Source organism: Azonexus sp., assembly GCF_047638095.1.
In the GTDB taxonomy this organism is placed as follows: domain Bacteria; phylum Pseudomonadota; class Gammaproteobacteria; order Burkholderiales; family Rhodocyclaceae; genus Azonexus.
Genome location: NZ_JBLJBW010000007.1, coordinates 30,904 through 79,538, shown reverse-complemented (window position 1 = coordinate 79,538; position 48,635 = coordinate 30,904). Strand labels below are relative to the sequence as shown.

45 protein-coding genes and 1 tRNA gene are annotated in these 48,635 nt (G+C 59.2%); 30 read left to right on the top strand and 16 right to left on the bottom strand.

Going from position 1 to position 48,635, the window contains the following annotated elements; all coding sequences use genetic code 11:
• Positions 1-307: 307 nt before the first annotated feature.
• From ACM62Q_RS03175 to bioD, 4 genes are all read left to right on the top strand, one after another.
• A complete protein-coding gene (locus ACM62Q_RS03175; protein ID WP_415033531.1) occupies positions 308-799 on the top strand; it encodes a DUF2726 domain-containing protein in 492 nt (163 codons plus the stop codon).
• Between the two features lie 371 nt (positions 800-1,170).
• Positions 1,171-1,881 (top strand): alpha/beta fold hydrolase, encoded by a 711-nt coding sequence (locus ACM62Q_RS03170; RefSeq protein WP_415033530.1) that lies wholly within the window; start codon positions 1,171-1,173, stop codon positions 1,879-1,881.
• Positions 1,878-2,645, top strand: coding sequence for a methyltransferase domain-containing protein (locus tag ACM62Q_RS03165; RefSeq protein WP_415033529.1), 768 nt, complete (start codon positions 1,878-1,880; stop codon positions 2,643-2,645). Before ACM62Q_RS03170 ends, ACM62Q_RS03165 begins: the two co-directional genes overlap by 4 nt.
• Positions 2,646-2,650: 5 nt before the next feature.
• Positions 2,651-3,310, top strand: coding sequence for a dethiobiotin synthase (gene bioD / locus ACM62Q_RS03160; protein WP_415033528.1), 660 nt, complete (start codon positions 2,651-2,653; stop codon positions 3,308-3,310).
• Positions 3,311-3,355: 45 nt separating this feature from the next.
• On the opposite strand, the gene ACM62Q_RS03155 is transcribed toward bioD, so the two are convergent.
• Positions 3,356-4,477: an HD domain-containing phosphohydrolase gene (locus ACM62Q_RS03155; protein WP_415033527.1), complete on the bottom strand. Its 1,122-nt coding sequence runs from the start codon at positions 4,475-4,477 to the stop codon at positions 3,356-3,358.
• Between the two features lie 44 nt (positions 4,478-4,521).
• Here ACM62Q_RS03155 and ACM62Q_RS03150 point away from each other — a divergent pair, with 44 nt between their 5' ends.
• From ACM62Q_RS03150 to nosD, 5 genes are all read left to right on the top strand, one after another.
• A complete protein-coding gene (locus tag ACM62Q_RS03150; protein ID WP_415033526.1) occupies positions 4,522-5,154 on the top strand; it encodes a septation protein A in 633 nt (210 codons plus the stop codon).
• On the top strand, positions 5,154-5,456 hold the full coding sequence (locus tag ACM62Q_RS03145; RefSeq protein WP_415033525.1) for a YciI family protein: 303 nt from the start codon (positions 5,154-5,156) through the stop codon (positions 5,454-5,456). The genes ACM62Q_RS03150 and ACM62Q_RS03145 overlap by 1 nt, the downstream gene beginning before the upstream one ends.
• A complete protein-coding gene (locus ACM62Q_RS03140) occupies positions 5,456-5,722 on the top strand; it encodes a BolA family protein (RefSeq protein WP_415033524.1) in 267 nt (88 codons plus the stop codon). The genes ACM62Q_RS03145 and ACM62Q_RS03140 overlap by 1 nt, the downstream gene beginning before the upstream one ends.
• A 39-nt stretch (positions 5,723-5,761) precedes the next feature.
• A complete protein-coding gene (locus tag ACM62Q_RS03135) occupies positions 5,762-6,550 on the top strand; it encodes a peptidyl-prolyl cis-trans isomerase (protein WP_415033523.1) in 789 nt (262 codons plus the stop codon).
• A gap of 212 nt (positions 6,551-6,762) precedes the next feature.
• Positions 6,763-8,046: a nitrous oxide reductase family maturation protein NosD gene (gene nosD, locus ACM62Q_RS03130; RefSeq protein WP_415033522.1), complete on the top strand. Its 1,284-nt coding sequence runs from the start codon at positions 6,763-6,765 to the stop codon at positions 8,044-8,046.
• A 25-nt stretch (positions 8,047-8,071) separates the two neighbouring features.
• Here the strand turns inward: nosD and ACM62Q_RS03125 are convergent, their stop codons facing one another.
• Positions 8,072-9,298 (bottom strand): LL-diaminopimelate aminotransferase, encoded by a 1,227-nt coding sequence (locus ACM62Q_RS03125; RefSeq protein WP_415033521.1) that lies wholly within the window; start codon positions 9,296-9,298, stop codon positions 8,072-8,074.
• A 36-nt stretch (positions 9,299-9,334) separates the two neighbouring features.
• Positions 9,335-10,195, bottom strand: a complete 861-nt coding sequence (dapF, locus tag ACM62Q_RS03120; RefSeq protein WP_415033520.1) for a diaminopimelate epimerase — start codon at positions 10,193-10,195, stop codon at positions 9,335-9,337.
• A gap of 508 nt (positions 10,196-10,703) precedes the next feature.
• Here dapF and ACM62Q_RS03115 point away from each other — a divergent pair.
• From ACM62Q_RS03115 to ACM62Q_RS03075, 9 genes are all read left to right on the top strand, one after another.
• The gene (locus ACM62Q_RS03115; protein ID WP_415033519.1) at positions 10,704-11,498 is read left to right on the top strand and encodes a TorF family putative porin; all 795 of its coding nucleotides are present in this window, start codon (positions 10,704-10,706) and stop codon (positions 11,496-11,498) included.
• A gap of 23 nt (positions 11,499-11,521) precedes the next feature.
• The gene (locus ACM62Q_RS03110) at positions 11,522-11,860 is read left to right on the top strand and encodes a P-II family nitrogen regulator (RefSeq protein ID WP_415033518.1); all 339 of its coding nucleotides are present in this window, start codon (positions 11,522-11,524) and stop codon (positions 11,858-11,860) included.
• Positions 11,861-11,870: 10 nt separating this feature from the next.
• Positions 11,871-13,250: an ammonium transporter gene (locus ACM62Q_RS03105; RefSeq protein ID WP_415033517.1), complete on the top strand. Its 1,380-nt coding sequence runs from the start codon at positions 11,871-11,873 to the stop codon at positions 13,248-13,250.
• Between the two features lie 300 nt (positions 13,251-13,550).
• Positions 13,551-14,960, top strand: coding sequence for a type I glutamate--ammonia ligase (gene glnA / locus ACM62Q_RS03100; protein WP_415033516.1), 1,410 nt, complete (start codon positions 13,551-13,553; stop codon positions 14,958-14,960).
• Between the two features lie 71 nt (positions 14,961-15,031).
• Positions 15,032-16,123 carry a nitrogen regulation protein NR(II) gene (glnL, locus tag ACM62Q_RS03095; RefSeq protein WP_415033515.1) on the top strand — a complete coding sequence of 364 codons (1,092 nt, stop codon included), beginning with the start codon at positions 15,032-15,034 and terminating at the stop codon, positions 16,121-16,123.
• Complete coding sequence (ntrC, locus tag ACM62Q_RS03090; protein ID WP_415033514.1) at positions 16,120-17,574, top strand: nitrogen regulation protein NR(I); 1,455 nt, start codon at positions 16,120-16,122, stop codon at positions 17,572-17,574. The genes glnL and ntrC overlap by 4 nt, the downstream gene beginning before the upstream one ends.
• 1 nt (position 17,575) lies before the next feature.
• Positions 17,576-22,198, top strand: a complete 4,623-nt coding sequence (gltB, locus tag ACM62Q_RS03085; protein ID WP_415033513.1) for a glutamate synthase large subunit — start codon at positions 17,576-17,578, stop codon at positions 22,196-22,198.
• Position 22,199: 1 nt separating this feature from the next.
• On the top strand, positions 22,200-23,660 hold the full coding sequence (locus ACM62Q_RS03080) for a glutamate synthase subunit beta (protein ID WP_415033512.1): 1,461 nt from the start codon (positions 22,200-22,202) through the stop codon (positions 23,658-23,660).
• Positions 23,661-23,813: 153 nt separating this feature from the next.
• The gene (locus ACM62Q_RS03075) at positions 23,814-24,443 is read left to right on the top strand and encodes a LysE family transporter (RefSeq protein WP_415033511.1); all 630 of its coding nucleotides are present in this window, start codon (positions 23,814-23,816) and stop codon (positions 24,441-24,443) included.
• Positions 24,444-24,467: 24 nt separating this feature from the next.
• On the opposite strand, the gene ACM62Q_RS03070 is transcribed toward ACM62Q_RS03075, so the two are convergent.
• Positions 24,468-25,409, bottom strand: coding sequence for a CysB family HTH-type transcriptional regulator (locus tag ACM62Q_RS03070; RefSeq protein ID WP_415033510.1), 942 nt, complete (start codon positions 25,407-25,409; stop codon positions 24,468-24,470).
• Positions 25,410-25,526: 117 nt separating this feature from the next.
• Between ACM62Q_RS03070 and ACM62Q_RS03065 the strand changes: the two genes are divergently transcribed.
• The 5 genes from ACM62Q_RS03065 to ACM62Q_RS03045 all read left to right on the top strand — a co-directional run bounded on the left by ACM62Q_RS03065 (position 25,527) and on the right by ACM62Q_RS03045 (position 29,703).
• The gene (locus tag ACM62Q_RS03065) at positions 25,527-26,306 is read left to right on the top strand and encodes a sulfite exporter TauE/SafE family protein (protein ID WP_415033509.1); all 780 of its coding nucleotides are present in this window, start codon (positions 25,527-25,529) and stop codon (positions 26,304-26,306) included.
• 47 nt (positions 26,307-26,353) lie between these two features.
• Positions 26,354-28,021 carry a nitrite/sulfite reductase gene (locus ACM62Q_RS03060; protein WP_415033508.1) on the top strand — a complete coding sequence of 556 codons (1,668 nt, stop codon included), beginning with the start codon at positions 26,354-26,356 and terminating at the stop codon, positions 28,019-28,021.
• Positions 28,022-28,582, top strand: a complete 561-nt coding sequence (locus ACM62Q_RS03055; RefSeq protein ID WP_415033507.1) for a DUF934 domain-containing protein — start codon at positions 28,022-28,024, stop codon at positions 28,580-28,582.
• Positions 28,579-29,307 carry a phosphoadenylyl-sulfate reductase gene (locus ACM62Q_RS03050; protein WP_415033506.1) on the top strand — a complete coding sequence of 243 codons (729 nt, stop codon included), beginning with the start codon at positions 28,579-28,581 and terminating at the stop codon, positions 29,305-29,307. Before ACM62Q_RS03055 ends, ACM62Q_RS03050 begins: the two co-directional genes overlap by 4 nt.
• A gap of 144 nt (positions 29,308-29,451) precedes the next feature.
• The gene (locus tag ACM62Q_RS03045) at positions 29,452-29,703 is read left to right on the top strand and encodes a GlsB/YeaQ/YmgE family stress response membrane protein (protein ID WP_415033505.1); all 252 of its coding nucleotides are present in this window, start codon (positions 29,452-29,454) and stop codon (positions 29,701-29,703) included.
• 101 nt (positions 29,704-29,804) lie between these two features.
• Here the strand turns inward: ACM62Q_RS03045 and nagZ are convergent, their stop codons facing one another.
• Genes nagZ through ispD form a run of 5 tightly spaced genes read right to left on the bottom strand, consistent with a single transcriptional unit; the run spans position 29,805 to position 33,200 of the window.
• A complete protein-coding gene (gene nagZ, locus ACM62Q_RS03040) occupies positions 29,805-30,848 on the bottom strand; it encodes a beta-N-acetylhexosaminidase (protein ID WP_415033504.1) in 1,044 nt (347 codons plus the stop codon).
• Positions 30,845-31,222, bottom strand: a complete 378-nt coding sequence (gene acpS, locus ACM62Q_RS03035; RefSeq protein WP_415033503.1) for a holo-ACP synthase — start codon at positions 31,220-31,222, stop codon at positions 30,845-30,847. The genes nagZ and acpS overlap by 4 nt, the downstream gene beginning before the upstream one ends.
• On the bottom strand, positions 31,219-31,998 hold the full coding sequence (locus ACM62Q_RS03030) for a pyridoxine 5'-phosphate synthase (RefSeq protein WP_415033502.1): 780 nt from the start codon (positions 31,996-31,998) through the stop codon (positions 31,219-31,221). The genes acpS and ACM62Q_RS03030 overlap by 4 nt, the downstream gene beginning before the upstream one ends.
• 30 nt (positions 31,999-32,028) lie before the next feature.
• Entirely contained in the window at positions 32,029-32,517 is a 489-nt protein-coding gene (ispF, locus tag ACM62Q_RS03025; RefSeq protein ID WP_415033501.1) for a 2-C-methyl-D-erythritol 2,4-cyclodiphosphate synthase, read from the bottom strand.
• Positions 32,502-33,200 (bottom strand): 2-C-methyl-D-erythritol 4-phosphate cytidylyltransferase, encoded by a 699-nt coding sequence (gene ispD, locus ACM62Q_RS03020; protein WP_415033500.1) that lies wholly within the window; start codon positions 33,198-33,200, stop codon positions 32,502-32,504. The genes ispF and ispD overlap by 16 nt, the downstream gene beginning before the upstream one ends.
• Positions 33,201-33,271: 71 nt before the next feature.
• Here ispD and ACM62Q_RS03015 point away from each other — a divergent pair, with 71 nt between their 5' ends.
• The 7 genes from ACM62Q_RS03015 (at position 33,272) to ACM62Q_RS02985 (ending at position 42,052) form a co-directional block, all read left to right on the top strand.
• Positions 33,272-34,528, top strand: coding sequence for an MgtC/SapB family protein (locus tag ACM62Q_RS03015; protein ID WP_415033499.1), 1,257 nt, complete (start codon positions 33,272-33,274; stop codon positions 34,526-34,528).
• 23 nt (positions 34,529-34,551) lie between these two features.
• Positions 34,552-35,184 carry a hypothetical protein gene (locus ACM62Q_RS03010; RefSeq protein ID WP_415033498.1) on the top strand — a complete coding sequence of 211 codons (633 nt, stop codon included), beginning with the start codon at positions 34,552-34,554 and terminating at the stop codon, positions 35,182-35,184.
• Positions 35,185-35,594: 410 nt separating this feature from the next.
• On the top strand, positions 35,595-36,110 hold the full coding sequence (locus ACM62Q_RS03005) for a phasin family protein (RefSeq protein ID WP_415033497.1): 516 nt from the start codon (positions 35,595-35,597) through the stop codon (positions 36,108-36,110).
• 140 nt (positions 36,111-36,250) lie between these two features.
• Entirely contained in the window at positions 36,251-37,624 is a 1,374-nt protein-coding gene (gene guaD, locus ACM62Q_RS03000; RefSeq protein WP_415033496.1) for a guanine deaminase, read from the top strand.
• Between the two features lie 36 nt (positions 37,625-37,660).
• Complete coding sequence (gene queF / locus ACM62Q_RS02995; RefSeq protein ID WP_415033495.1) at positions 37,661-38,512, top strand: NADPH-dependent 7-cyano-7-deazaguanine reductase QueF; 852 nt, start codon at positions 37,661-37,663, stop codon at positions 38,510-38,512.
• Positions 38,513-38,639: 127 nt separating this feature from the next.
• Positions 38,640-39,749 (top strand): ABC transporter substrate-binding protein, encoded by a 1,110-nt coding sequence (locus ACM62Q_RS02990; RefSeq protein ID WP_415033494.1) that lies wholly within the window; start codon positions 38,640-38,642, stop codon positions 39,747-39,749.
• Positions 39,746-42,052 carry a response regulator gene (locus tag ACM62Q_RS02985; RefSeq protein WP_415033493.1) on the top strand — a complete coding sequence of 769 codons (2,307 nt, stop codon included), beginning with the start codon at positions 39,746-39,748 and terminating at the stop codon, positions 42,050-42,052. The genes ACM62Q_RS02990 and ACM62Q_RS02985 overlap by 4 nt, the downstream gene beginning before the upstream one ends.
• Before the next feature lie 99 nt (positions 42,053-42,151).
• On the opposite strand, the gene ACM62Q_RS02980 is transcribed toward ACM62Q_RS02985, so the two are convergent.
• The 7 genes from ACM62Q_RS02980 to ACM62Q_RS02950 form a co-directional block, all read right to left on the bottom strand.
• Positions 42,152-42,227, bottom strand: a tRNA-Asn gene (locus ACM62Q_RS02980).
• Positions 42,228-42,305: 78 nt separating this feature from the next.
• Entirely contained in the window at positions 42,306-43,256 is a 951-nt protein-coding gene (ylqF, locus tag ACM62Q_RS02975; RefSeq protein WP_415033492.1) for a ribosome biogenesis GTPase YlqF, read from the bottom strand.
• Positions 43,257-43,261: 5 nt separating this feature from the next.
• A complete protein-coding gene (gene moaD / locus ACM62Q_RS02970) occupies positions 43,262-43,510 on the bottom strand; it encodes a molybdopterin converting factor subunit 1 (protein WP_415033491.1) in 249 nt (82 codons plus the stop codon).
• On the bottom strand, positions 43,501-44,709 hold the full coding sequence (gene glp / locus ACM62Q_RS02965) for a gephyrin-like molybdotransferase Glp (RefSeq protein WP_415033490.1): 1,209 nt from the start codon (positions 44,707-44,709) through the stop codon (positions 43,501-43,503). Before glp ends, moaD begins: the two co-directional genes overlap by 10 nt.
• Positions 44,703-45,209, bottom strand: coding sequence for a molybdopterin-guanine dinucleotide biosynthesis protein B (gene mobB, locus ACM62Q_RS02960; protein ID WP_415033489.1), 507 nt, complete (start codon positions 45,207-45,209; stop codon positions 44,703-44,705). The genes glp and mobB overlap by 7 nt, the downstream gene beginning before the upstream one ends.
• Positions 45,206-46,366 carry a hypothetical protein gene (locus ACM62Q_RS02955; protein WP_415033488.1) on the bottom strand — a complete coding sequence of 387 codons (1,161 nt, stop codon included), beginning with the start codon at positions 46,364-46,366 and terminating at the stop codon, positions 45,206-45,208. The genes mobB and ACM62Q_RS02955 overlap by 4 nt, the downstream gene beginning before the upstream one ends.
• Positions 46,363-48,291, bottom strand: coding sequence for an ATP-dependent DNA helicase (locus ACM62Q_RS02950; RefSeq protein ID WP_415033487.1), 1,929 nt, complete (start codon positions 48,289-48,291; stop codon positions 46,363-46,365). The genes ACM62Q_RS02955 and ACM62Q_RS02950 overlap by 4 nt, the downstream gene beginning before the upstream one ends.
• Between the last annotated feature and the right edge of the window lie 344 nt (positions 48,292-48,635).

The window sequence follows — 48,635 nt, the reverse complement described above, 5'->3', positions numbered from 1 at the left end:
ACCTTGCTCCGTCTGGATAAGCAATACCCAAAACGCAGCCTGCGATCCAGGCGCAAAACTGCTGAGCGCCTCCCTGATTACAGAGCTTCTTTGCTCGGCCTTTTTCCTCGGGGGTAAATGCGATTGCCCTGGCGAAATGAACAACATTCACCGCATACTGTAAAAATTATGCCCGCATAAATGACGTTTTTGTGACGCATTACATCAACGATGCGACCACAGATGGCTCAAAGTAAAAAGGCCACCAAGCCGAAAATGGTGGGCCGACCGTAAAATTCTCGGTCCAAGAACCGAACAGGAGAAATACATGGGAAAGCTGGTTTGGGTTGTGGTGCTTGTTGTCCTGGTAGTCGTTGTCCTGCAAATCCTGAAAGGCAAGCGCGGAGAGAACGACAATAGGAAAGGGCGCAGAAGTGGCCCGGCACCTTACTTCAAAAAAATGCCATTGAGCGAACCGGAGCAGGTTGTATTTCACCGGCTGCGCGAAGCGCTGCCTGACTTGATCGTGCTGGCACAAGTCGCCATGCCGGCAATGGTGGGAATACGGAAAAATGAAAACTGGCAAAGCCAGTTCAACGAGATCAGCAGGAAGCACGTTGATTTCGTTGTATGCATGCAGGATTTCAGTATTAAGGCCGTCATCGAACTTGACGATTCCACGCACCAGCGCGGAGAGCGGATCAAATCCGATGCTATCAAAGACGCCGCATTCCAAAATATTGGAGTGCCAGTAATTCGCTTTGACGTTCGGGAGATGCCGAGCGTTGATGCGATTAGAACCGCAATAAAGAAAATTTAACACGGACCAGAACGTCAGATGTTCGCGGATTTGCGATTGCAGAATTATTTGCATTTATGCGACTTATCCGCTGAGGAAACCGCCACGCTTGGTGGATTCGCGGCGGCTAGCGCCGTGCTTTTTTGGGTCTTGCTGAGTTCGTATAATCCACATTATGTTAAATATTGTTTGTACAATGGGGGCCGATGAATGGTTTGATTGATGACTGACGGGTCGCAAAAGGTTTGAAACATCGTCGGCTTATGTTTGAAAAACTCGGATTTGAAACATTCGGCAGCTCCTCAATACAACAAGTCTGTGTCTCCGACGGATTGCGAGATGTTGCACAGGTTAAAATTGCGGCCTTTCGGTAAGTGCGGGCAAGGGCTGACATGTCGCGTTCTCTCGTTTTTATTCCTGGCTGGTGTCTTGGGCGCGGGCCGCTGGAGTTTGTTGTGCAGAGTTTGGCGGGGGAATTCATCGATTTGCCCGGCTATCGCGATGCGCCGCGTTGTGTTGACTTTTCTGAGGCAGTGCAACGTATCGCTACGGCCTTGCCGGCATCGTGCGCGCTGGCGGGATGGTCGATTGGTGCGCAGTTGGCGCTGGCGGTGGCAGCGCGTTATCCGCAGAAAGTGTCACGCTTGTTGCTGGTGGCTGGCACCGCTTCTTTCGTGCAGCGCGAGGCTTGGCCACAGGCCATGGCCCCCGAGACTTTGGCAGAGTTCAGTGCCGCCTTTGCAGAGGATCCGGCAAGCATGCTGCCGCGTTTTGTCGGCGGCTTTAATCGCGGCGATGCTCAGGCAAAGGAAGTGACGCGGCGTATCCTCGCATCCGCCGATCCTCTGCCGTCCAAAACGATTCTTGCTGACGGTTTGGCTTGGCTGCGCGATCTCGATCTGCGCGCGGAGGCGGCAACCATCCGCGTGCCGACCCTGCTCATTCATGGCGCGGCTGACCCCTTGATGCCTTTACCCGCAGCCCAAGCCTTGACGGCGCTGATTCCCGGGGCGCAGCTACAGGTTTTATCAGACTGCGCGCATGCGCCGTTTTTGTCGCAGCCCGAAATTTTTCTCGAGCACGCACGCGCTTTTCTCGCATGACGACACCTGTACGGCATCGGATTCGTCAGTCTTTCGAGCGGGCGGCCGCGACTTATGATGCCGCTGCGTGGGTTCAGCGTCTGGCCTGCCACACCCTCGCCCGGGAACTTCCGAGCGCCCTGCCCGCCACGGCATGCCTGCTCGATGCCGGCTGCGGCACGGGCTACGCCCTCCCCTTGTTACGCTCCTGCGCGCCCCAAAGCCTGATTTTGAGCTGCGATCTGGCCCCTGCCATGCTGGCGCGTGTTGCAGAGCCTTCGGCCAGGTTATTGAGCGATCTGGAAAACCTGCCCTTGCCCGCACAAGGACTCGACTTGTATTGGTCCAGCCTTGCCTGGCAATGGTGTGATCCGCAGCGCGCCTTGGCAGAAGCGCGGCGGGTGTTGCGCCCAGGCGGGTATTTTTTGCTCTGCAGCCTGGGGCCGGAAACCTTTGTCGAGTTGCGCACGGCTTTTTCAGCTGTCGATGACTATCCGCACACGCTCGCTTTCCAAAGCCCAGAAATGATGCGCGAATTGGCGCACCAAGCGGGTTTTCCTGGCCTACGGCTGATTCGTCAGCGCGAAACCTTGCACTATCCGGATGTGCGCAGTTTATTGCGCGCCGTCAAGGCGGTCGGTGCCAATCAACTGGGGCACGGCCGGCGCACCGGTTTGCTGGGGCGCGACGCTTTTGCCCGATTGCGGGCGGCCTATGAAGTGCAGCGGGCTACGGCGGGCTTGCCCCTGTCTTACGACCTGTTTTTTCTTTTCGGTACAGGGTAAAAACCATGAACAGCGCCTATTTTCTGACCGGCACCGATACCGAAATCGGCAAAACCCACATCGCTTGCGCCCTGCTTGAATGTGCGCGCCAGCAAGGTCTGCGCACGGCCGGTCTGAAACCCATCGCCGCCGGAGTCGAGGCCGACGGCGAAAACGATGATGTGCGCCGCATTCGCGCCGCCAGCTCGGTGGCTTTGCCGGCAAGGGTGTGTAATCCCTATTGTTTTACGCCGCCCATCGCACCGCATATTGCCGCCGCGCAAAGCGGCATCGACATCGATTTCGCGAAAATTGCTGCCACCGTGCAGGCGGCGCGGCAGGTGGCAGACTGGGTGGTGGTGGAAGGTGCAGGCGGCTTCTGTATTCCGCTGGGGGTGGGCAAAACCAGCGCCGATCTCGCGCAAACGCTGAATTTACCGGTGATTCTGGTGATTGGTTTGCGCCTGGGCTGCCTGAATCACACCCTCCTCTGCGCTGAAGCCATCGCCCGCCGAGGTTTGCTGCTGGCGGGCTGGGTGGGCAATCATCTGGCCGCGCCTCTGCTGCACGCCGAAGAAAATATGGCCACGTTACGCGCCCATCTGCCCGCACCTTGCCTGGGCGAAGTGCCTTGGCAAGCCGATGGCGACAGCCGAAAAAGCGCTACCTGGCTGCGCCTCCCTTAATTTGTCGGCGTTGGATAAAACTTTTCGCCGCGCGTCAGCAACCCATCAGCGCGCCGCAGCACTCGGTGCGGTCTGCAGGTTGAGTTCGTGATCGATGAATTCCGGATTTGCGCCAGATTCCGCGCTCTTTGCATCATCCTGAAAACGCTGGCGAATATCCATGACATCTTCCCAGCCGGCGAGAAAAGCCTCCACGCAGAGCGGGTCGAAATGCTTGCCGCGGTTGCTCTCCAGATATTGCATGGCTTCTTCGAGCGGCCAAACTTTTTTGTACGGACGCTCGGAGGTCAGCGCATCGAAAACGTCCGCGACGGCGACGATGCGGCCAAAAAGCGGGATTTCCCGCGCCTTCAAACCGGCCGGGTAACCGCTGCCATCATATTTTTCGTGGTGCGTACGGGCAATTTCGGCCCCCGCCTGCAGCACTTCCGAGCCACTGTCTTTCAGCAGTTCATAACCAAACAGGGCGTGGCGTTTCATGTGCAGGAATTCGGCGTCGGTCAGTTTGCCTGGTTTAAGCAATATATCGTCGCGAATGGCGATTTTGCCCACGTCATGCATTGGAGCCGACTGCAGGATCAAGCGGCATTGCGCCGGGTCGAGATCGAGGCCTTGCGCAATGATCTGCGAATAATGTGCCATGCGCTGGATGTGCGCGCCGGTTTCTGGATCACGAAACTCGGCGGCGCGCGACAGGCGATAGGTGAGCTCACGCTCGCGTTTGCGGATTTCGCGCGTTTGCTCGTCCACCTGTTCGGCCAGTGTCTGCGCGCGCTCGGCAAGGAATTTCTGCCCCTCGCGCAAGGCCAGCATATTGCGCACCCGCGCCGAAAACTCGATGCGGTCGATCGGTTTGTTCAGGTAATCATTGGCCCCGCCCAAAAGCGCCTCGTAACGCACTTCTTTCTGATCGTTGGCGGTCACCATCAGAATGGGAATGGCGGTGCGGCCATGCAGGGCGCGAAACGCCTCGATGAAACGCATGCCATTCATTTCCGGCATCATGTAATCGACGATCACCAAGTCCGGCACATGGTCGCGGCACCAGGCCATGGCCTGTTTTGGCCGATCGAAAATGATCGGCTCGCAATCGCCCACCTTGAGCACCAGCGCCTTGATCAACTGCAGGTTGATATCGCTATCATCGATGATGAGGACTTTGTACATAGCGTTACCTAGCGAGAAAACGCCCGAGTATATAATGCGCCGCCATGAAACTACTTTTTGATCTTTTCCCGGTCATCCTCTTTTTTGCCAGCTTCAAATATGCCGGCACCCGCCCCGACGAAGCCGCCGCATGGGTGGGCGGATTGCTGGGGGGCAGCGCGGTGGAACCGGCACAAGCTCCGATTTTGCTGGCCACTATCGTGGTCATCGCCGCCACCTTGGGACAAATTGCCTGGGTGCACTTTCGTCATGGCAAGGTGGACAAAATGCTCTGGGTCAGCCTGGCCTTGGTGGTGGTATTTGGCGGCATGACGCTGATTTTTCAGAACGAAGCCTTCATTAAATGGAAACCCACCCTGCTCTACTGGGTGTTCGCCGGCAGTTTGGGTTTTGCTGCCGTGGTGCTGAAAAAAAACGTCATGCAAAATATGCTGGGCGAACAGCTCAAGCTGCCGGATGCTGTCTGGCAGCGCGTCAATTTCTCCTGGCTGCTCTTTTTTCTCGTCATGGGCGCACTGAATTTACTGGTGGCGTTTAATTTTTCCACAGATATCTGGGTTGATTTCAAACTCTTTGGCGGCATGGGGCTGATGCTGGTTTTTGTCATCGGACAAGGGCTTTTTCTCAGTAAATACATGGAAAACGCTGAGCAGAACCCACCCACGGAGAAGCCCTGATGCTCTATGTGATACGCGGCGAAGACCACCCCAATGCCTTGGCCGCCCGTTTGGCGGCGCGTCCGGCACATCTGGCTCGGCTGCAAACGCTGCAGGAGGAAGGCCGTTTGATTCTGGCCGGCCCCTGCCCGGCCATCGACAGCCCTGATCCCGGACCGGCTGGGTTTGTGGGCAGTCTGATCGTTGCCGAATTTGCCGATCTCGATGCCGCGAAAGCCTGGGCCGAGGCCGATCCCTATGTTGCGGCTGGCGTTTATGCGCAAATCAGCGTGCATCCCTTCAAAAAAGTTTTTCCCGCCTGATGCACGCCGCTACGCTCGCCCTTTTGCGCCAACGCCTGGCCGTACTCACGCCCAGCGTGCTGGAAATTGAAGACCAGTCCGAGCGCCACATCGGCCACGCCGGTGCCCGTGGCGGCGCACATTTACGTCTTTTCGTCGTCAGTACGGCATTTGCTGGAAAAAATACCCGCGACCGGCAACGGCTGGTGTACGATGCCGCCGGCGATTTGTTACCGGGTAGAATCCATGCGCTCATCATCGCAGCACGGACACCGGAAGAAACCTGATACCCCCTCTCTTTGCTCTAACCCATAGGACAACGACGCATGTTCAAACTCAACACCCTAGCCAGCGTACTCATCGCCGGCAGCCTCATTTCCACGCCGGTTCTGGCGCAAAAAGCCAAGCCTTTTGCCATGGTCAATGGTCAGCCGATTTCGCAAAACGTCTTCGATGCGTTCATTGCCGAACAAAAAGCCCAGGGCGCGCCAGACAATGCCGAACTCAAGGCGGCGGTGAAAGAAGAGCTGGTACGTCGCGAAATGCTGGCCCAGGAAGCCAGGAAAAAAGGTTTCGACAAGAAAAATGAAATCCAAGGCCAGATCGAACTCGCCCGCCAGAGCGTGCTGATTCGCGCTTTCCTCTCTGATTACGTGCGCAGCCACGCGCCGAGCGATGCCCAGCTGAAAGCCGAATACGACCTGCTCAAAGGCACCATGGGCGGCACGGAGTACAAATCGCGCCATATTCTGGTGGAAAAGGAAGAGGACGCCAAAGCCATCATCGCCAAACTCGACAAGGGCGAAAAATTTGCCACTCTGGCCAAGCAATCGCTCGATCCTGGCTCCAAAGAACGTGGCGGCGAGCTCGATTGGAGCAGCCCGAGCGCCTACGTTCCGCCCTTTGGCGAAGCGCTGACCAAGCTGAAAAAAGGCGAATACACCAAAACTCCGGTGAAGAGCGATTTCGGCTACCACGTCATCCAGCTGGACGACAGCCGCCCCCTCACCCCGCCCAGCTTCGAAGAGGTCAAACCGCAGCTGCAACAGCGCGCCAGCCAGATGCAGGTAGAAAAACTCGTACGCGAATTGCGCGAAAAAGCCAAGGTGGAATAAACCGCTGCCGGCGCATCAACGACACCCCGCCGCGCGTCTGCCCGGCGGGTTTTTTATGGGCGACGCAGTAAAACCTCAAGCGGCATTCGCGCAGCCCCAGCTGCACCTTCGACAAACGCCGAAGGCACGCCCAGGATGCGCTTGTGCCGCAGCAAAAACTTGATCCAGATTCTGGTTCCCGAATGGGCGTAATGCTCTAATGGCGGCCACACATGCGCCTTTTTACCCTTTTCCTTCTCGCCCCTCTCGCCCTTTTCACCGCCCTGCCCGCCTGGGCGCAGCAATCGCTGCAAGCCTGGATCGATCTGACACCTGCTGGCGGCATTTTGCGTCTACCCCCGGGAACTTACCGTGGCCCGGCCCTGATTCAGCGTCCACTGACGATCGAGGGAGACGGCAAGGTCACCATCGATGCGGGCGGGCAAGGTACGGTCATTACCATCAAGGCCGATCACGTCACCCTGCGTGGCCTGCATTTGCAAAACAGCGGCGATTCGCACGATGCAATCGATGGCGGCATCATGGGCGAAGGCAGTCATTTCATTATTGAAAACAACGATATAGACAATGTGTTGTTTGGCATCTCCTTGCATAAGGGGGGCAACAATATCGTTCGCCACAACCGCATCCGCTCCCGTCACGCCGATTCAGCCGACCGCGGCGATGGCCTGCGCCTTTGGTACAGCACCGGTAACCGGATCGAAAATAATGATTTCGCCCAGATCCGCGACCTCACCGTCACCAATGCCACCGACAACCAGTTTCGCTACAACCGCATCACCGACAGCCGCCGCGCCTTCAATTTTCTTTTTGCACATCGCAGCGTGGTGGAGCACAACCATCTGGAAAAAAACTCCACCGGCATCATTGCGCTCAATTCCGAACAGCTGCTCATTCGCAGCAACCGTATTTTGCACGCCATGGATGCCTCCGGCGCGGGCATTGCGCTGAAGGAAACTTCTGCCGCCATCGTCGTCGATAACGAAATCGTGCATTGCGCGCACGGCATCATGGCTGATTCGCCGATGGACCCGTACAACCGCATCGTGATGGTGAATAACCTCTTCGCCCACAACCTCACCGCGATTTATTTTTACGGTGCGTTCGGCGGCCATGTCGCCATTGCCAACACCTTTCGCAACAACCTGTGGCCGGTCAGCATCGTCGGCGACGGTGACCCCATGGACGACGTGTGGCGGGCGAATTACTGGGACGATTACCAGGGTTTTGACCGCAACCACGACGGTTACGGCGACTGGCCGCACGATCTTCTGGTGTTTGCCGACCGTATCTGGATGGAAATTCCGGCGACCAAGTTTTTCCGTAACGCCATTGTGCTCGAATTGCTCGATTTTCTCGAACGCCTGGCGCCTTTTTCCTCGCCCATGCTGATCCTGCGTGATGAAGCGCCGCGCATGCAGCCGTGGCGAGGCTGGGAAAAAGAAAAAGCCACCGAAAATACCCCGCTGCCGGGGAAAGCCGCCAAGAAAAATTAACCCAGGGCAGCGGGCAAACCCAGGCTCAGCACACGCGGCGCAGGCGTTCGATGGCTTCTGCTGTATCTTGCGGCGCACCAAAAGCCGTCAAACGTACATAGCCTTCGCCTGCCGCGCCAAAGCCTGCGCCTGGCGTGCAAATCAAGGCGGACTCTTGCAGCAGCGTGTCGAAAAAAACCCAGGAATCGCTGCCTTGCGGCACGCTCACCCACAAATACGGCGCATTGAGGCCGCCATAGACCGTCAGCCCCATGCCGCTGACGGCGCTGCGCAACTGCGCGGCGTTCTTTTGGTAAGCGGCGATGATCGTCTTGATTTCCACCTGCCCCTGCGGGCTATACACCGCTTCAGCCGCGCGCTGCACGATGTAGGGGCAGCCGTTGTATTTGGTGCATTGGCGGCGGTTCCACAAGGCATTCAAACTCACCTTGCCACCTTCCCCATCGCTGATTTGCAAAGCCTTCGGCACCACGGTGTAGGCGCAACGTAGGCCGGTGAAGCCTGCCGTTTTGGAGAAACTACGAAATTCCACGGCAACTTCCTGCGCCCCGTCGAGTTCGTAAATGCTGTGCGGCACATCGGGATCGGTGATAAAGGCTTCATAGGCGGAATCGTACAAAATGACACTGTTTTGGCGGCGCGCATAATCCACCCAGGCTTGCAGGGCCGCCCGCGAAAGCACCGCGCCGGTCGGGTTGTTCGGGTAGCACAGGTAAATGATGTCGGGCCGGACGGCCGGAAATTCCGGTACGAAATCATTGTCAGGCGTCGAAGGCAAATAAATGATGCCGTCCCACACTGTGCCGCGCAGGTTTCCGGCGCGCCCAGCCATGGCGTTGGAGTCGACATACACCGGATACACCGGGTCCGTCACCGCCACGCGGCTATTGGGCGCGAATAATTCCTGAAAATTACCGATGTCGGATTTTGCGCCGTCGCTGACGAAGACTTCATCGGCCCCCAGGCGGACGCCACGCGTCGCGTAATCACATTCGATGATGCGATGACGCAAAAAATCATAGCCCTGTTCCGGGCCATAACCGCGAAACAGCGCCGCCTCGCCCATATCCTCCACGGCACGGTGTAGCGCCGCGAGAATAGCCGGCGGCAAGGGCCGCGTGACATCGCCTATCCCCAGGCTGATGACACGTTGGGCTGGGTGCGCTGCCTTGTAAGCCGCCACCTTGCGGGCAATATCGGCAAACAGATAATTATTTTGTAATTTGAGAAAATCTGGATTGGCCGTCGTCATGGCAGCGCCTTTCTGTGCAATAAAAAATCATAAAAATTACAGCGGGTAGGTTCCGGCGAACACCGTTGTCGCACCGCCCGCCATGTAAACGTGCTGATTGCTTGCATCCCATTCGATATGCAGGCTGCCGCCGCGCAATTCGATCTCGACACTGCGCTCGGCGCGTCCTTCCAGCACCGCAGCCACCGCCACGGCGCACGCTCCCGTGCCGCAGGCCAGCGTTTCTCCCGCGCCACGCTCCCAAACACGCATCCGCAATTTGTGGCGCGAAAGAACTTCAACGAATTCGGTATTGGTCCGCCGTGGGAACAAGGGATGGTGTTCGAACAAAGGCCCCAAGCGCGGCAGATCGAGTTGGTCGATGCCGTCCATGAACACCACGGCGTGCGGGTTGCCCATAGACACGGCGGTCAGCGCATAGCTGTGACCATCGATGTGCACCGGATGCGCAACGAAAGGCTGGGTCGCGCCCTCTTTCGCCACGCACAGCGGAATGCGCGCCGCAATCAGCTCCGGTTCGCCCATGTCGACCACCGCCCCATCGACGACTCCACTTTCGGCAAAACGCAGTTGCAATTCCTTTACCCCGGCCAGCGTCTCGATGCGCACGCTGTCACGCGGACAAATACCGGCGTCGTACACATATTTGCCCACGCAGCGCACGGCGTTACCGCACATCTCGGATTCCGAACCGTCGGCATTGAACATACGCATCCGTGCATCCGCCACGTTCGACGGCAAAATCAGCACCAGACCGTCAGAGCCCACACCAAAATGCCGCTCGCTGATGCTGCGCGCCAAAGCGGCCGGGTCCTGCACCGTTTCGACAAAGCCATTCACATACACATAATCGTTGCCGATGCCGTGCATCTTGGTGAAACGCAAACCTGCCGCCATAAGGCTTCCTTTCCGGGCAAATGTCATTGCCTGGCGTCATTGCAGCAAGCGTGCCAATCCACAAAATCAATCCATCGTCTTGATTTACAAAGAGTTTTAAATCATTGGCGCAGGCAAAAAATGAATTTTGCGCACCGTTTCGGTGCGCCATACCCCGTGCTATGCGCCAATTTTGTGCAAAGCCCTTTGCCAGACCCAAAGCGAGCGTCGATAAAAAACAAGGCGTGTACTTTGTGCAGAAAAAAATCGAAAACTGTTTCGCCGCCTGACTTAGATACGCCTCAAGTGATTGTTTCCTCGTCGGCCCGGCACCATGAAAGCGCGCCCCAGCACGGTGCAATGGGGCAGCGCTGTCCACTCAAAATCGTGCATCTGAGGCTGTTTTTTATTAATGTTTAACATTAATAAACAATTATAACGATTTGTTTTTTAACAATTAAAGAACTGTGGCACAAAAGCTGCTTTTCCAGTGTGCATCTCGTTTTTTATCACCACTCTGGAGAGTTCCATGAACAAAAAAACCATTGCCCTGTTCGTGAGCGCCCTGTCTGCTTCCCTGGCCGCCACCGCCGACGAAGCGCCGCCCTCACCCCATGCCTTGACCGGCAATCTCGGACTGGTCAGCGATTTCATTTATCGCGGCATCAGCCAGACGCACACTCAAGCGGCAGTGCAAGGCGGGGTTGATTATGCGCACGCCAGCGGTCTTTACGCCGGCATCTGGGGATCGAGTATTTCCTGGGTGAGCGATGGCCTAGGGGGTAGTTACCCCCTCGAACTCGATATTTACGGTGGCTACAAGGGATCTTTGGGGGGAGATTTCGGCTACGACCTGGGCCTCTTGTCCTACAACTATCCCGGCCACGGTCGCGTATCCGGTTCGGTGCGGGCAGATACGCTGGAAGCCTATGGTGCCGTGTCGTGGAAATGGCTGAGCCTGAAGTATTCGCATACGGTTTCCAGCCATTTCGTCGGCTGGACCACGGATAACGGCGGCAAAACGCGCGGCTCGGGCTACCTGGAACTGAACGCCACCTACGATCTTGGCGACGGCTGGGGCCTGACCGGCCATGTCGGACACCAAAAGGTCAAGGGGAGGCGCGATGCCTCCTACAGCGACTGGCGGCTCGGCCTCACCAAGGATCTCGGTTTCGGCGTCATCGGCCTGGCCTATTCCGACACTAATGCCGAAGGCAGCTGTTCGGCGGGTGAAGCGTATTGCTGGGGCAGCAGCGAAGGTACACGCAATTTCAAGGATGTCGGGCGGGGCACGGCCATTCTGAGTTTCAGCAAATCCTTCTGATCGCCTTAACGAAAGGAATCAACATGAAAATGCTTACCGCCATCATCAAGCCCTTCAAGCTCGACGAAGTGCGCGAAGCGCTGGCTGCCGTCGGCGTTCAGGGCATCACCGTAACCGAAGTCAAGGGATTTGGCCGGCAAAAGGGCCACACCGAGTTGTATCGCGGTGCGGAATACGTGGTCGATTTTCTGCCCAAGATCAAGATCGAAGTCGCCGTGCGGGCGCAGCTTCTTGAAGCGGCGATCGACGCCGTCGAGAGCGCTGCCACGACCGGAAAAATCGGTGATGGAAAAATTTTCGTGCACAGCCTGGAACAGGTCGTGCGCATCCGCACCGGTGAAACCGGCGCAGACGCACTTTAGGAGGATTGTCATGCGCAAATTTTTCACCCGCCTGCTGTTCGCCGCCAGTCTGAGCCTGAGTTCGCTGGCTATGGCCCAGGAAACCGCTGAAGCCGGGGCGCTCCTTACCCATGAGACGGCCGTCGCAGTCAGTACAGCGGCCGCACCTGCTGCCGAAACCGGCGCGCTGCCAAGCCTTAACAGTGGCGACACCGCATGGATGCTGACCTCGACCATGCTCGTCATCCTGATGATCATTCCTGGTCTGGCCCTCTTTTATGGGGGCCTGGGGCGGGCCAAGAACATGCTGTCGGTCCTGATGCAGGTATTTGTAATTTTCTCGGTCATCACGATTTTGTGGGCGATTTACGGCTACAGCCTGACTTTTTACGGCACAGGAAATTTTTACGGCGGTTTGGACAGGTTGTTTCTGCGCGGCCTCACACCGAACACCCTGTCCAGCACCCTGAACACCATTCCCGAGTACGTTTTCATCGCCTTTCAATCGACCTTTGCCGCCATTACCTGTGCCCTGATCGTCGGCGCTTTCGCCGAGCGCATGAAGTTTTCGGCGGTCATGCTCTTTAGCGTGCTGTGGTTCTCCTTCAGCTACGTGCCCATGGCCCACATGGTCTGGGGGGGCGGCCTGCTGGCGCAAGATGGCGCGCTGGATTTCGCCGGCGGCACTGTGGTGCACATCAATGCCGCCATGGCAGGGCTGGTCGGGGCGTATTTGGTCGGCAAACGCATCGGTTTCGGTCGCGAATCGATGGCACCGCACAGCTTGACGCTGACCATGGTCGGTGCCTCCTTGCTGTGGGTCGGCTGGTTCGGTTTCAACGCCGGTTCCGCCGGGGCCGCCAATGCGACGGCTGGTCTGGCGTTCATCAACACCATCCTGGCCACGAGCGCCGCAACGCTGGCCTGGATCGCTGGAGAAGCGCTGCTCAAGGGCAAACCGTCGATGCTGGGAGCCGCTTCCGGTGCGGTTGCCGGTCTGGTTGCGGTGACTCCGGCAGCGGGTTTGATCGGCCCAATGGCCGCCCTCGTACTTGGCCTGATCGCCGGCCCAGCCTGTCTGTGGGGCGTCAGTGGCTTAAAACGCTGGCTGCGGGTAGATGATGCTTTCGACGTATTTGGCGTACATGGCATCGGCGGTATCGTCGGTGCCCTCCTCACCGGCGTGTTCGCGGCTCCCTCCCTGGGCGGCACCGGTGCGGCGGACTTTTCGATCGTGGCGCAAGTCTGGGTGCAGACCTACAGCGTGCTGATCACCATCGCCTGGAGCGGCATCGTTTCCCTGATTCTCTACAAACTCATCGATTTCACCATCGGTTTGCGGGTATCGGAAGAAGAAGAACGTGCTGGTTTGGACATCAGCGCCCACGGCGAATCGGCCTACCGCTACTGAAGCACTGGAATCCCTGTGCGGGTTTTTCCGTCCGGATGCCCTTTCGAGGTCCGGACGGTTTTTTTATATCCCAGCAAAACCGCGCACCAATACAGTGCAGCAATCAGAATGGTTTGCACCAACCGGGTGCAAAGCGCTCAAGTGCTGGCGGGCAATAAAAAACAAACCATTAAAAATCAGTGCGATAGATGCGCGCCACCAGCTGGCACGCTAAATGCTTTAACGCCCTTGTTCGCAATGCGGCCGCTTTTTTCTCTGGCTTTTCACCCTCGCTTTTACCCTTCTTCAGGAGTTTTTCTCATGACCCCCCAAGACCTCATCCGCATGCTTCAGGAAAAGGAAGTGCGTTTCGTCGATTTCCGTTTTACCGACATTCGCGGCAAGGAGCAGCACGTCGGTGTGCCGGCGCATACCGTCGATCTCGACAAACTGGCTGAAGGGCATGCCTTTGATGGCTCCTCCATCGAAGGCTGGAAGGGAATTCAGGCCTCCGACATGCAGTTGATGCCAGACCCGGCATCGGCCTATATCGACCCCTTCATGGAGGAAACCACTCTGGTGCTGACCTGTGATGTGATCGAGCCGGCCGATGGTAAGGGCTACGATCGCGACCCGCGCTCCATCGCACGTCGCGCTGAGGCCTATCTGCAAAGCACCGGCCTGGGGGACACCGCGTATTTTGGCCCGGAGCCGGAATTTTTCATTTTCGATTCGGTGGAATGGAAGATCGACATGTCCGGCGCCTATAGCAAAATTTTCTCGGAAGAAGCCGCTTGGTCGAGCGCCGACAAATTCCCCGCCGGCAATACCGGCCACCGCCCCGGCGTGAAAGGGGGATATTTCCCGGTACCGCCGGTCGATAGCCTGAACGACATCCGTGTCGCCATGTGCATCGCGCTCGAAGCCTGCGGCGTGCCGGTCGAAGTGCATCACCACGAGGTGGCCACCGCCGGCCAATGCGAAATCGGCACCGTATTCAATACCTTGGTGCGGCGCGCCGACCAGACCCAGATCCTCAAATACATTGTGCATAACGTTGCGCATCAGCACGGCAAGACGGCAACTTTCATGCCCAAACCCATCGTTGGCGACAATGGTTCCGGCATGCACGTGCATCAGTCGATCTGGAAGGATGGTAAAAATCTCTTTGCCGGTAACGGTTATGCGGGGCTTTCCGAATTTGCGCTCCATTACATCGGCGGCATCATCAAACATGCGCGGGCTCTGAACGCCATTACCAATCCCGGTACCAACAGCTATAAACGCCTGGTGCCCGGTTATGAAGCGCCGGTGAAGCTTGCCTATTCGGCGCGCAACCGCTCCGCTTCGATCCGCATTCCTTATGTGCAGAGCACCAAGGCACGGCGCATCGAAACCCGTTTTCCCGACCCGACCGCCAACCCCTACCTGTGTTTTGCCGCGCTGATGATGGCCGGCTTGGACGGCGTGCAAAACAAAATTCACCCGGGCGAAGCGGCCGACAAAAATCTTTACGATCTGCCGCCCGAAGAAGATGCCAAGATTCCGACCGTATGCACCAGTTTGGAGCAGGCGCTGGAATATCTCGACCAGGATCGTGAATTCCTCACCCGTGGCGGTGTCTTCAGTAATGACTTCATCGATGCCTTCATTGCGCTGAAAATGGAGGAAGTGCAGCGTTTTCGCATGACGACGCATCCGCTCGAATACGAGATGTATTATTCGCTGTAAGCCCGTCAGGGCGGCCGTAAGCAAAATATCCACGTGCCGCCCGGCCCTCTCGCCCGTAGATTGAAACCATCGTGCCTGCTCAGGTTTTAGCCGCTTCCGATCTTCAGCCCGGCCAGATTTTTGCCGGACTGGATCTCTTATCTTCGGCCGTTTTGTTGCTCGATGCGGCGCAGTGCATCGTGCATTGCAACCCGGCAGCAGAAAACCTGTTTGCGGTCAGCCGCCGCAGCTGCCTGGGCAAACCGCTGGCGGCGGTGCTGGGAGCGGTGCATGGTCTGCAAGCCACGCTCGATCATGCCGGCACCGACCGCTGGAGCCATGCCCGGCACGACATCGTGGTCAGCCGCGATAAAAGTGAAGAAATTCACCTCGATTGCACGGTCAGCCCACTGGCGCTCGGGGCTTTGCGTTTTCTGCTTGAATTTCATCCGCTCGACCAACAACTGCGTACGGCCCGCGAAGAGCGCGAAGCCTTGCAGCAAAGCGCCAACCGCGAGCTGATCCGCAACCTGGTGCATGAAATCAAGAATCCGCTGGGCGGCATTCGTGGCGCAGCGCAGCTTCTGGAACACGAACTGGAAACCCCGGCGCTGCGCGAATACACCCAGATCATCATTGCCGAAGCCGACCGCCTGCAAGATCTGATGCGCCGTCTGCTTTCCTCGCATCGCGCCATTCAGCCGGAAACACTCAACATCCATGCTGTGCTCGAACCCGTGCTGAAGCTGCTGGCCGCTGAATTTCCCGGCATCCGCGTGCAACGTTTTTACGACACCTCGCTGCCCGACATCACCGGCGATCGTCAGCAACTGACCCAGGTTTTTCTCAATATCGCGCGCAATGGTGCGCAGGCCATGCACGGCAGCGGCGAAATTGGCGTACACAGCCGCATCCTGCGCCAAGTGACGTTGGCCAAAAAACGTTACCGCCTGGCCCTGGAAGTACAAATCATCGACCACGGCCCGGGCATTCCCGAAGATATCCGCGAACAAATTTTCTTTCCGCTGATTTCCCGCCGCGCCGGGGGTACCGGGCTCGGGCTGGCCCTCGCGCATAACCTCGTGCAGCAGCACCAGGGCAGCATCGAGATTGATTCCGTTCCCGGGCGCACCGTGTTTGCCGTGCGCCTGCCGCTTTTTACTTCTGCCAAGGAAGACGCATGAGCATCGGTTCGAACGCTGTCTGGATCGTCGATGACGACCGCTCGATCCGCTGGGTGCTGGAAAAAGCCCTGGCCCGCGAAAATATCCCCTGCCTGAGCTTTGCCAGCGCCGACGCCGCCATTGCCCGTCTGGAAGAAGGCTCGGCACCCAGCGTGCTTCTTTCCGACATTCGCATGCCTGGCCATAGCGGGCTCGACTTGCTCCATATCGCCAAAACATACGATGCGGCGCTGCCGATCATCATCATGACTGCCTATTCCGACCTCGAATCGGCCGTGGCGGCTTTTCAGGGCGGGGCATTTGAATATCTGCCCAAGCCCTTTGATGTCGACCAGGCGCTGGCCTTGGTGCACCGCGCCATTGCGCACCGTGCACAAGCGGCTCCGAGCGCAGCGGGGGAGGCGCTGGCGACACTGACGCCGGAAATTCTCGGTCAGGCACCGGCCATGCAGGATTTGTTTCGCGCCATTGGCCGCCTGAGCCATTCACACGCCACCGTGCTCATCAATGGGGAATCCGGCACCGGTAAAGAACTGGTGGCGCGCGCGCTGCACCGCCATGGGCCGCGCCGCTCGGGGCCGTTCATCGCCTTGAATAGCGCCGCCATTCCCCGCGAACTCCTTGAGTCGGAATTGTTCGGTCACGAAAAAAATGCTTTTACCGGTGCCAATACCCAGCGCATCGGGCGTTTTGAAGAAGCTGCCGGCGGCACTTTGTTTCTCGATGAAATCGGCGACATGCCGATCGATCTGCAAACCCGGCTTTTGCGCGTCCTCTCCGACGGGCATTTTTACCGGGTGGGCGGGCATCACGCTTTACGCGCCGATGTGCGCATCATCACGGCCACGCATCAAAACCTCGAGCAGCGGGTAAAAGACGGCCTTTTTCGCGAAGACCTGTTTCATCGCCTCAATGTCATCCGCCTGCGCTTGCCGCCACTGCGCGAGCGGCGTGAAGACATTGCGGCGCTGGCGGCACATTTTCTTGCCAATAGCGCCCAGCAACTTGGCGTTGCCCGCAAGCAGCTCTCTGCCGCCGTACTCGATTTCATGCAAAACGCGCCCTGGCCGGGCAATGTGCGCCAACTGGAAAATTTCTGCCATTGGTTGACCGTCATGGCCCCCGGGCAGCAAATCGAAATGAGCGATTTGCCCAACGAGCAAAAAAATAACGACCGCCCTGATTCAACCGCGCCCGCAGCGAACTGGTCGAGCGCGCTCGCCCAGGCGATCGATCAACATCTGGCAGAACACCCGGGGACGACCTGGGAGGCGCTGACGCAGATTTTCGAGACCACCCTGATCCGCCGTGCGCTTGCGGCCAGCGGCGGGCGGCGCAGCGATGCAGCCCAACTCCTGGGTATAGGACGCAACACCATCGCCCGCAAAATTCAGGAACTCGGCCTGGAAACTCACCTGCCCCACCCTCACCTTTCGCACAAGGAAGACTGATATGCACCAACCCGATCGACAGGGTCTGTACGACCCCGTTCAGGAACATGACGCCTGCGGCGTCGGTTTCGTCGCCCACATCAGAAACCAGAAAAGTCACGCCATCGTGGCGCAGGGCCTGCAAATCCTGAAAAATCTCGAACATCGCGGGGCCACCGGCTACGACCCGCTCCTGGGGGACGGTGCCGGTATTTTGCTGCAGATTCCGGATGCTTTTTTGCGCAGCGAAATGCTGCAGCAAGGCATCAGCCTGCCGCCGGCGGGCGAATACGGGGTGGGCATGATCTTCCTGCCGCAAAACCCGGAAAGCCGGCGCGCCTGTGTCGCCGCCATTGAACGCACGATCCGTTACGAAGGCCAGCACCTGCTCGGCTGGCGCGATGTGCCGGTGAATAATCAAAGGCTGGCGCAGGCCGCACGCGAATGCGAGCCGGTGATACGCCAGGTTTTCATTGCTCGTGGCGAAGAAATTACCGACATCGATGCCTTTGAGCGCAAGCTTTATGTCATCCGCAAGGAAGCCGGCCACCACATCCAGGCGCTCAAGCTGCCGGATGTGCGCACCTTTTATGTGCCCTCCCTCTCCACCCGTACCATCGTCTATAAAGGCATGCTGCTGGCCGATCAGGTGGGCGAATACTTCACCGACCTCAGCGATGAGCGTCTGGTGTCGGCGCTGGCCCTGGTGCATCAGCGTTTTTCCACCAACACCTTCCCGACCTGGGACCTGGCCCACCCTTTCCGCATGATTGCCCACAACGGTGAAATCAATACCGTGCGCGGCAACGTGAATTGGATTCGCGCCCGCGAGCACGGCATTTCTTCACCACGTTTCGGCGAAGACCTGCCCAAAATCTGGCCCTTGATTTACGACGGCCAATCCGATTCGGCAAGCTTTGACAATGCACTCGAGCTTCTCGTGATGGGCGGCTACAGCCTGGCGCACGCGATGATGCTGCTGATCCCGGAAGCCTGGGCCGGCAATGCGCAAATGGACGAAGAGCGCCGCGCTTTCTACGAGTACCACATGGCCCTGATGGAGCCCTGGGACGGCCCGGCGGCGGTGGCCTTCACCGATGGCCGGCAGATTGGCGCAACGCTCGACCGCAACGGCCTGCGTCCGGCGCGCTATCTGATTACCGACGATGAATTGGTGATTCTTTCTTCCGAATCCGGCGTGCTGCCCATTCCCGAGGAGCGCATCGTGCGCAAGTGGCGCTTGCAGCCGGGCAAAATGCTGCTCATCGATCTGGAGCGCGGGCGCATCATCGGCGACGATGAGGTCAAGAACCAGCTCGCCGCCGCCCGCCCCTATCGTCAGTGGGTCGAACAATCGCGCCGTTATGTCGAAGACCTGCCCGCCGCCAAGCCTGCCGAGCGTCTGGCCGTGCCGCTGCACGACATACAGCGCGCCTTTGGCTACACCGAAGAAGATTTCAAATTCATTCTCGAACCCATGGCGCAATTGGCTGAAGAAGCCACCGGCTCGATGGGCAACGACAGCCCGCTGCCGGTGCTCAGCGGCCGCCACAAACCTTTTTTCCATTATTTCAAGCAGCTTTTTGCGCAGGTGACCAACCCGCCGATCGACCCGATCCGCGAAGAAATCGTCATGTCGCTGATCTCGCTGGTCAGCCCCAATCCCAACCTGCTCGGCATCGACGAAACCACGCCACAGCCGCGCCTGGTGGTGCGCCAGCCCATTCTCTCGCCGGCCGACATGGCGCGCCTGAAGGATATCGACACGCTCACCGATGGCGCTTTTCGCGCCCAGGTGGTCGACATCACCTGCCCGGCGGCAGACGGTCCGACCGGCTTGAGCGATGCGCTCTATCAAGTCTGTCTACGCGCCGAGCACGCCGTCGGCTCCGGCGCTTCGGTGCTCATCCTCTCTGACCGCAACACCGGGCCGGAACGCGCGCCGATTCCGTCGCTGCTCGCCTGCTCGGCGGTTCATCAGCATCTGGTGCGCGCCGGCCAGCGCACCAACTGCAGCCTCATCGTCGAAACCGGTGACGCCCGCGAAACCCACCACTGCGCGGTGCTCGCCGGCTATGGCGCGGAAGCCATCCACCCCTGGCTGGCCTTCGCCAGCATCAGCGCCTTCGCCCCCACCCTGCCCGGCGCGCCGAGTGCCGAGGAATGCCACAAGCGCTACATCAAGGCGATCGGCAAGGGGCTGATGAAGGTGATGTCGAAAATGGGCATCTCTACCTATCAGTCTTACTGCGGTGCACAGATTTTCGAAGCGGTCGGGCTGGCCTCGGCCTTCGTCGCCCGCTATTTCACCGGCACGCCGACGCGGATCGAAGGCATCGGCATGAAGGAAATCGCCCTGGAAGCGCTGCATGCACACGCCAGCGCCTTTGGCGACACACAAAACAGCGGGCTCGACTGCGGCGGCGAATACGCTTACCGGGTACGCGGCGAGGAGCATATGTGGACGCCGGATGCCATCGCCAAGCTGCAGCACGCCACGCGCTCGGGCCAGTTCGATACCTACCAGGAGTACGCAAGCATCATCAACGACCAGAGCCAGCGCCACATGACGCTGCGCGGCCTGTTCGAGATCCGCCTGGCCGACGTACCGGTGCCGCTGGAAGAAGTCGAAGCGGCGAGCGAGATCGTCAAGCGTTTCGCCACCGGGGCCATGTCATTGGGTTCGATTTCGACCGAAGCGCACAGCACGCTGGCGATTGCCATGAACCGCATCGGCGGCAAGTCAAATACCGGCGAAGGCGGCGAAGATGCGCGCCGCTTCCGCCCGGCACAAGCCGGCGACACGGTGGCGAGCATTCTTGGTGCCGGGCGCATCGAACGCGACACGCCGCTACAGGCCGGCGACTCGCTGCGCAGCGCAATCAAACAGGTGGCCTCCGGGCGTTTTGGCGTCACCGCCGAGTATCTGGCCAATGCCGAACAAATTCAGATCAAGATGGCGCAAGGCGCAAAACCAGGCGAAGGCGGTCAGCTGCCCGGCCACAAGGTCAGCGATTACATCGGTTTCCTGCGCCATTCGGTGCCCGGTGTCGGCCTCATCTCGCCGCCGCCGCACCACGATATCTACTCTATCGAAGACCTCGCGCAGCTGATTCACGATCTGAAAAACGCCAATCCGGTGGCTTCCATCTCGGTCAAGCTGGTGTCGGAAGTCGGTGTCGGCACGGTCGCTGCCGGGGTTGCCAAGGCCAAGGCGGATCATCTGGTGATTGCCGGCCACGACGGCGGCACCGGGGCCAGCCCGCTGTCCTCGATCAAACACGCCGGCGCGCCTTGGGAGCTGGGGCTGGCCGAAACGCAGCAAACTCTCATGCTCAATCGCCTGCGCAGCCGGGTGCGGGTGCAGGTAGACGGCCAGATCAAGACCGGGCGCGATGTGGTGATCGGCGCGCTGCTCGGGGCCGATGAATTCGGCTTTGCCACCGCGCCGCTCGTCGTCGGCGGCTGCATCATGATGCGCAAGTGCCACCTCAACACCTGCCCGGTCGGCGTCGCCACACAAGACCCGGTGCTGCGCCGGCGCTTTTCCGGCCAACCGGAGCATCTCGTCAATTACTTCTTCTTCGTTGCTGAAGAAGTCCGCCAGATCATGGCGACGCTCGGCCTGCGCCGTTTTGACGAGTTGATCGGACGCGCCGACCTGCTCGACATGCAAAAAGGTGTGACGCACTGGAAGGCGCGCGGCTTGGATTTTTCACGCATTTTTTACCGCCCCACCCTGCCCGTCGAGTTATCTTGCCGACACACAGAAGAGCAGGATCATGGCCTGGAGCGCGCCCTCGACCAACAACTGATTGCACAGGCGCAAACCGCTCTCGAAGGCGGCGCGCCGGTCAGCCTGGCGCAGCCCATCCGCAGCCTCAACCGCAGCGTCGGCACCCTGCTCTCCTACGAACTCGCCCGCCGTCACGGCCATACCGGCCTGCCCGACAAACACATCCACATTCGCTTGAACGGCACCGCCGGGCAGAGTTTCGGAGCGTTTCTCGCACGCGGCATCACCCTCGATTTGACTGGTGAAGCCAATGATTACGTCGGTAAAGGCTTATGTGGCGGCCAGATTAGCGTACAACCCCCGGCCGCCTTTCGCGGTGCTGCGAGCGACAACATCATCGTCGGGAACACCGTGCTCTATGGTGCCACCGAAGGCGAAGCCTTTTTTCGCGGTGTCGCCGGCGAGCGTTTTGCCGTGCGCAATTCCGGCGCGACGGCGGTGGTCGAAGGCGTCGGCGACCACGGCTGCGAGTACATGACGGGCGGCACGGTGCTGGTGCTTGGGCGCACCGGGCGCAATTTTGCCGCCGGCATGAGCGGCGGCATCGCCTATGTGCTCGATTTGGACGGCCGGTTTGCGCAACGTTGCAACCTCGCCTCGGTCAAGCTCGATGCTGTCTTGCCCGCTGCCGCCCAGGTGGCGGACAGTCCTTTGCACCACGGCATGAGCGACGAAAACCTGGTGTGCGAACTCTTGAACAAGCACCTTGCCGCTACCGGCAGCGAAATTGCCCGTAATGTGCTGGCCGATTGGGCGAGATACCGCAGCCGTTTTGTCAAAGTTTTCCCCAATGAATACCGCCGCGCCCTGCAAGACAAAGGCGCCGCCGCCGTGAAGGAGGTCGCATAACATGGGTAAGCCCACTGGATTTCTCGAATTCGCGCGCCAGCACGAAGCCTATGATCCCGTCAGCGAACGTTTGCAACACTACCGGGAATTCGTGCATCCGCTCAGTGAAGTCGCAGCCCGCACCCAGGGGGCGCGCTGCATGGATTGCGGCGTGCCATTTTGCAATAACGCCTGTCCGGTCAATAACCTGATTCCGGATTGGAACGATCTGGTCTATGGCGGGCAATGGCAAGCGGCCAGCGAGCGGCTGCACCGCACCAACAATTTTCCGGAATTCACCAGCCGCATCTGCCCCGCGCCTTGTGAAGCCGCCTGCACCCTGGGCATCAATGATGCGCCGGTCGGCATCAAGTCGATCGAACGCGCCATTATCGACACTGCCCGCGCCAAGGGCTGGATTAGCCCGCAGCCGGCGAGCAAGCCGACGGGGCGGCGGGTGGCCATCGTCGGTTCCGGGCCGGCCGGTCTGGCGGCAGCGCAGCAACTGGCGCGCGCCGGCCACGCGGTCACGGTGTTCGAAAAAAATGACGCTATCGGCGGCCTGCTGCGTTACGGCATCCCTGATTTCAAACTCGACAAAATTTTGATCGATCAACGCGTGGCGCAGCTGGAAGCCGAAGGGGTGCATTTCGAATTGCGCACCCTGGTGGGCGATGCGCTGCCACACTACATCGCCAATGACGCGACACGCACTATCGCGCCGGAACGCCTGCTGCGCGAGTTCGATGCCGTATTGCTGGCAGGTGGCGCAGAAACCCCGCGCGATCTGCCCATTCCCGGGCGCGAGTTGGCCGGCGTGCATTTCGCGCTGGATTACCTGATTGCCCAAAACAAGGAAATCGGCGGCGGCGCAAAAAACCCGATCGATGCGCACGGCAAGCACGTCATCGTGATCGGCGGCGGCGACACCGGTTCTGATTGTGTCGGCACCGCCAACCGGCAAGGCGCAGCCAGCGTGACGCAAATCGAATTGCTGCCCAAACCGCCTGGCGAAGAAAAAAAACCCCTCACCTGGCCTTACTGGCCACAAAAACTGCGCAGCTCTTCCTCGCACGAAGAAGGCTGCGGGCGCGATTGGGCGATTGCCAGCCAGGAATTTCTGGGCGAAAACGGCCAACTCACTGCATTGCGCTGCGCCCGACTTACCTGGCAAAACGGCACAATGCAGGAAATTCCTGATTCCAGCTTTGAACTGAAAGCCGAGCTCGTTTTTCTCGCCATGGGCTTCACCCAGCCGAGTGCCGCACTGCTCGAATCCTTTGCCATCAACCGCGACAGCCGGGGTAACGCCGCCGCCGGTACCGACGACCCCAACGGCTACGCCACCAACATCGGCAAGGTTTTCGCCGCCGGTGACCTGCGCCGCGGCCAGTCGCTCGTCGTCTGGGCCATCCGCGAAGGCCGGCAAGCCGCCCGTGCCATCGACCGCTTCCTCATGGGCGAAACCCGCCTGCCCCGCTGAGAAACCGCCCCTGCTCTTGCAACAAGGGCGGGGGCGGATGCGCCGCAGCATTTCTTCGGCGTATGCCTCGCAAAGTTTTCGCCAAACATCCGGGCAGCTGCGCCGGGCTGTGGCAAACTGTGCGCCCGTTTTACCCTCTTTCCCGTGTTACGCATGAGTTTTTCCACCTGGTTCAGTTTTTTCATTGCCTGCTGGCTAATCAGCCTGTCGCCTGGTGCCGGAGCGATTGCTTCGATGTCGGCGGGCTTGGCGCATGGTTTTCGGCGGGGGTACTGGAATGCGATCGGCCTGCAACTGGCGCTGATCGTGCAAGTCGGCATCGTCGCAGCGGGCATCGGCGCGGTACTGGCAAGGTCTGAACTGGCGTTTTCCCTGATCAAATGGTTTGGCGTCGTCTATCTCTTGTATTTGGGCTGGAAGCAATGGACGGCACCGCTCGAAACGCTCGCACTGAACACACAAAGCGCGCAGAGCTCGGCGAAAAAATTGATGCTGCGCGGTTTCGTGGTCAATGCCAGCAACCCGAAGGCGATTGTTTTCATTCTCGCCGTGCTGCCGCAATTTCTCGATCCGGCGCAGCCTTTGTTGCAGCAACAGCTCATGATGCTGGTCACCATGGTTGCGGTCGATTTGATCGTCATGGGGGCCTACACCGGCCTTGCCGCCCGTGTTTTACGCCTGCTGCGCCGCCCGGAACAACAGCGCCTGCTCAACCGCAGTTTCGGCAGCCTCTTCGCCGCCGCTGCCGTGCTCCTGGGCAGCGTGCGCCATGCCGGTTCCTGAACGCAATGGGGTAGGGATTCCTGACTACAACTGCCAGCTCTCACCGGAACCCTGCAAGGTCATTTCGATGCTGCGCCGGTCGAGTTGTGGGGCAAAAAGCTCGATGAAATCGTAATCGAAGCGGCGTAAATAACTGTCCCGGCGCACGGCAAGCCGGGTGGTGTTGGATTCGAAGAGATGCGCGGCATCGAGCGCCACGAGGCCGGTGTCACGCGCCGGATCAAAGGCCAGTTTGGCGATGATGCCCAGACCCAGACCCAGGCTGACATAGGTTTTGATCACGTCGGCATCGAGCGCGGTGAGCGCGATGTTCGGTTGCAGATCGGCCTTTTCAAAGGCGCGATTGATGCGCGAGCGCCCGGCAAAAGCGGTGTCGTAAGTAATCAGCGGGTAGCGCGCCAAAGTTGCCAAAGTCAGCGCCCCGCCCGTTTGCAAAGGATGGTCTTGCGGCACGATGACGCAGTGACTCCACTGCTGCACCGGAAAAGAGATGAGTTTTGAGGCCTGATCAAGCGCCTCGGTGGCAATGCCAATATCCGCCTGACCGGCGGCCACCCAGTCGGCAATTTGCAACGGATTACCCTGGTGCATTTCGAGCTTGATTTCTGGGTGTTTGTTCATGAAATCGCGCACCACCGTGGGCAGTACATAGCGCGCCTGGGTGTGCGTGGTGGCCAGCACCAGCCGCCCCGATTCGCCGCTGACGAACTCACTGCAGGCACGTTTGAGGTTTTCTGCTTCACGCAAAATACGCTGGGCGGTATCGATCGCCATCCGCCCCGGCTCGGTGACACCGGTAAAACGCTTGCCACTGCGCTCGAAAATGGCAATACCCAGTTCGTCTTCCAGCATGCGAATCTGCTTCGAAACGCCGGGTTGCGAGGTGTACAACGCTTCTGCCGCTTCCGAGACGTTCAAGCTCTGGCGCTCGATTTCGACGATGTAACGTAATTGCTGCAGTTTCATGCGTATTTGTCCGGGGGCTGGAAAAAACCAAACCCAAGGCTGCTAATAACAAAAAGATATACCAATCTACCTGATTATTCTTTTTGACTCAATCGCGGCAGCGTAGGATGCGCGCCCATGGATGCTTATCTCTACACTGTTTCGGGCTTCGCCGTTGGCGCAATCGTCGGTCTGACCGGCGTCGGCGGCGGTTCCTTGATGACCCCGCTACTGGTCATCATTTTTGGCGTACACCCGGCCACCGCGGTCGGCACGGATCTACTCTATGCCGCGCTGACGAAAGCCGGCGGCACAGTGGCGCACAGCCGCAAAAAGCACATCGACTGGCAAATCACCGCACGCCTGGCGGCCGGCAGCATTCCGGCGGCAGCGCTGACGATCGCCGTGCTTTCTTTTTTGCCGGACGGCCACCAGAGCATCGGCATCGTGGTCTCCCACGGCCTGGGTTTTGCTCTGCTACTGACCGCTGTTGCCATTCTTTTTGGCCGCAAACTGCGCGATTATGCCAATCGGCAAGAAAACTCACCGCTGCGCCAATGCTGCATCGCGCCGATAACCGTTGGCGTTGGTGCGCTGCTCGGTGTTTTGGTGACGATTTCCTCCGTCGGGGCCGGTGCACTCGGGGTTGCCGTGTTGTTTTTCCTGTATCCAAAACTTTCCCCGGTGCGCATCGTCGGCTCCGACGTTGCCCACGCCGTGCCGCTCACCCTGGTTGCCGGCCTTGGTCATTGGTGGCTTGGCAGCGTCAATTGGGCCTTGCTGGGGAGCCTGCTGCTCGGCTCGCTGCCTGGCATCTGGCTGGGTACCCAGCTTTCGGCCAAAGTTCCGGAGCACATCCTGCGCCGCCTGCTCGCCGCCATGCTTCTGTTGATCGGCAGCAAGCTCGTTTTCGCCTGAAATTAAAACCTGAACTTACAATAACGCCCCTCCCCCAAGGACAGCCCATGTACCGTTACAACGACTTCGACCAAAAACTGATCGAACAACGTGTTGCCCAATTCCGTGACCAGGTGCGCCGCTGGCAAACCGGCGCATTGACGGACGATGAATTTCGCCCCTTGCGCCTGCAAAACGGCCTCTACATCCAGCGCCACGCGCCGATGTTTCGTATCGCCGTGCCCTACGGCACCTTGAACAGCACGCAGTTGCGCCGTCTGGCCCAGGTTGCGCGCAAATATGATCGCGCTTATGGCCATTTCACCACCCGTCACAATCTGCAGCTGAACTGGCCGAAGATCGAAGATGTGCCGGATATTCTGGCCGAACTTGCCGAAGTGCAGCTGCACGCCATTCAAACTTCCGGTAACTGCATCCGCAACATCACCACCGACGCCTTGGCCGGCGTGGCTGCCGATGAGGTGATCGATCCGCGCCCGCTCGCCGAAATTTTGCGCCAATGGTCCACTTTTCACCCTGAATTTGCTTTTTTGCCGCGCAAATTCAAGTTCGCCATTTCCGGCACCGAAGAAGATCGCGCCGTTACCTGGTTTCATGATATTGGCTTGCAATTAAAAATAGTCGATGGGCGCATCGGCTTTGCCGTGATTGTCGGCGGCGGCCTGGGACGCACGCCGATTCGTGGCGAAATCGTGCGCGACTTCCTGCCCTGGCAGCACATCCTGACCTATTGCACAGCCATTTTGCGCGTTTATAACCGCTACGGCCGGCGCGACAATGCCTTCAAGGCGCGCATCAAGATTCTCGTCCAGGCGCTGGGTATCGAGGCGTTTCGCGCCCAAGTCGATGCCGAATGGGCGCACGAAAAAGATGGCCCGCATACCTTGACACAGGCCGAATACGACCGCGTCGCCGCGCACTTCAACCCGCCGGCGTACACCACGGCGCAAACAGCCAATTTCCCGCCAGACAGCGCGTTTGCCCGCTGGCGCAGCCGCTGCACCCATGCCCACAAAGTACCGGGCTATGCTGCGCTAACACTTTCGCTCAAGGCCCACGGCCAGGCGCCGGGCGATATCACGTCCGAACAAATGGAGACGGTCGCCGATCTGGCCGAGCGTTACAGCTTTGGCGAATTGCGCATCAGCCACGAACAAAACGTCATTCTCACCGATGTGCGCGAAACCGACCTGTACGCCGTCTGGCAAAGCGCTCGTGCCGCCGGCCTGGCAACGCCCAACATCGGCCTTTTGACCAGCATCATCTGCTGCCCTGGGGGTGATTTCTGCGATCTGGCCAACGCCAAATCAATTCCCATCGCCACGGCAATTCAAGAGCGCTTCGACAATCTCGATTACCTTTTTGACATTGGCGAACTCGATCTCAACATCTCCGGCTGCATGAATGCCTGCGGCCACCACCACATTGGTCACATCGGGGTCTTGGGTGTAGATCGCAAGGAAGAAGAGTTCTATCAGGTCACCCTGGGCGGGCGTCAGGGCAATGCTGCCTGCACTGGCAAGGTGATAGGCCCGGCCTTTGCTGCCGAAGAAATGCCCGATGTGGTAGAGAAAATCATCGGCGTTTATCTCGAAGCGCGCCATGCCGACGAGCGCTTTATCGATACCTTTGATCGCATCGGCATCGCCCCTTTCAAAAACAAGGTTTACGCCGAGCGCGCGCATGGCCGCGCCAAACACAAGGAGGCCGAATAAATGGCGCAACTCATCACCCGCACGCAAAACATTGTCGATCACTGGTTGGTTTACGCTGAAAAAAATCAGGGCGACACAACAGCCTGCGCCGACCAAAGCCCCCTGCCCCAAAACCATTTGCCCTTTACGGCACCCCAGCAAGCAACGATTTACCCCCTCGCCCTGTGGCAGGCCGAGCGCCACGCCATACTGGCTGCCGGCCACCCCATTGGCATCTTGCTCGAAACCGACGAACGGGTGGAGGATATTGCCGATGACCTCGCCCATTTCGCGCTCATCGCTCTCAATTTCCCCAAATTTGTCGATGGTCGCCACTATTCCAGCGCCGCTCTCTTGCGCCAGCGCTATCGCTACACCGGCGAAGTGCGCGCGCTGGGCAACATCTTGCACGACCAACTGTTTTATTTAAGCCGTGTCGGTTTCGATAGCTATGCCTTGAGCGATGGCAAGGATGCCGCCTACGCCCTGGATAAAGCGTTCACGGTATTTTCTGCACCCTACCAGGGCAGCAGCGATTGTGCCCAACCGCACTTTTGCCGCAGCGCAGCGCCCCAATCATGAATCCGAAACTACTCACCGTCACCCCGGAATTAAGCGAGCGCACCGCCGTTAAAACTGCCGCCGCGCTCGCTTTATTGCGCCACGTCGCCCAGAACTATTCGCCCGCCGTATTTGCCAACAGCCTGGGCGCGGAAGATATGGTGCTGACCGATCTGATCTGCAAAAACCAGCTGCCGATTGAAATTTTCAGCCTCGACACCGGCCGCCTGCCCAGTGAAACCTACGATTTAATGGCTGAACTGGATCGCCACTACGGCCTGAAATTAAAAATTTACTACCCGCAAGCCGAACCGCTCGAACGCTATGTGCGCCAGCATGGCATCAATGCTTTTTACGACAGCGTCGATCTGCGCAAAGCCTGCTGCCATCTGCGTAAAGTCGAACCGCTGCAACGCGCCCTCAGCGGCCAGCGCGCCTGGATCACCGGCATGCGCGCCGAACAAGCCGCCACGCGCGGGCAGCTTGCGCAACAGACCTACGACGAAAGTAACGCCCTGGAAAAATTCAATCCGCTCGCCGACTGGAGCGAACAGGAAGTCTGGGCCTATCTCAAAACCCATGCCGTGCCCTACAACCCCCTGCACGAAGCCTTTTACCCCAGCATCGGCTGCGCCCCCTGCACCCGCGCCATTTCCCCCGGCGAAGACATCCGCGCCGGCCGCTGGTGGTGGGAAAACCCGCAAACCAAGGAATGCGGGCTACATATCAAACGCGGTGGGACATAACGGGTGAAGGATGCCCGGGACGCCTGCCCCCGGCATGTTCATTTGCCCTCTTCTATTCCCTACATTTCTTTACCAAACACCAACCCGCCCAGGCCGTGCGCTCCCGTAAGATAGCCCCCTCATTGTTATGAAAGGCACATCGGCATGGGCATTATCTGGACCATCGTACTCGGCTTCGTGATTGGCGTTATCGCCAAAATCCTGCACCCGGGCAAGGAAAACATGGGCATCATCGTCACCATCTTGCTCGGCATCGCCGGCTCTTTCCTTGCTGGCATCGTCGGCCAATTTCTCGGCTGGTACCAAGCCGGCGAAGGCGCAGGCTTCATCGCCTCCGTGATCATGGCCATCATTTTGCTGGTGATTTACGGGCGCTTGCAGCAAAAAAGCGCTTGAGTTCGTAAGCAATTCCGCAGTTTGGTCCCGGCAATCTGGGCTACGCCGGGACGTACAGCTTCGACAAGTGGTGCGATTGCCCTGCGCGTACGAGGCCTTGCTCAACCCGCCGTCGGCAACTCCGCCAACATCGCCAGCGCTTCGCGGTAGGTGTGCGGATCGGGGTAGCGGCAAGTTTCGGGCGGCAGCAAGCGGGCGACGCGCTGGGCGCGGGCGGGGTCGGGCGTGGGCTGCCATGTCGCCAACACTTCGCCGACGCTTTCCGGGGTATTGCATACGAGCAGCATGTCGCAACCGGCAGCCCAGGCGGCTTCGACGCGGGCCAGCATGTTGCCGACGACACCCGCACCGGCCATGGACAAATCGTCGGTAAATATAACGCCCTGAAACTTCAGATCCTGACGCAGATAATCCAGCCAGCGGCGGGAAAATACGGCGGTATGGCAATCGATGCAGGAATAAATGACGTGCGCCGCCATTACTGCATCGAGCGCGGCAGTTTGCGTCAATGCGCGGTAGGGGCGTAAATCTTCCTCCATAGCCTCCAGGCTGCGCGCATCTACCGGCAGTTCAATATGCGAATCCGGAATCACATAACCATGCCCCGGGTAATGCTTGCCGCAAGTACCCATGCCACCGGCGCGCAGCCCTTCGCCCAAGGCGGCGGCGAGCGCGATAACGACATCCGGATCACGGTGCAAGGCGCGGTCGCCAATGACGCGCGAAGGGCCGTAATCGAGATCGAGCACCGGGGTAAAGGAATAATCGACGCCACAGGCCCGCAATTCTGCCGCCAGAATGAAACCTGCCGCCCGCGCCACGGCCAGGGCATCTTGCGGCGCGTGGTCGTAATACTGGCCGAGCCGGCGCATCGCCGGTAAAGGGGTGAAGCCTGTGCGAAAACGCTGTACGCGCCCACCTTCGTGATCCACGGCAATCAGCAGAGGCGGGCTGCGCAGGGCGTGAATTTCGGCGCATAAGGCGGTGAGCTGGGCGCGATCCTGATAATTGCGGGAAAACAAGATGATGCCTCCCACCAGCGGGTGGCAAAGACGCTCGCGTTCGAGCGGCGTCAGCGCATGCCCGGCAATGTCGATCATCAAGGGGCCGTGTGGCAGGTCAGAAAGCGGCGGGCAAGAAGTCATCGTTGTTCCAGTATCACGTAAGCCACGGCGTATTCCGCTTCGTCGCTGATCGAAAGATGGGCGCGCAAGCCTTGTGCGGCACAGGCGGAGGCCAGCGGTTCATGCAAAATGAACTGCGGTTTACCCAGCGCATCGTGGCTGACGGCGAGCGCCGGCAAGAGCACCGGCGCGCGCACGCCGGTACCGTAGGCCTTGGCGAAAGCTTCCTTGGCGGCAAAGCGTTTGGCCAGAAAACGGCCTTTGTCGGCAGCGGCGGCAAATTCGGCGAATTCTTCTGGCGCGAGCAGGCGCGCCAAGGCATTTTCGCCGTGCCGCTGCCACATTTCACGCAGACGGGCGACGGCGACGATATCCGTGCCGATGCCAAAAATCATGCGTCTTGCCTGCCTGGCGATTTTTCCTGGCACGCCGCCGCGGCACGCATGAGCGCTTTCATTTCACGCACGGCTTCGCGCATTCCCACGAACACCGCCCGGCTGACAATCGCATGGCCGATGTGCAATTCACGGATGCCGGGCAGGCGCGCCACCGGCTGCACGTTGTAGTAATTGAGCGCGTGCCCGGCGTTAAAACGCATACCCAGCGCCCGAATTGCCGCGCCGGCGGCACGAATTTTTTGCAACTCTTTTTGTACGGCAGGTGCTTCAATATCGCGCCCCTGGGCGTAAAACGCATGCGCATAGGGGCCGGTGTGAATTTCGCAGACCTGCGCGCCGATGCGGGCAGCCGCCTCGATCTGGGGCAGATCGGCGTCGATGAAAACGCTGGTCGTGACGCCTGCCCCGCTCAGACGGGCAATGATTTGCGTCAGCCGCGCCTCCTGCCCGGCGACATCCAAACCGCCCTCGGTGGTGATCTCGTGGCGTCCCTCCGGCACCAGCATGGCCATTTCCGGTTTCAAGGCGCAGGCAATGTCGAGCATTTCATCGGTGGCCGCCATTTCCAGATTGAGCTTGATCTGGGTCGATTCGCGCAAACGCCGCACATCGACATCCTGAATGTGGCGACGATCTTCACGCAGATGCACGGTAATGCCGTCGGCCCCGCCCAGATGCGCTTCCACTGCCGCCCAGGCCGGATCGGGTTCATAGGTGCGGCGCGCCTGGCGCAGCGTGGCGACGTGGTCAATATTGACGCCCAGTTCGATCATGTATTCATCCTTTTTCTGTAAATTCGCGCTTCAGCGCATAAGCAAAATCACGGCCTGCGCCTCAATGGCTTCTTCACGCCCGAGATAGCCTAGGGTTTCGTTGGTTTTCCCCTTGATATTGACGCAGTCCTCGGCAATGCCGAGATCGGCGGCGATATTGGCCACCATCGCCGGGGCATGGGGCGCGAGCTTGGGTTTTTGCGCGATCAAGGTGGCATCGACGTTAACCACCTGCCAGCCCTTTTCGGCCACCAGAGCACGCGCGGCACGCAGCAAGACGCGGCTGTCCGCGCCCTGATAGCGCGGGTCGCTATCCGGAAAGTGCCGACCGATATCGCCCAAGCCCGCCGCGCCAAGCAAAGCATCGGTAATCGCATGCAGCAAGGCATCCGCATCGGAGTGGCCGAGTAAGCCAAGCCGGTGTTCGATATCAACACCGCCCAGAATCAGTTTGCGCCCGGCCACCAGGCGATGCACGTCATAGCCCTGGCCGACGCGAAAGGCTAGCTGTTGCGCCATTGTTGCTCCCGCAAAATAAGGGCCGCCAAAGCAAGATCAGCGGGGTAAGTGACTTTCAGATTGCTGCTCGCCCCTTCGACTAGGCGTGGCGACAAACCCAGTGCTTCGATTGCGCCGGCTTCATCGGTGACAGCGTCTTGCGCGGCCAGCGCCCGGGCTAGCAGACCATAGCGGAACATTTGCGGCGTCTGCGCCTGCCACAAGCCATCGCGTGCTTCAGTGGCCGCCACCCGCTGCGCGGCATCGGCGCGCTTCAAGGTGTCTGCAACCGGCACGGCCAACAAACCACCGACCGGGTCATCGGCCAAAGCGATGCGCAACGCGCCGATAAGCTGCGGTGTCAGACAGGGCCGGGCGGCGTCATGCACCAATATCCAGTCTTCCTCAGCGGCCACCATGGCTGCCGCCTGCAAACCATTACGCACGCTTTGCGCGCGCGTTTGGCCGCCGCAATACACTGTTTCCAGCTTGGCACCCAAGCTCGACCAATCGTATTGCGGCCAAAATGTATCCTCTGGCGAGAGCACCACCCAAACACGCTCGATATAGGGATCGGCAAGCAGCGCCGCCAGGGTGTGATAAATCAGAGGGCGGGCGTTGAGTTCGAGATACTGCTTGGGACGCGGCGCGCCAAAGCGGGTGCCGACGCCGGCAGCAGGAATAATTGCGAAATATCTGGGCATGGCTTAATTTTAGCGAAGAACGCCGTTTTCAGGTTTGCCGCGCCCCTCCTCCTTTCCTGCAAAGGTCTTTTATGAGCTTTCTCGCCCCTGAACTTGCCGCCCCGGTCGAAGCCTTTGCCACCGCGCTGGGGATTGGTTTATTGATCGGCATGGAACGCGAGCGGCGCAGCGACTCTGCCGCCGGGCTGCGCACTTTTTCGCTCGTCTCCATGCTCGGCTGTTTATTTGCGCTGCTTTCCGAGCACAGCGGCGGCCCCTGGTTATTGGCCGTTGGCCTGATCGTCTTGGCGCTGTCGATGATCGCCTCCAATTTTTCTGCGCAGCAAGAAGAGCAATACCGGGGATTTACCTCGGAAGCGGCCATCATCGTCACTTACGGGCTGGGCGCGGCAGTCTGGCTGGGGCACGCACAGGTTGCCGTGATGCTCGCCCTGACCACCACCATGCTGCTTTATTTCAAGACCGAACTGAAAGCCTTGAGCGAGCGCATGACGGAAAAAGACATCAACTCCATGCTGCAATTTGGCGTACTCGCCCTGGTCATCCTCCCCATTTTGCCGGACGGCAATTTCGGCCCTTACGGCGCGATCAACCCACGTCAGGTATGGTGGCTGGTGGTGCTGATTTCCGGTCTGGCACTGGCCGGTTACCTTGCTTTACGCATTATCGGCACGCAGCATGGCGCGGCTTTGTTGGGCATTTTTGGCGGCCTGGCTTCCTCTACCGCCACCACCATGATGTTCTCCCGCCATGCGAAAGAACACGCCCATCTGGTACGCATGTCTTCGCTCGTCATCCTGATTGCCAACGTGATGGTGATGATCCGCTTGGGCGTAATTGCCGGCTTGCTTGCGCCGGCGCTCTTGCAGCCGATTGCCATCGTTTTTGCCTGCGGCATCGCGCCCGGCGTGCTCATGGCCGGTTATGGCTGGAAGGTGCTGCGCGCTTCCGGCGAATTGCCGGTGCCGGAAATCAAGAACCCGACGGAATTGAAAACCGCGCTGACTTTCGGCGTGCTGTACGCCCTCATTTTGCTTGCCGCCGCCTGGCTGCAGGATATCGCCGGCAGCAGCGGCTTGTTCGCCGTGGCCGTGGCATCCGGTTTGAGCGATGCCGACGCCAGCGTTTTGTCGACCTTGCGCATGTTCAACATGGAACGCATCATCGGCGAGGATGCCGTGATTGCCGTGGCACTCGCGCTCATCGCCAACCTCGTGTTCAAGATCGGACTACTCATCAGCATCGGCGGCAAAGCCCTCGCCCGGCGCGCCCTGCCTGGCCTTTTGGCGATCGGCGGCGGCATGGTGGGCGGGCTGTTTCTGGTGTAAATCGGCTGCGGATAAAAACGACCATGCTGCCCCGCCATTTTTCCCTGCCCTTAGCCCATGCAAGCCTGCACGGCCAACTTTTACGCCCGGAAAATGCGCAGCGCCTGATTGTTGTCGTCAAGGCGCACCGTATTGCCTTGCACGACCCTGTGGCGCAGTTTTTCATGGCGCGCGGCGATGCCGTACTCGCCGCCGAATTATTGACGGAACGCGAAGCCGCCTATGCCGAGGCCACGCAAGACACGGCACGCTTGACGAGCCGTTTGTTACAGCTGCTTGAATTCATCCGCGAAGATGCCGATACGCAACACCTGTGCCTGGCGCTTTATGTCAACGATGATGTCAGCCCGGCGGCAGTACGCGCCGCCGCCCGCCGCGATACCCAGATCACCGCCCTGGCCGCCCACGGCGGCTTGATCGACCGGGCGGGCCGGGAAGCCTTGCAGCTTTTACGCACACCGCTGTTTTATGTTTGTGCGCCAGAAGATACTTACGCCCGCCGCGCCTGGGAACGAGCAAAAACGCATCTGGCCGGCGCGCACAGCGAACATTTTTTAGCTTCGGGTGAAGACCCTACGCCGGCCCTTACGGCCTGGCTGTCGCAGCAACTTACTTACGTCGCTTGTAAAGCGCAAAATAACGCGCCCATTCGGTAAACGATATTTCGCGCATGCTGATCTGACGCCGCCGACGCCGCCGGCGCTCAACGCCCTCTTCCGGCGCGCGCGTGTCTTCGCTTGCTCCACGCCGATCACGCCCGATTCGTTTCTCGTCAAACATGTTGCAACACCCGAACAAAAAGTTCTACATCATAAAATAGCCAAAAGAATTTTTCCAGGCGCTGCCACATCTGAGCGTTTGCCGGCTGCCAGCATATTTCTGGTAAACGAGAAAAAACAAACGCAAACAAGATTTGAAACCGCGTTTGACAAGAATGCATCATGATTAGCCACATTCTTTCGGAATTGCCAAAATTTTTGATGTTGCGGCGCACAAAAACGCAATAATTATGATACGATTCACTCCACACAATTTGATACCCACAATCATCTACTAGGAGTCTTTCATGAACCTCAACGTCGAACAATTCGCCGCCGCCAACAAAGCCACCGTCGATTCCCTGCTGGCTGTCGCCAACACCGCCCTGGCTTCCGCCGAGCGCGTCGCCGCCCTCAACCTGAGCACCGCCCGCAGCGCTCTGGAAGACGCCGCCAGCAACGCCCGCAGCGTGATGGAAGCCAAGACCCCGCAAGCCGCCCTGGAAGCCCAGAAGGCCATGGCCCAGCCGGCACTGGAAAAGGCCGCCGCTTACTCGCGCTCGATCTATGAAATCTCCAGCCAAACCCAGCAAGAACTGACCAAAATGGCGGAAACCCAATTTGGCGAATTCCAGAAATCGGTCGCCAACATGGTCGAACTGGCAGCCAAATCGGCTCCTGCAGGTTCGGAAAGCGCCGTTGCCGCCGTGCAAAGCGCCATTGCTGCCGCCAACTCCGCCTTTGGCAACATGAACGGCATCGCCAAGCAATTTGCTGACGCCGCCCAAAAGAACATGACTGCCGCTTTCAAGCAAGGCAAGTAAGCCGGCCGCATCGCCTACTGACCCTGCCCTCGGGCGGGGTTTTTTTACGCCTTTGCATACCTGCCAACGGGTGTTATGACGGCAGGCGCAGACGGTGCTCCAGACAAAACAAAAACAGATAAATCGCCTACACTGGGGGCATGGCGCATTCTCTATCACCAGTAGCCAGGCACCCTGACCCACCCCCAGCCTCGCCCTCTGTTCTGATTTGCGGGCAGTTACTCGATTTTCTTGCTGACCCAGGTGGAGTGAGCGATACCGAGGCCTATCGGCATCAAGTGAATGGTGCCTTGTGGATTCTTGACGGCCGCATTGCGGCGCAGGGCGCGCGCGAAACGGTGCTGGCCCACATTCCGGCAGAAATTTTGGCGCGCACACAGCGCTATGACTATGGCGAGCATTTTGTGCTGCCCGGCTTGATCGACACCCATTGCCATTACCCGCAAGCCACCGCGCTCGCTGCCCCGGGAAAGGATTTGCTGGATTGGCTCAATCGCTCGATCTACCCGGCTGAGGCGAAGCTGGCCGATCCGGAACTGGCCGCGCAACGGGCTGAATATTTCCTTGAACGCCTGCTCGCCCACGGCACGACGACCGCTTCTGTTTTTGCCACGGCACATGCGCACTCGGTCGATGCGTTTATGGCGGCGGCAGAAAAACGCCGTTTGCGCATGTTGTGCGGCAAGGTGATGATGGATTGCTGCACCCTGCCCGCTTTATCCGAAAACCTCGAGGCTTGCGCGCGCGACTGCAACGACTTGATCGATCGCTGGCACGGCCGCGATCGTTTGCGCTACAGCGTGACGCCGCGCTTTGCGCCAACTTCCAGCCCGGAACAGCTGGCGCTCGCGGCCGCATTGTTACGCAGCCGGGCGGATTTACATCTGCAGTCGCATCTTGCCGAAAACCCGGCGGAGCTTGCGGCAGCGGCCCTGAGGCACCCCGGACGGCGCGATTATCTCGATATCTATGCGCAGTACGATTTATTGGGACCGCGCACGATTTACGCCCACGGCATTCACCTCAGCGCCCGCGAAGAAGCAGTGCTTGCCGAGAGCGGCACGGCCATCGCCCATTGCCCGAGCTCCAATCTCTTTCTCGGCAGCGGTTTTTTCCCGCTGGCACGCCGGCACGCCGCCGGTGTCCGCATCGGTCTGGGCAGCGATATTGGTGCCGGCACTTCGTTCAGCATGTTACGCAGCCTGCATGCCGCCCACCTCGTGGCACAGGCCCAAGGCGGCCCGCTGTCCCCCTGGCAAGGCTGGTATCTGGCCACCTTGGGCGGGGCGCGCGCGCTGGGTCTGGAACATTGCCTCGGCAATTTCGAAATCGGCAAAGAAGCCGATTGTGTGGTTCTCGATCCCTTCGCCCTGCCGGAACTGGCGGCTCGCCTGAGGCAGCGCAGCGCGACAGAAACCCCCCTGGCCGATACCCTCTTTGCCTTGATGCTGCTAGGTGATGAACGCTGCGTACGCGCCGTGCACATCCTCGGCGAAGTGCAGCAACCGGCCTGATCCACTTTGCTCCGCGCCGGTTTACAATCGCGCCCCATGCACACCACAGCTTCTGCCGCCCATGCTTCCCCCTTGGGCAAAACCACGACCTATTGCCATGAACGCGAGACTTGCGCGCCGGAGTTGCTCTTTCCCCTCGCCCGCCAGGAAAAACGCACCGAGCTAGGCTTGACTGCCCAAACCCTGCCTTTCAGGGGTTTCGATTTGTGGAACGCCTACGAAATTTCCTGGCTCAACCCCAAGGGCAAACCCGTGGTCGCCGTGGGTGAGTTTTGCGTGCCGGCGGACAGCCCCTATCTGATCGAGTCGAAATCCCTCAAGCTTTATCTCAACTCCTTCAATCACGCCGTATTTGCCGATGCGGCAGCGCTTAAGCAACAGCTCGAGCACGATCTTTCGATGGCGGCACAAGCCTCGGTAAGCGTCGATTTACGCCTGCTGGAGGCGCAACCGCAGGTGCGCATCGCTTACCCGGAGGGCGTTTTGCTCGATACGCTGGATATCGACTGCCACGACTACCTGCCACGCCCGGATCTGCTGCACACCCAGCAAGAAACCGCGCGCGAAGAATGCCTGTATTCGCACCTGTTGAAATCAAACTGCCTGGTCACCGGTCAGCCGGATTGGGCGATGCTGGTCGTTCGTTATTTCGGCGCACCGATCGATCGCGCCGGCCTGCTGCGCTACATCGTTTCTTTTCGCAAACACAATGAGTTTCACGAGCAATGCGTCGAGCGCATTTACTGCGACATCCTGCAGCGCTGCGCCCCGCAATTTCTGCTCGTTTATGCCCGCTACACCCGGCGCGGCGGCCTGGACATCAACCCCTATCGCAGCAACCGAGCCGACTGGCTCAGCCCTGACATGGCGCGGGAAGTGCGTCAATAAACGAAAAGCAAAACCCGCTCACCATGCGTAATCGATTACGCAAAATTGCAAATTTCATTGACCTGGCGTTAAACTCCCAACAAACACCAAACCCACGATAAAACGGGAAAAACTGGGGAGACTTTCCATGCGCGCCAGCCCTGCGGGAAAACTGCGCTACCTCTTATTGTGTTGCTGCTTGGCTGCCTGCGGTGAGCCAGAGACGATTCGCATCGGTTTTGTGGCCGACCTTTCCGATCCTGGTTCAGATTTTGGCATCGGCATTCGTAATAGCGTGATCCTCGCCGTTGAAGAACAAAATGCCGCCGGCGGCATCGGGGGCCGTCGGCTCGAGCTCATCATCCGCGACGATGGGCAAGACCCGGAGCAGGCGCGCATCGCCGCGCAAGAACTCATCGCCCTCAAACCTGAGGTGGTCATCGGCCCGGCGACCAGTGCCATGGCACGCGTCATCGTGCCGCTGATGAATGCGGCGCATCTACCGCTCGTCAGCCCGACAGTCGCCGCCGACGAATTTCGCGGTATCGATGATTATTTCTTGCGTCTGAGCCGCTCGAGCAGCGAAGCCGGTGAAAATCAGGCGCAGGTTTTGTACCAGCTCGGGGCGCGCCATGTCGGCATCGCGTATGACCGCTCCAATCTCGCCTATTCGGAAAGCTGGTTGCACGCTTTTGCCACCCATTTCACGCGCCTGGGCGGGCAGATCACCGGGCAAGAGGCTTTTGCCTCGGCACAGCGTCCGGCTTTTGCCCCCGTCATCGATGCCTTGCGCGCTGCCAATCCCGACACCCTCGTCTTCATCAGCAATTCCATCGACACCGCCCGCCTCTCCCAACAAGCCCGGCGACGCGGGCTCAATGTACGCCTGAGCACCACCGAGTGGGCTTCATCCGGTGAATCGATGATCGAACTGGGCGGCAGCGCCATGGATGGGCTGATTTTTGCCCACACCAACAACCGCAAGGACCTGCAACTACCCTATCAAGCTTTTCTTGCCGCCTACGAAGCCCGCTTTCATGGTTCGAGCGGGTATTCGACCGTGGCGTACGACACGGCCAAAGTGGTCATCGCCGCCTTGGAAAAACGCCGCCCGGGCGAGGACATGAAAACCGCGCTGCTCAAATACGGCCCTTATCGTGGTTTGCAGCATGAACTACGCTTCGATGCCCAGGGCGATGCGGCGCAAATCGTGTATTTCAGCCAGATTCGCGACGGCGTACCCGAGCAGCTGCCATGAACCCCCGCTGCATCTGGCCACTGCGCCTTTATCTGCTCACCTTGCTGGCGGCGGCCTGTGCGCTCAGTTTGACGTTCATTGCCGGATTCATTTTCTATGTGCGCATTCCGCAGTTAATCAATGACATTCACCAGCGCACGGAGCATGAGGCAGTGCACCAGGCGCAAACGGCGGAACTTTTACTCGGTAGCCTGCGTGACCAAATGCTGCAACTGGCTGCCGCCATCGAACAGGGGGCGGCCAGTGCTGTCATGCTGCAACAGGGTTTGCGCGGGAGCGGTAATCTGCACGCGCTCTACCTGCTTTCCCCCGAGGGGCATGTGCTCGCCGCAGAATTTACCCCGGTGTTTCAACATTTGCAGATGGAAAGTTTGGGCAGCGATTTGTCGGGCATGCCTTTGTTGCGGCAAATGCAAAAGAAAAAAACCATCACCTGGAGCGACAAATATCTCTCACCTTTGACCGGCAAATTGGCGGTAGGGCTCGCCATTCCATTGGCCGACCGGCGAGTGCTGCTGGCAGAGCTTCCCCTGTCTTATTTTCTCGACCTGAGCACGCACGACGCCGCGCACGCCGGGGCGACCTGGATCATCGACCAGCGCGGCGAAGTGCTCAGTGATTCGGCACGTCACACCTTGCACGCGACACCCAATTTATACACCTCGCCACTCTTTCGCGCCTTGGTCGCTGGTGAGCCCCTGCCCATGCAATTTACCCTCCAGGGCAAAAACTATTACGTCGGCGGCACTTACTCAAACGCCCTGGGTTGGGCTTTCATCACCCGCCAGCCTGCCGGTTTTGCCAATACGGAATTGCGCAATGCCACGATCACCGCCGGCGGCAGTTTCCTGATTTCGATTTTGCTGGCCTTTTTACTCGCCTTATATGGCAGTACGCGTGTCATCCACGCGGTTCGCGCCCTGACGCGTTTGAGCGACACCATCATGCGCGAACACACGCCGGGCAAGTGGCGCACTGAACACATCACGGAATTCAACCAGCTCGCAGCACACATTCAACACATGGCGGCAACCATACTCGAACGCGAGCAACTGGTGCGCACGATCAACAACAGCCTCGAGTTGCGCGTTCACGAGCGCACCGTCGAGCTTGCCCAAGCCCGCGATGCGGCAGAGGCCGCCAATCATGCCAAAAGCGCTTTTCTGGCCAATATGAGCCACGAAATCCGCACCCCCTTGAACGCCATCAGCGGCATGGCCCATCTCATTCGCCGCGCCGGTTTGCCAACGGCGCAGGAAGAACGACTCGGCAAGCTCGAGGTCGCCGCGCAACACCTGCTCGACATCATCAATATGGTGCTCGATCTGTCGAAAATCGAAGCCGGCCGGCTGGAGCTGGAAAACACCGCCTTTTCCCCGGCCAGCCTGTTTGCCAATGTTGCCTCCATGATTCAGCCCAGAGCCAACGCCAAAGGGGTGCGTTTGCACATCGATTACGCCGCCCTCCCCCCGGCCTTGCGAGGCGACCCGCTGCGCTTGCAGCAAGCTTTGCTCAATTTTGCGAGCAACGCCGTGAAATTTACCGAACACGGCGAAATTTCTCTGTCTGGCACCATTATCGAAGAAGACATGAACAGGCTGTTGATCCGTTTCAGCGTCAAAGACACCGGCATCGGTATTTCTGCCGACAGCCAAAAACGCCTGTTTGCCGCTTTCGAGCAGGCCGACAACTCGATCACCCGCAAATATGGCGGCACCGGCCTGGGCTTGGCGATCACCGCGCACCTGGCGCGTGCTATGGGCGGCGAAGTCGGCGTGGACAGCAGCCCCGGGAAAGGCAGCCATTTCTGGTTTACGGCGCGCCTGGAACGTGCAGAAATCGCCGCCACAGAAGAAAAAAATGATCTGGAGGCTGACGAAGCCGACTTACGCGACGCGCACGCCGAGCAGCGCATCCTTTTGGTTGAAGACGAACCGATCAACCGCGAAATCGCCAGTATGTTACTGAGCGATCTCGGGCTGACGGTGGACTGCGCCGAAAACGGTGTCGAAGCGCTCGAACACTGCGCTCGCACGCACTACGATTTGATTTTGATGGACCTGCAAATGCCCGAAATGGACGGCCTGGAAGCCACCCGTCGGCTACGCGCCAGCGCCTGCAAAAGCCCCATCATCGCGCTCACCGCCAACGCCTTTGCCGAAGACCGCGCCCAATGCATCACCGCCGGCATGGACGACTTTCTCAGCAAACCCCTGCATCCCGCCCGCCTTTACAGCGCGCTGCGCCAGCATCTGCCGGCCAAAAACACAGCAACGGCAAGGTCGGAAACCGATCCGGCCTGATCCCGGCGCAATTAGGCAGGGATTACACAAAACGAAACACAAAACGAAACACAAAGTGCAAGGCCCTGCAAGTCGCAAAACTTGCAGGGCCTTATTTTTTGGCTCCCCGACCTGGGCTCGAACCAGGGACCTACGGATTAACAGTCCGGCGCTCTACCGACTGAGCTATCGGGGAATAGTGAAACTCGGTTGCTGCCAGGCGACAGCGGCGCGCATTATAACCAGCTTTGCTGAAAAATACAGAAAATCTTTCTTAAATCGGCGCATCGCCGCTCGGGTTGGGCGTTTCAGAGGATTCCTCGTTTTCGCCGGCGGCGTTTTTGGCCTGCACCTCTTCGGCCCAGCGCTGGGCGCGAATGGCGCGCAGTGCTGGGGTTTCCAGACTGATGCGACCAAGTGTTGCGGTGCGGTAGTCGTTGAGCAAAATCAAGCTGGCTTTTTCCAGATCGAGCGCCCCGCCCTGCCCTTTGAGCAGGCAGCCGCGTTTTTTGGCAATGGCTTCCAGCACCGCCACACCATCCCTGATCTCGCCGGGGAAACCGTAGCGCGCGGTGAGTAGACTGGGGTAATGCGCGAGCAGGTAATCGGCAAGCCAGGTGGCGACTTCGGTGTCGATGTAGGCATTGACGCCGACGGCGTGGCTGGCAGCGAGCATGAGGCCGTCGTCTGGGTGTTCGATTTTCGGCCAGAGCATGCCCGGCGTGTCGTAAATGGTGAGCCGCGAGCTGATGTCGATGCGCTGCAGGCTTTTGGTCACCGCGGGCTGATCGCCGACGGCGGCAACTTTTTTCTTCACCAGCGCGTTCATCAAGGTGGATTTGCCGACGTTGGGAATCCCCATGATGAGAAGACGCAAGGGTTTCACCGCATCGTTACGGTGCGGCGCAAGTTTTTGCGCCAGAGCGGGGATTTTGGCGACATCGCTGGCTTTTTTGCAGGAGATCGCCACCGCCTGCACGCCCGCTTGCTGCGAAAAATGACTCAGCCACTCTTGCGTGGCTTGCGGGTCAGCAACATCGGCTTTGTTGAGCAGTTTCAGACAGGGCCGCTGACGGGCCGCGCGCAGCTCGTGAATCATGGGGTTGCTGGAGGCTTGCGGCAGGCGCGCATCCAGTACTTCGACGACGACATCGGCGTGGGCGAGTGTTTCGGCGGCTTTCTTGCGCGCTGCTGTCATGTGCCCGGGGAACCATTGAATGCTCACTTTGTTCAGCCTCCCGTCACCGGGGGGAAGAAGGCAACTTCGTCGCCGTCTTTGAGCGGCGTGGCAAAATCGGCCATGTCCTGATTGATCGCGCAGCGCAGATTGCGTGTCGTGGCCAGCGCCGGGCGTCCCTCCGCGGCCAGCCAGTCGCGCAAAGCGCCGGTGTCACCGATGTGGGCAGGCAGTTCGAGGGTTTCGCCATTTTTGCCCAAGCTTTCGCGCAGACTGGCGAAATACAATAGATTTACGCGCATCCCATGAGCTCCGAAAAACTGACGAATTGCACCAAATCCCCGGCAGCAACCGTATGTTGCGGCGGGTTGAGCACCAAACCATCGCCCCAGCACAAAGAAGTCAGCACGCCCGAGCCTTGATTCGGATAAATCGCTACGCTGCCGCTTTGCGTAATGCGCGCGCGTAAAAATTCCAGGCGAGCATCCGGGCGGCTCCAGGTGAAGGCGGCGGGCAGGGAGAGTGTTTTCGGGGTGACGTCATGCACGCCTTGCAAACGCAAAATAAAAGGACGTACCAGCATGAGGAAGGTGACGAAGGCCGCCACCGGGTTGCCGGGCAGCCCAATGAACCACGCCGGGCGCGCACCTTTGAGCTGTCCGAAGGCCAGCGGTTTGCCCGGTTTGATGGCAATTTTCCACAAATTCAGAGTGCCTTCGGCTTCCATGGCGGGTTTGACGTGGTCTTCTTCACCCACGGAAACGCCACCGCTGGTCAGCACCAGATCGTTGTTTTCCGCCGCTTCGCGCAAGGCGGCGCGTGTGGCCTCCAGGCTATCGGGAATCACCCCCAGATCGCGCACTTCACAGCCCATGGCATCGAGCAAAGCGTGCAGGGCATAGCGGTTGGAATCGTAAATACCCCCCGGCGGCAAGGGCTCGCCCGGGGTGATCAACTCGTTACCGGTAAAGAACATCCCCACCCGCAGGCGACGATACACCGGCAAACTCGGTAAACCGGCGGCGGCGGCCAGAGCAATTTCTTGTGCGCGCAAGCGGCAACCGGCGGGCAAGATATCGCACCCGCGCGCCATGTCTTCGCCTTGGCGGCGGATGTTGTCACCCAGACGCGGCATCACGTTAATGCGTACCCCCTCGCCCTCCTGTGTGCAGCGCTCTTGCATGATGACCGCATCAACCCCGGCGGGAATCGGTGCGCCGGTAAAAATGCGCGCCGCTGTTCCGGGTTGCAAAGGCTCCCCCACGCTGCCAGCGATGATGCGCTGGCTCAAAGGCAATGTCAGACCTGCTGCAGTGATATCCGCCGCGCGCACGGCGTAGCCATCCATCGCCGAATTATCCGCGGGCGGCACATCGATCGTCGCCTGCTGGGCCTCGGCCAGTACGCGTCCGCGCGCCGCCATGAGCGGCAGGTGACGGATTTCTTCGACCGGCTGCGCGGCGGCCAACAATTGTTCCAGCGCTTCCTGAAAACTCAGCATGTGCGTTCCTCCAGGCCAAGAAATTGGATTACAAAATCGGCGATGCCTGCCGCATCATTTAAGGAGAGTGTCGGCAATCGGCATTCCAGGGGCGCATCGCTGGCCACCGCCACGATATCGTCGCGCTCATGGTAAAGCGGCGTTTTACCCAAGGCCGGGCGATAAACCTCGATTTTCGGCACCGGCTCCTGTTTAAACCCTTCAACCAGCACCACATCACAGGGAGCCATACGGGCGAGCAGAGTTTTTAACCGGGGTTCGGCCGCTTCGCGGCATTCATGCATCAGCGCCCAGCGCGTGCCGCTTGCCAGCATCACCTCATGCGCCCCGGCTTCGCGGTGGCGATAGGAATCCTTGCCCGGTTTATCGATATCAAAACCGTGGTGGGCATGTTTGATGACCGACACGCTGAGTTTGCGCGCAATCAGCTGGGGAATCACCTTTTCCAGCAGCGTCGTTTTTCCGGCACCGGACCAGCCGGTAAAACCAAATACTTTCATGTCTTTTCTTCCTCCACGAAAACTGGGGCAAAACCGCCGCCCGGAGTGCGGAAATTGGTGGTTTGCCCTTGATACAAGCGGGCCGCGATGTGGAGCACCTGCCCGACGTACACGTAACAACGAAAATCGGCTTTCAAATTGTGCCATTGGCCGAGCACACACACCGGATGTTCAGAGGGCGGGGCAAAACTTTGTGCGATGTAATCGCCGTCCAAAATTTCGGCAAACACCCGTTTCGTCAGCTTGTCGCCCCGATAGGCGGCGCGACTGCCAAAACCGGCGGCGGGTTTGAAAAAGAGATGTTTACGCTCGGCCCATAGCGCCTCTTGATCTTCCAGGCGCACCGCAAAAGTGCGAGGAATGCCGGCCAACAGAATGCTTTGCTCCGCTTTACAGACGCCCCAGGCACTCAGTCGATCGGCATCGCAAAGCGTGAGCAAACGGCGCTTGTCGGCATGGGTGGCATGCACTTGCGGATGCGGCGTAAGCAGTATTTTCCCCGCCAGATAGGCCGAACGCAGCGCGGCACAGGGGGGAGATTCAAGATAAAAGTCCGTCAGGCGGTTATAGACGAGATCGATCGGCTGCGCGCCGCAGTACAGTGTTTCATCGCACCAGCGGAGTTCTCCCGGGTCGGCAATGACGGCCGTGATGCCATGCGCGGTAAACAAATCGCGAAACAGCTCGAACTCCGGCAAAAGAAACTGCGCGTCTGGATGTTCATCGACGATGGCAATGCTGCGTAAAGGCGCAGCGCCGCGCGCCGCGCGCCATTCTGCGACAAACATAGAAAAAATTTCATCTTGCAATTTCTGCGCCGCCTCTGCCCTGCCACGCCCAGCAAGCAGACAAGCATTAAGGAGCGCGCCGCCGGCATTGGTGTTGATTTCGATGAGCTGCGGGCCTTCCGGCGCGAGATGAAAGTCGTAACCCATGCACACGCCGCGCGCGATTTGCGGCAAGCGGGCGATGTCTGGTGCGTTTTTCAGGGCATCGGCACGGCTTGCGGGCAAGGCAAGCACGTTTTCGCAGGCGCGAATGATGTCGGCCATGGCTTTTTCTTGCGAGCCTGGGATCGTCAGGTGCTCTACCGCAGAAAACAAAGCGGGCTGGCGTTCAAGCAGGGTTGCATAGCTGGAGAGCAAAGAAATGTTCATGTCGCGGCGGCAAAAAAATCGAGCACGGTACGTAATTCCTTGGTCCGCTGCATCGGCGGCAGACTTTGCCAAACCTTGCGTCCGTAAGGTTTACTCAACATACGCGGATCACAGATCATCAATACGCCACGGTCACCCTCATCGCGTATGAGCCGCCCCGCCCCTTGCTTGACGTTGATGACGGCGCGTGGCAACTGGTATTCGATAAAGGCATTACGCCCTTGCTTTTTCATTTCGTCGATGCGCGCCGAAAGTACTGGATCGTCGGGCGGCGCAAAGGGAATTTTATCGATGACGACGAGCGATAAAGCCTCGCCGCGCACATCCACGCCTTCCCAGAAACTTTGGCTGCCGACCAGAATGGCCGCGCCGTGAAAGCGAAAACGCTGCAACAAATCATTCTTGCTCCCCTCCCCTTGCACGAGAAGCGGAATCTCCAGGCCGGCCGCGTCGATTTTTTCCTGCAACAACTCCCGCGTGCGGCGCATGGCGCGCAAGCTGGTGCACAAAAAGAAAGTGCCGCCCGGCGCAGCTTGCACCGCCGGCCAAGCCGCCTCAACGACAGCCTCGGTAAAGCGCCAGTCGTTGGGCTCCGGCATGCCCAAGGGGGCGTACAAAACGGCTTGTCTGGCGTAATCAAAAGGACTTTGCCAACAGGCAGAGGGCGGCTCTCCCAGCCCTAACTCGCTGCAATAGTGGTGGAATTTACCCTGCACGGCCAAGGTGGCTGAAGTAAAAATCCAGGCGCGAGGATGGCCGCCCATTTGCTTGCTGAAAATACCGGCCACATCGAGCGGCGTGGCATTGAGCTGCAAAGATTGGGAAAACGCTTCACCCCAATACACGTAGGTGCTTGCCTGCGGGGTTTGCCACAGGCGCAGACGTTCCAGCAATTCACCGGCGCGCTGCCAGCATTTTTCCAGCCCCTCGGCGCGCTCGGCCTGGGTTTCAAGAATGGCGGCAAAGCTTTCCAAGCCGGCAATAACGGCGCTTAAGGCCACCTCGAACTCTGGTTTTTCGCGCAGTTGTGCCGCAGAAAAACGCCCGGCATCGACGCCAACCGCCAAACGCAAATCGCGTGCGGCTTTTTCGGCGGTCTTGCCGGCAACAGGCAAATCCAGGCAGTCGCGCGCATGTGCCAGCCCTTCGGTACGCGCATCGCGCACCAGATCCAGCACCTGTGCGGTGGAAATACTGTCGCCAAAAAAAAGGCTGGCCACTTCCGGCAGTTGGTGCGCCTCATCGAAAATCACCGTGTTACACGCCGGCAGCAGCTCTGCCATACCCTCATCGCGCAGCATCACATCGGCAAAAAAGAGGTGGTGATTGACCACCACCAGATCCGCCGCCATGGCCACCTTGCGCGCCTGCATGACGAAGCATTCCTTGTAATTCGGACATTCCTGCCCCAGGCAATTGTCGCGGGTCGATGTCACCTGCTGCCAGACCGGCGAATTTTCATTGACGTCCAGGCATTCAGCCTTGTCGCCACTTTGCGAAACCCGCGCAAAAGTGGCGATACGGCGCGCATCCGCCGCATCTTCCCGACTCAGAAAACGCCCCTCACCCAGCGCATTGTGCAGATGGTAATGACAAACATAATTTGCCCGCCCTTTAAGCAAAGCAATTTGCGCCGGGGCGCGCAAAATATCGCGCACCATGGGCAAATCCTTGTTGAAGAGCTGGTCTTGCAAGGTTTTGGTGCCGGTGGAAACGATCACCTTGCCGGAAGAACGCAAGGCCGGCACGAGATAAGCGAAGGTTTTGCCGGTGCCGGTGCCGGCCTCGGCGATGAACACAGAATTTTCTTTTATCGCCTGGGCAATGCGTTCAGCCATCTCCACCTGCTGCGCGCGCACGCAATAGCCGTCAATGGCGCGGGCAAACGGCCCTTCGGGAGAAAAAATATCCTGGAGCGTGGTCAAGGTAAAAATTCAGCAAAAAACGCCGGAAAAACCGCAAAGGCGCGGGGAAGGCATCTTACTACAGGCGGGCAAATCGTCGGCGGCGCGGCGCAGTCAGACACTGCTACGGATTCGCTACAGACCTTCCGGCCGGGGTATTCACTCTTCGCGCAGCCCTGAAAAGCGGGGTTTCAGATCAGAAACAGCGGTACGATCAACGAGCTAGCGCTGCTGGCGTCAGGCGAGGCGCAAAAAACAATACAAATAAGCGGACAAATAGGTAGACAAATAAACGGCACAAAAAAAGCACCGCGCGGGTGCTTGTTTATTGCGGCCTGATTTTATCTAACCGTGTGCAACTGGCG

Excerpts from the sequence above, each read along its gene's own strand:
- ACM62Q_RS03175 (WP_415033531.1), top strand. The coding sequence starts at position 308 with ATGGGAAAGCTGGTTTGGGTTGTGGTGCTTGTTGTCCTGGTAGTCGTT.
- ACM62Q_RS03170 (WP_415033530.1), top strand. The coding sequence starts at position 1,171 with ATGTCGCGTTCTCTCGTTTTTATTCCTGGCTGGTGTCTTGGGCGCGGG.
- ACM62Q_RS03165 (WP_415033529.1), top strand. The coding sequence starts at position 1,878 with ATGACGACACCTGTACGGCATCGGATTCGTCAGTCTTTCGAGCGGGCG.
- bioD (WP_415033528.1), top strand. The coding sequence starts at position 2,651 with ATGAACAGCGCCTATTTTCTGACCGGCACCGATACCGAAATCGGCAAA.
- ACM62Q_RS03155 (WP_415033527.1), bottom strand. The coding sequence starts at position 4,477 with ATGTACAAAGTCCTCATCATCGATGATAGCGATATCAACCTGCAGTTG.
- ACM62Q_RS03150 (WP_415033526.1), top strand. The coding sequence starts at position 4,522 with ATGAAACTACTTTTTGATCTTTTCCCGGTCATCCTCTTTTTTGCCAGC.
- ACM62Q_RS03145 (WP_415033525.1), top strand. The coding sequence starts at position 5,154 with ATGCTCTATGTGATACGCGGCGAAGACCACCCCAATGCCTTGGCCGCC.
- ACM62Q_RS03140 (WP_415033524.1), top strand. The coding sequence starts at position 5,456 with ATGCACGCCGCTACGCTCGCCCTTTTGCGCCAACGCCTGGCCGTACTC.
- ACM62Q_RS03135 (WP_415033523.1), top strand. The coding sequence starts at position 5,762 with ATGTTCAAACTCAACACCCTAGCCAGCGTACTCATCGCCGGCAGCCTC.
- nosD (WP_415033522.1), top strand. The coding sequence starts at position 6,763 with ATGCGCCTTTTTACCCTTTTCCTTCTCGCCCCTCTCGCCCTTTTCACC.
- ACM62Q_RS03125 (WP_415033521.1), bottom strand. The coding sequence starts at position 9,298 with ATGACGACGGCCAATCCAGATTTTCTCAAATTACAAAATAATTATCTG.
- dapF (WP_415033520.1), bottom strand. The coding sequence starts at position 10,195 with ATGGCGGCAGGTTTGCGTTTCACCAAGATGCACGGCATCGGCAACGAT.
- ACM62Q_RS03115 (WP_415033519.1), top strand. The coding sequence starts at position 10,704 with ATGAACAAAAAAACCATTGCCCTGTTCGTGAGCGCCCTGTCTGCTTCC.
- ACM62Q_RS03110 (WP_415033518.1), top strand. The coding sequence starts at position 11,522 with ATGAAAATGCTTACCGCCATCATCAAGCCCTTCAAGCTCGACGAAGTG.
- ACM62Q_RS03105 (WP_415033517.1), top strand. The coding sequence starts at position 11,871 with ATGCGCAAATTTTTCACCCGCCTGCTGTTCGCCGCCAGTCTGAGCCTG.
- glnA (WP_415033516.1), top strand. The coding sequence starts at position 13,551 with ATGACCCCCCAAGACCTCATCCGCATGCTTCAGGAAAAGGAAGTGCGT.
- ntrC (WP_415033514.1), top strand. The coding sequence starts at position 16,120 with ATGAGCATCGGTTCGAACGCTGTCTGGATCGTCGATGACGACCGCTCG.
- gltB (WP_415033513.1), top strand. The coding sequence starts at position 17,576 with ATGCACCAACCCGATCGACAGGGTCTGTACGACCCCGTTCAGGAACAT.
- ACM62Q_RS03080 (WP_415033512.1), top strand. The coding sequence starts at position 22,200 with ATGGGTAAGCCCACTGGATTTCTCGAATTCGCGCGCCAGCACGAAGCC.
- ACM62Q_RS03075 (WP_415033511.1), top strand. The coding sequence starts at position 23,814 with ATGAGTTTTTCCACCTGGTTCAGTTTTTTCATTGCCTGCTGGCTAATC.
- ACM62Q_RS03070 (WP_415033510.1), bottom strand. The coding sequence starts at position 25,409 with ATGAAACTGCAGCAATTACGTTACATCGTCGAAATCGAGCGCCAGAGC.
- ACM62Q_RS03065 (WP_415033509.1), top strand. The coding sequence starts at position 25,527 with ATGGATGCTTATCTCTACACTGTTTCGGGCTTCGCCGTTGGCGCAATC.
- ACM62Q_RS03060 (WP_415033508.1), top strand. The coding sequence starts at position 26,354 with ATGTACCGTTACAACGACTTCGACCAAAAACTGATCGAACAACGTGTT.
- ACM62Q_RS03055 (WP_415033507.1), top strand. The coding sequence starts at position 28,022 with ATGGCGCAACTCATCACCCGCACGCAAAACATTGTCGATCACTGGTTG.
- ACM62Q_RS03050 (WP_415033506.1), top strand. The coding sequence starts at position 28,579 with ATGAATCCGAAACTACTCACCGTCACCCCGGAATTAAGCGAGCGCACC.
- ACM62Q_RS03045 (WP_415033505.1), top strand. The coding sequence starts at position 29,452 with ATGGGCATTATCTGGACCATCGTACTCGGCTTCGTGATTGGCGTTATC.
- nagZ (WP_415033504.1), bottom strand. The coding sequence starts at position 30,848 with ATGACTTCTTGCCCGCCGCTTTCTGACCTGCCACACGGCCCCTTGATG.
- acpS (WP_415033503.1), bottom strand. The coding sequence starts at position 31,222 with ATGATTTTTGGCATCGGCACGGATATCGTCGCCGTCGCCCGTCTGCGT.
- ACM62Q_RS03030 (WP_415033502.1), bottom strand. The coding sequence starts at position 31,998 with ATGATCGAACTGGGCGTCAATATTGACCACGTCGCCACGCTGCGCCAG.
- ispF (WP_415033501.1), bottom strand. The coding sequence starts at position 32,517 with ATGGCGCAACAGCTAGCCTTTCGCGTCGGCCAGGGCTATGACGTGCAT.
- ispD (WP_415033500.1), bottom strand. The coding sequence starts at position 33,200 with ATGCCCAGATATTTCGCAATTATTCCTGCTGCCGGCGTCGGCACCCGC.
- ACM62Q_RS03015 (WP_415033499.1), top strand. The coding sequence starts at position 33,272 with ATGAGCTTTCTCGCCCCTGAACTTGCCGCCCCGGTCGAAGCCTTTGCC.
- ACM62Q_RS03010 (WP_415033498.1), top strand. The coding sequence starts at position 34,552 with ATGCTGCCCCGCCATTTTTCCCTGCCCTTAGCCCATGCAAGCCTGCAC.
- ACM62Q_RS03005 (WP_415033497.1), top strand. The coding sequence starts at position 35,595 with ATGAACCTCAACGTCGAACAATTCGCCGCCGCCAACAAAGCCACCGTC.
- guaD (WP_415033496.1), top strand. The coding sequence starts at position 36,251 with ATGGCGCATTCTCTATCACCAGTAGCCAGGCACCCTGACCCACCCCCA.
- queF (WP_415033495.1), top strand. The coding sequence starts at position 37,661 with ATGCACACCACAGCTTCTGCCGCCCATGCTTCCCCCTTGGGCAAAACC.
- ACM62Q_RS02990 (WP_415033494.1), top strand. The coding sequence starts at position 38,640 with ATGCGCGCCAGCCCTGCGGGAAAACTGCGCTACCTCTTATTGTGTTGC.
- ACM62Q_RS02985 (WP_415033493.1), top strand. The coding sequence starts at position 39,746 with ATGAACCCCCGCTGCATCTGGCCACTGCGCCTTTATCTGCTCACCTTG.
- moaD (WP_415033491.1), bottom strand. The coding sequence starts at position 43,510 with ATGCGCGTAAATCTATTGTATTTCGCCAGTCTGCGCGAAAGCTTGGGC.
- glp (WP_415033490.1), bottom strand. The coding sequence starts at position 44,709 with ATGCTGAGTTTTCAGGAAGCGCTGGAACAATTGTTGGCCGCCGCGCAG.
- mobB (WP_415033489.1), bottom strand. The coding sequence starts at position 45,209 with ATGAAAGTATTTGGTTTTACCGGCTGGTCCGGTGCCGGAAAAACGACG.
- ACM62Q_RS02955 (WP_415033488.1), bottom strand. The coding sequence starts at position 46,366 with ATGAACATTTCTTTGCTCTCCAGCTATGCAACCCTGCTTGAACGCCAG.